A 56509-nucleotide genomic window follows, 5' to 3' on the forward strand; every position below is an offset into this window, starting at 1 on the left:
TGCAGGCCTTCGATCACCTGGCGGATTTCCTCCACCGAGTCCTGGGTGCGCTTGGCCAGGTTGCGCACCTCGTCGGCCACCACCGCGAAGCCGCGCCCGGCCTCACCGGCCCGCGCCGCCTCGATGGCGGCGTTGAGCGCCAGCAGGTTGGTCTGCTCGGCGATGGCGCGGATCACTTCCAGCACCGAGCCGATCTGCTCGCTGCTGTTGGCCAGCGCCTGCACCTCTTCCATGGCCGCGCTCATTTCGCTGGCCAGTTGCTCGATGGCGCTGGTGGTGCGACCAATCACGCCGAGGCCTTCCTGGGTGGCATGGTCGGCACCGCGGGCGGCTTCGGCGGCCTGGGCGGCGCTGCGGGCGACGTCCTGGGCAGTGGCGCTCATCTCGTGGGAGGCGGTGGCCACCTGGTCGACTTCGCGGTACTGCTGCTGCATGCCGGCACTGGTCTGGCTGGCCACGGCGGCGGATTGGTCGGCGGTGCCGCGGGCGTCCTGCACCGAGCGTTTCACGTCGGCGATGATCGGCTGCAGCTTGTCGAGGAAGCGGTTGAACCAGCCGGCCAGCTCACCCAGTTCGTCCTGGCGGGCGTAGTCCAGGCGGCGGGTCAGGTCGCCTTCGCCGCTGGCGATGTCCTTGAGCATGCTGGCCACGCCCTGGATCGGCCGGGTCACGCCCCGGGCGGTGAGCCACACCAGCAGCAGGCCGGCGACGCCGGCGACGAGGCCGATCAGCAGGCCGACGAGGTTGGCGGTGTGGTTCTGCGAATCGAGTTTGGCGTCCAGCTCCAGTGCCGGCGCGAGCAGGACCTTTTCCGGTACTTCCAGCAGCACGCTCCAGGGCGCGGCGGTGGGGATCGGTTTGAACGGTTGCATCACCCGCAGCATGCCGTTGTGCTGGAGCTCCACGGTTTTACCGGCCTGGAGGTTGCCGGCCAGTTCACTGGCGTTTTCGCCAAAAGCTTTTTCCAGCTTTGCACTGAGCAAGCTGGCGTCGCGGCTGTGGCCGGCGAGCAGGCCGGCCGGGCTGAGGATGCTGACGTGGCCGTTGCCGTCATACAGCTCGTGGTTACCGGACATGCTCAGCTGCTGGAGGCTTTCCAGGTTGATGTCCAGGCCCATGACGCCGACGGTCTTGCCGTTGAGCTGCAGCGGGAAGGCGATGCTGGTCATCAGCACCTGGCGGTCACCGACGTTATCGAAGTAGGGGTCCAGCACGCAGGCCTGGCCGGTTTTCATCGGGCAGGTGTACCAGGCGTTGTAGGGCGCGCCGCTAGGGCCGGTGCTGCTGTCGGCGAGCAGCTCCTCGGTCATGGATTCCGACTCCAGTTTGCCGGGGGTGGGTTGGGCCCAATAAAGAGAGAAGCGGCCTTTGTCGTTGCTGCCCAGTTCCGCCTGGTCGACGAAGAGTTCGTCCTTGCCGTCCAGGGCGTTGGGTTCGAAGACCAGGTAGAGGCCGAGGATTTCCGGATTGGCTTCCAGGCTGGTGCGGACCTGGCGGGTCAGGTCCTCACGCAGGTCGAAGGCGTCGAGGAAGCGCTTTTCCGCCTGTTCCTTGAGGAACAGCACCTGGCGCGAGAAGCCCTTGCCGTACTGGTAGTTGTCCATGAAGTAGCGCTGGATGCGGATGGCCTGCAACTCCGCGCGGGCCTGCAGGCGCTGACGGGCGCTCTGGTCGAGCATCCGGCTACTGTCGGCCTTCACCAGGCTGGCGCTGCGCTTGGACTGGTAGAGGGACGAACCGACCAGCAGGGTCACGATGGCCAGCAGGCAGAGGCCGGTTAGCAGGGTGATTTTCCACTGGATGGACAGGCGATTGAACGGCATTGGGACTTCCTTCTGTCTCGTCGGAACTTCATTCGTTGTCGGCACGGACGGCAATTTCTTGACGCGAAGACGACGAATAGCCGTGCGGAATGCACGAGGGCGCAATTTGCAGGCAAGAATTATGCACAGTACGCCCAATATTCCGAACGCTTTTGACAGTCGCTCCCGGTTTGGGCAGAGTGCGCGCTTTTTTCGCGGCCGGCATGGCCTGGAAAGCTGAGGAGAGGCGATGAATGCGGTAGTGGCGGCGGTGGGGATCATGCTGGTCCTCAGCCTGTGCCGGGTGCATGTTGTGGTGGCCCTGATCATTGGCGCACTGGTGGGTGGCCTGGTCGGCGGCCTTGGGATCGACGGATCTCTCGCGGCCTTCAACAAGGGGCTGGGTGGCGGCGCCACCGTGGCACTGTCCTACGCGCTGCTGGGCGCATTCGCCGTGGCCATTGCGCGTTCCGGCCTGGCTCATGCGTTGGCGGACAAGGCCCTGGCCCTGGTGGGCCGCCAGGAGGCCAACGGCGGCAATGCACTGAAATGGCTGCTGGTCGCCCTGCTGCTGTGCGTGGCGATCTCCTCGCAGAACATCCTGCCGATCCACATCGCCTTCATCCCGTTGCTGGTTCCTCCTCTTCTCTACGTACTGACGCGGCTTTCCATCGACCGCCGGCTGATCGCCTGCGTGATCACCTTTGGCCTGATCACGCCCTACATGTTCTTGCCGGTGGGCTTCGGCAACATTTTCCTGAACGAGATCCTGCTGGCGAATGTGGTGAAAAGTGGCGTCGACGTTACCGGTGTGAATGTCACCGAGGCGATGTTGATACCGGCGCTGGGTATGGTCGCGGGCCTGTTCATCGCGGTGTTCGTCAGTTATCGCGGCAGGCGCACCTATGACCTGGAGCGCATCGCCCAGGCAGAGCAGGTGAGCGTCGCCTACAACCCGATGAGCCTCGGCGTGGCCGGCGTGGCCATCCTGGTTGCGTTCGTGGTGCAGCTCTGGCTGGACTCGATGATCATCGGTGCGCTGCTGGGCTTCGTGATCTTCTCGTTGTCGGGCGTGGTGCGCTGGAAGGAAGCGGACGACCTGTTCACCGAGGGCATGAAGATGATGGCCATGATCGGCTTCATCATGATCGCCGCGTCGGGCTTTGCCGAGGTGATGCGCGAAACCGGCCAGGTGGCGACCCTGGTGGATGCTTCGGCCGGCTGGATCGGCCACAGCAAGCCGCTGGGGGCGCTGCTGATGCTGCTGGTGGGCCTGTTGGTGACCATGGGCATCGGTTCGTCCTTTTCCACCGTGCCGATCATCGCGGCGATCTTCGTGCCGCTGTGCGTGCAGCTCGGCTTCAGCCCGCTGGCGATCGTCAGCATCGTCGGCACCGCCGGTGCGCTGGGCGACGCCGGGTCTCCCGCGTCCGACTCCACCCTGGGCCCGACCGCAGGCCTGAACGTGGATGGCCAGCACAACCATATCTGGGACACCGTGGTGCCCACTTTCCTGCATTACAACCTGCCGCTGCTGGCCTTCGGCTGGGTTGCGGCGATGGTGCTCTAGCGCACGTCAGCACGGGCGTTCGCTTAATCATTTCGACCCAGTAGATGCGGGGTTGCCGAGAAATCGGCAACCCCGCTGTGCTTTCTGGCGCCGCTGTCGACAATGTCGCTTGTGGAGACGGGCGCAGTGGCGGACCGCAAGGTGGCCGCCGGCCGTGGGCCACAAGCTCGGCGGTGGTTTGCATGAGCGTTTCGATGCGCAGCAAGGCACCTATATCCAGACGGTCAGCCTGGCCTTCATTGACCTGCAATTGCACCGGTCGGTAGACGCAAGCGCATGGTTCGATAACAAGACGGGGGCATGGCGCCCAACCGGAAAAGAAGCCCTGAGCTGATTTCAGCGAACAAGAAAAAACCCGGCGCTTGGCCGGGTTTTTTGTTTTGCGGGCTTGCCTTAGTTGGCCAGGGCCACCAGGCCGGAGTGATGGACCAGGTCCAGCAGCGGCTGCGGGTAGACACCGAGGAAGAAGGCCAGCAGGGCTACGAACAGCAGCATGATGCCGCCGGCGCGTTGGGCCCAGTGCAGGTCCGCATCGTGACGACGCAGGTTCGGCTCCACCAGGAACAGGGTGACCATGACGCGCAGGTAGTAGAACACGCCGATGGCGCTGCCCAGGACCATGGCACCCAGCAGCCACCACAGGCCGGATTCGACACCGGCAGCGATCACGAAGAACTTGCCGATGAAGCCTGCGGTGAGCGGGATGCCGGCGAGCGACAGCATCATCACGGTGAGCACGGCGGTCAGGTACGGACGGCGCCAGAACAGGCCGCGGTACTCGTACAGGGCGTCGCAGTCACGGCCGCTGTAGGGGGTGGACATCAGGGTCACGACACCGAAGGCGCCCAGGCTGGTCAGCACGTAGGTGGCCAGGTAGACACCAATGGCTTCCACGGCCAGGCCCTTGCTCGCGATCAGCGCCACCAGCAGGTAGCCGAAGTGGGCGATGGAGGAGTAGCCCAGCAGACGCTTGATGTTGTTCTGTACCAGCGCCAGCAGGTTGCCGAACAGGATGGAGGCGATGGCGATCACGGTCAGCAGGTCGTTCAGCCAGCCGCCGGCGGTGGCCGGGGAGAGCAGGTAGAGACGCAGCAGCACGGCGAACACAGCAACCTTGCTGGCAGTGGCCAGGAAGGCGGCCACCGGCGCCGGGGCGCCTTCGTACACGTCCGGGGTCCAGAGGTGGAAGGGCACCAGGGACAGCTTGAACGCCAGGCCGATCAGCATCATGCCGATGCCGAGCTGGGAGACCACGTTGGAAGTGCCGGCGGCGGCCAGCTGGCTGAAGCTCAGGCTGCCGGCGTCGGCGTAGAGTAGGGCCATGCCGAACAGCAGGAAGGCGGAACCGGCGGCGGACAGCACCATGTACTTGATGCCGGCTTCCAGGGAGCGCTTGTTGAAGAAGGCGTACGCCACCAGGCCGTAGACCGGCACGGACAGCAGCTCCAGGCCGATGAACAGGCCGGCCAGGTGCTGCGCGGTGACCAGCACCAGACCGCCAGCGGCGGACAGGAGGATCAGCAGGTACATCTCTTCGCGGTTGCCCGGGTAGCCCTTGCCCGATTCACCGCCCAAGTAGGCGTGGATCAGGGTGACGCAGGCGAGGGTGCCGGCCAGTACCAGCGCCATGTAATAGGCGCCGAAGTTGTCGATCATCATCAGCGGGGTCACTTCCAGGGGAGCGACCTTGAGTGCCGGGATGATGGACAGCAGGGCAAGGTTCAGACCGATGACCGAGAGGCCGAAGGTCCAGGAGTGGTGCCGCTTCCAGGCGATGGCCAGCATCACCACGACAATGGTGGCGCAGGTGACCAGCAGCGGTAGCAGGGCAATCAGGTGTTGAGTCGTGAATTCCATAACCTACTTACCGGGCAACGAGTTGATTGACGGCGGAGTCCAGCCACTGGTGCACGCCATGCATGGTCGCAGCGGAGGTATCCAGTACCGGTTGCGGGTAGATGCCGAGCAGGATCAGGAGGCCGGCAAGGCCCAGGACCATGGTCAGTTCGCGATAGCGCAGGCCTTCGTAGGCTTTGTCGTTCTTCGACGGACCGAAGTAGGCGCGGTGGATCATGATCAGCGAGTAGACCGAGCCGAACACCAGGCCAGTGGAGGCCAGTACGGCAATCCACGGTACCTGCTGGAAGGAGCCGACCAGGATCAGGAACTCGCCGACGAAGTTGCCGGTGCCCGGCAGGCCGAGGGCGGCGGCGGCGAAGAACAGGCTGATGCCGGGCAGGTACGGCATGCGATTCCAGATACCGCCCATCTCGCGCATGTCACGGGTGTGCAGGCGCTCGTACAGCTGGCCACACAGGATAAAGAGTGCGGCGGCGGAGAGGCCGTGGGCGATCATCTGCACGATGGCGCCCTGCAGGGCGATCTGGCTGCTGGAGTAGATGGCGATCAGCACGAAGCCCATGTGGGACACGCTGGAGTAGGCCACCAGGCGCTTGATGTCAGTCTGGGCGAAGGACAGGAAGGCACCGTAGACAATGGCGAACACACCGAGCCACTGGGCGATCGGCGCGAACTCGGCCGAGGCATTGGGGAACAGCGGCAGGGCGAAGCGGATCATGCCGTAGGCGGCGGTCTTCAGCAGGATGCCGGCGAGGTCCACGGAGCCCGCGGTCGGGGCCTGGGCGTGGGCATCGGGCAGCCAGGAGTGGAACGGAACCACCGGGAACTTCACCGCGAAGGCGACAAAGAAGCCGAGCATCAGCAGGTACTCGGTGCCCGGAGCGAGCTGGGCCTTCAGCAGGTCGGCGTAGTTGAAGGTCAGCACGCCGGTGTTGCTGTAGTTCACCAGCACCAGGCCGAGGATCGCCACCAGCATGATCAGGCCGCTGGCCTGGGTGTAGATGAAGAACTTGGTGGCGGCGTTGATGCGGGTCTTGCCCTTGCTGCCGCTATGACCCCAGAGCGCGATGAGGAAGTACATCGGCACCAGCATCATTTCCCAGAAGAAGAAGAACAGGAACAGGTCGATGGCGAGGAACACGCCGACCACGCCGCCGAGGATCCACATCAGATTGAGGTGGAAGAAGCCGACGCGGTTCTGGATTTCACGCCAGGAGCAGAGCACGGACAGCACACCGAGCAGGCCGGTGAGGACGATCATCAGGATGGAGATGCCGTCCAGGGCCAGGTGGATGGTGACGCCGAAGCGCTCGATCCACTGCACCTTGAACTCTTGCGCCCATACCGGCTCGGTGCCGGGCGCGGGAGCCAGGGTGAAGTCGCCGGTCGCCCACAGCCAGAGGCCGAGGACGAACAGCAGGGTCATGGTGAGCAGGGCGATCCAGCGGGGCAGGGTGGCGCCGAAGCGCTCACCTTGCCAGCAGAGCAGGCCGCCGATGAAGGGAATCAGGATTAGCCAGGGCAGAATCATGACGGGCTCAATTCCTTAAGAAGATTCAGGTCAGCAGCACGGCGCCGAGCACGAGCACGGCTCCGCCGACGATGGATACGGCGTACCAGCGCAGCTGGCCGGTCTGGCTACGGCTGAGGGCGAAGTTGCCACCCTTCACTACACGCGGGACCAGGCCGATGGTGCCGTCGATGGGATCGCGACGGAGCAGGCGGCAGACCAGCAGGTAGGGTTTGACGAACAGCAGGTCGTAGAGCCAGTCGAAGCCCCAGGCGGCGTACCACCAGGCACCAAGGAAGCGGCCCGGGGCGCTCTGGGCCACGGCGCTGACGAAGCGGCGCTTGCCGAGGAACAGCAGGGCGGCCAGCAGGATACCTGCCAGGGCGATGGCGCCCGAAGCGATTTCCAGGCTGTGCTTGGCCTCGCCACCGGCATGGCCGACGCTTTCCGGCAGCACGCCGGCCAGCGGCGGGGTGATCAGCGCGCCGACGAAGGTGGAGAGCACGATCAACACGCTCAGCGGCAGCCAGTGGGCAACGCCGTGGCCAGCGTGGGCTTCGGTCTGCGCTTCACCGTGGAAGGCGATGAAGATCAGGCGGAAGGTGTAGATCGAGGTCAGGAAGGCACCCGCCAGACCCGCGTAGAGCAGACCGGCGTGACCGCTGGCGAAGGCTTCCCAGAGGATCTCGTCCTTGGAGTAGAAGCCCGCGGTGACCAGCGGCAGGGCCGCCAGGGCCGCACCACCGACGATGAAGCTCGCGTAGGCCAGCGGCAGCTTCTTCCACAGGCCGCCCATCTTGAAGATGTTCTGCTCGTGGTGGCAGGCGTTGATCACTGCACCGGAGGCAAGGAACAGCAGGGCCTTGAAGAAGGCGTGGGTCATCAGGTGGAAGATCGCCGCGTCCCATGCACCAACGCCGAGGGCGAGGAACATATAGCCGATCTGGCTCATGGTGGAGTAGGCGAGGATGCGCTTGATGTCGGTCTGCACCAGGGCGGCGAAGCCGGCCAGGACCAGGGTCACGCCACCGACGATGCCGACCAGTTCGAGGATTTCCGGGGTCAGCAGGAACAGACCGTGGGTACGGGCGATCAGGTAGACGCCCGCGGTCACCATGGTCGCCGCGTGGATCAGCGCGGAAACCGGAGTCGGGCCCGCCATCGCGTCCGCCAGCCAGGTCTGCAGCGGCAGCTGGGCGGATTTGCCCACGGCGCCGCCGAGCAGCATCAGGGTCGCGACCCAGAGCCAGGCGTCACCGGCCACGTACTTCTCGGGGGCCAGCTTCATCAGCTCCTGGATGTTCAGGGTGCCCAGGTGGAAGAACAGGATGAACAGGCCGATGGCCATGAACACGTCACCCACGCGGGTAACGATGAAGGCCTTGAGCGCTGCGTTGCCGTTGGGCGTGTGCTTGAAGTAGAAGCCGATCAGCAGGTACGAGCACAGACCCACGCCTTCCCAACCGAAGTAGAGGAACAGCAGGTTATCGCCCAGCACCAGGAACAGCATGCTGGCAATGAACAGGTTGGTGTAGGCGAAGAAGCGGGAGTAGCCCTCTTCACCGCGCATGTACCAGGAGGCGAACAGGTGGATCAGGAAGCCGACGCCGGTGACCACGCCGAGCATGGTCAGGGACAGGCCGTCCAGGTAGAGGGTGAAGCTGGGTGCGAAGCCCGCCACGCTCATCCACTGCCAGAGCACCTGGGTGTAGACACCGCCTTCCGGCGGGGCCACGTTGAACTGCCAGATGATCGAGGCGGCGACCAGGGCCGACAGGCCCACGGAGCCGACGCCGATGACAGCGGAGGTGTTTTCGGAGAGACGCCCGCGGGAGAAGGCCAGGATGAACCAGCCAAGCAGCGGGAACAGGCAAGTGAGGAATAGAAGGTTCATCCGCGCATCTCGCTGGCAGCGTCGATATCGAGGGTATGGAAGCGGCGGTACAGCTGCAGCAGGATCGCCAGGCCAATGGAGGCTTCGGCGGCTGCAAGGCTGATCACCAGAATGAACATGATCTGACCGTCAGGCTGGGCCCAACGGGCGCCGGCGACCACGAAGGCCAGCGCGGCAGCGTTCATCATGACTTCCAGGCTCATGAGCACGAAGAGGATGTTGCGGCGCACCATCAGGCCGACCAAGCCGAGGCAGAAGAGCACGCCGGCGACCGCGAGGCCATGTTCCAGTGGGATTGCGTTCATGGCTTATTCCTTAGCTTCGTGGCGGCCGAGGTGGAAGGCGGCGACCAGGGCTGCGAGCAGCAGCATGGAAGCCAGTTCCACGGCGAGCAGGTACGGGCCGAAGAGGGCGATGCCGACTGCCTTGGAGTCCACGGTGGTGTGACCGATGGTGGCGCCGCTGGCATTGCCGAACAGCACGTACAGCAGTTCGGCCAAGAGGACCAGGGAAAGCAGGGCAGGGCCGGTCCAGATGCCGGGTTTGAGCCACTTCTTTTCCTGTTCGGCGATTGCCGGTCCGAGGTTCAGCATCATCACCACGAAGACGAACAGCACCATGATGGCGCCGGCGTAGACGATGATTTCCAGGGCGCCGGCAAACGGTGCACCGAGGGCGAAGAAGCACATCGACACCGCCAGCAGCGAGACGATGAGGTACAGCAGGGCATGCACCGGATTGGTGTTGGTGATCACACGCAGGGTGGAGAGAACGGCCACACCGGCGGCGAAATAGAAGGCGAATTCCACGCGCGTCTCCTTAGGGCAGCAGGCTCTTCACGTTGATCGGCTCGGCTTCGTTTTGCGCGGCGCCTTTCGGCTTGCCGGCGATGGCCATGCCTGCCACGCGATAGAAGTTGTAGTCCGGGTTCTTGCCCGGGCCGGAGATCAGCAGGTCTTCCTTCTCGTACACCAGGTCCTGGCGCTTGAACTCGCCCATCTCGAAATCCGGGGTTAGCTGGATCGCGGTGGTGGGGCAGGCTTCTTCGCACAGGCCGCAGAAGATGCAGCGGGAGAAGTTGATCCGGAAGAACTCGGGGTACCAGCGGCCATCGTCGGTTTCGGCCTTCTGCAGGGAGATGCAGCCAACCGGGCAGGCAACGGCGCAGAGGTTGCAGGCTACGCAACGCTCTTCGCCATCGGGGTCGCGGGTCAGGACGATGCGGCCACGGTAGCGCGGCGGCAGGTATACCGGCTCTTCCGGGTATTGCAGGGTGTCACGCTTGCGGAAGGCATGGCCGAAGATCATCACCAGGCTGCGAAGCTGGGTGAAGGTGCCATGCACGACGTGGATGATTTCTTTGATCATGGCATTACTCCTTACTGGGCCGAGGCCAGCACCAGGGCGCCGGTCACCAGCAGGTTGATCAGGGTCAGCGGCAGGCACACCTTCCAGCTGAAGGCCATCACCTGGTCATAGCGCGGGCGCGGGATGGATGCGCGCAGCAGGATGAACAGCATGATGAAGAAGCCGGTCTTCAGTGCGAACCAGATGAAGGGGATCTGCGGCAGGATGCCGAACGGGCCGTGCCAGCCACCGAAGAACAGGGTTACGAGCAGCGCGGAGATCAGCACGATGCCGATGTACTCGCCCACGAAGAACATGCCCCATTTCATGCCGGCGTATTCGATGTGGTAGCCGTCAGCCAGTTCCTGTTCCGCTTCCGGCTGGTCGAACGGGTGACGGTGGGTCACGGCGACGCCGGCGATGAAGAAGGTACAGAAGCCGAAGAACTGCGGAATGATGAACCACAGGTGCTGGGCCTGGTATTCAACGATGTCGCGCATGTTGAAGGAACCGACCTGGGCCACGATGCCCATCAGCGACAGAGCCAGGAACACCTCGTAGGAGATGGTCTGGGCCGAGGCGCGCAGGCTGCCGAGCAGGGCGAACTTGTTGTTGCTCGACCAGCCGGCGAAGAGCACGGCGTATACCGCGATACCGGCCATGGCGAAGAAGAACAGGATGCCGATGTTCAGGTCGGCCACGCCCCAGGTGGGAGTGACCGGAATGACCGCGAAGGAGATCAGCAGGGCGCTCATCGCGATGATGGGCGCCAGGGTGAAGATCAGCTTGTCGGCGAACGGCGGGGTCCAGTCTTCCTTGAAGAACATCTTGATCATGTCCGCGCCCAGCTGGAAGGCACCGAAGGGGCCGACGCGGTTTGGACCGTAACGGTCCTGCCACAGGCCCAGCAGGCGACGTTCCACCCAGGAGAGCAGCGCACCGCTCACGACCACCGCCAGTAGGATGACGATGGCCTTGAGGACGGCGACGATGATGTCGATCAGTTCGGGCGTCAGCCAGCTCATTGCGCGGACTCCTGTACGGCAGTGACGACGGCACCGGCGAAGATGGCCGGGATACCCGGCAGGCCGGCAGGCAGGCCGATCAGACCGATACCCATCTCTTCCTTGATGGCCAGCGGCAGACGCAGGGTCTGGCCGTTGACGGTCAGGGCGAGCAGGGCGCCGTCATTGACGCCGAGGCGATCAGCTTCGTCCTTGGCCATGGCCACGTACGCCTGCGGGATGCGCTCTTGCACCGGCGCGGCGCGGGAGCTGTTCTCCTCGCTGCCGAACAGGTGGTGCAGCGGAACTGCCTGCCAGGTGCCCTGGGACGGGTTGAAGGCGGCATTGATGCCGAACCAGGGCAGTGCCTGGCCCTTGGCTTCGATCAGGCGCACGCCCGGGTCGCCGGCGCGCAGGTGACCACCGACTTCGTCCTGGAACTTGTTCCAGGCTTGCGGCGAGTTCCAGCCCGGGGACCAGGCGAACGGAATCTGCTGACGATCTTCCTTGGTGCCGGCATAACCTTCCATGGAGAAGGCGAATGCGGAGTCCTTGTCCTGGGGCTGACGCGGCTCGTGCACGCTGATGTTGGCGCGCATGGCGGTACGACCGCTGTAACGGTGGGGTTCGCGGGCGAGCTTCATGCCCTTGATGCGGAAGGAGGCAGTCGGCGCGGCTTCGCGGATGCCGGCCAGCAACGGGCTGCTGTCGGCACAGGCCGCGGTGACCTGGTCCAGTTGGGTCCAGTCAACGGCCTTGCCCTGCAGGGTGCTGTGCAGCGCGTGCAGCCAGCGCCAGCCTTCGCGAACGAGGATGTTGGCGTCGTAGTAGGTTGGGTCGAAGACCTGGAAGAAGCGCTGGGCGCGGCCTTCCAGGCTGACCAGGGTGCCATCGCCTTCGGCGAAGCTGGCAGCCGGCAGCACCAGGTGGGCGCGCTCGACAGTAGCGGTCTGCTGATGGTCGGCGACGATCACGACCTTGGCTGCTGCCAGGGCGGCATCGACCTTGGCAGCGTCGGCGCGGCGGTACAGGTCGTTCTCGAGAACGATGACAGCATCGGCCTTGCCGGCGGTCAGGGCTTCGAGGGCGGCGTCGACGGATTCGCCACCGAACAGGGCAAGGCCCATGCTGTTGGCTTCCGGCACCACGAGGCTGAGGGAACCGTTCTTTTCACGGTTCTTCAGTGCGCTGGCGATGTTCGCCGCGGCTTCGATCAGGGCCTTTTCGCCCAGGGAAGCGCCGGAGATAACCAGCGGACGCTTGGCATTGATCAGGGCATCGGCGATGCGCTTGACCAGCTCGGAGGCTTCGCCTTCCAGGCCTTCCACGGCCGGGGCACTCGGGTCGATGGCGTGGGCCACGGCGAAACCGATGCGGGCGAGGTCGGCCGGTGCGGCATGAACGCTTTCCGCGGCGATGTCATCCAGGCGAGTGGCGGCGACGCTGGCGATGAACAGCGGGTTCAGCGCGTCCTGGGCGACGTTCTGCACGGCGGCCATGTGCCAATCCTGGATTTTCATCGAGGCGGCGATATCGGTGGCCTTACCCTTGACGGCTTGGCGCAGGGCGAGGGCCATGCGGGCTGCGGTCTGGGTCAGGTCTTCACCGAGGACAAAGATCGCGTCGTGCTTCTCGACGTCGCGCAGGGTGGGCACGGGCAGCGGGCCGTTCTGCAGGATGTCGCGGATCAGGCGCAGGTTGGCGAGTTCCTGGGCGGCGATGCCGGAGTAGTAGTTCTCGGCGCCGACCAGCTCACGCAGGGCGAAGTTGCCTTCGAGGCTGGCACGGGGCGAGCCGATGCCGATCACGCGCTTGCCTTTGAGCAGCTCGGCGGCTTTGTCCAGGGCCGCATCCAGACCAAGGTGCTGGTTGCCCAGCAGCGGCTGGCGCGGACGGTCTTCGCGGTTGACGTAGCCGTAGCCGAAACGGCCGCGGTCGCACAGGAAGTACTGGTTCACCGAGCCGTTGAAACGGTTCTCGATGCGGCGGATCTCGCCGTAGCGCTCACCGGGGCTGATGTTGCAGCCGCTGGAGCAGCCCTGGCAGATGCTCGGGGCGAACTGCATGTCCCACTTGCGGTTGTAGCGCTCGGAGTGGGTCTTGTCGGTGAACACGCCGGTCGGGCAGACCTCGACCAGGTTGCCGGAGAACTCGCTCTCCAGCACACCGTCTTCGACACGGCCGAAGTAGACGTTGTCGTGGGCACCGTAGACGCCGAGGTCGGTGCCGCCGGCGTAGTCCTTGTAGTAGCGCACGCAGCGATAGCAGGCGATGCAGCGGTTCATCTCGTGGGAAATGAACGGGCCGAGCTGCTGGTTCTGGTGGGTACGCTTGGTGAAGCGGTAGCGACGGGCGTTGTGGCCGGTCATTACCGTCATGTCCTGCAGGTGGCAGTGACCGCCTTCCTCGCACACGGGGCAGTCGTGCGGGTGGTTGGTCATCAGCCATTCGACGACGCTGGCGCGGAACTGCTTGGCCTCTTCGTCGTCGATGGAAATCCAGCTGTTGTCGGTGGCGGGTGTCATGCAGGACATGACGAGGCGACCGCGTTTGTCGTTCTCGTCGGTGTACTGCTTGACCGCGCACTGGCGGCAGGCGCCGACGCTACCGAGCGCCGGGTGCCAGCAGAAGTAGGGGATGTCGAGTCCGAGGGACAGACAGGCCTGCAGGAGGTTGTCTGCACCATCGACTTCGAGCGTCTTGCCGTCTACGTGGATAGTGGCCATGGTTCAGTCTTCATCTGCCCGTGTGACCGGGCTTTGGCTAATGGAATCAGCGTGCGCGCGGGGCCGGGTGAGCGGCCGCCGCTGCGCGAATTCTTCTGTTCAGGCGCCGACGGGAATCGGACGCGCTGCCGGAATCTGGCTGGCGATGCCTGCCTCGAACTCCGGACGGAAATACTTCATCGCACTGCCCAGTGGCTCGACGGCGCCCGGTGCGTGGGCGCAGAAGGTCTTGCCTGGGCCGAGGAAGCTGACGAGCTGCTCGAGAGTCTCCAGGTCGCCGGCCTGGCCTTCGCCACGCTCCAGCGCACGGAGAACTTTCACGCTCCACGGCAGGCCGTCACGGCACGGGGTGCACCAGCCGCAGGACTCACGGGCGAAGAACTCTTCCATGTTGCGGAGCAGGGAGACCATGTTGATGCTGTCGTCCACGGCCAGTGCCAGGCCGGTACCCATACGGGTGCCCACCTTGGCGATGCCGGCTGCGTACATGGGCGCATCCAGGTGTTCCGGGAGCAGGAAGCCGGTACCGGCACCGCCGGGCTGCCAGGCTTTCAGTTTGAAACCGTCGCGCATCCCACCAGCGTAGTCTTCGAACAGCTCGCGAGCCGGAACGCCGAAGGGCAGCTCCCACAGACCGGGGTTCTTCACCTTGCCGGAGAAGCCCATGAGCTTGGTGCCCATGTCTTCGCTGCCCGGGCGGGCGAGAGTCTTGTACCAGTCAACACCGTTGGCGACGATCGCCGGCACGTTGCACAGGGTCTCAACGTTGTTGACGCAGGTGGGCTTGCCCCAGACGCCGACGGCGGCAGGGAAGGGCGGCTTGGAGCGCGGGTTGGCGCGGCGGCCTTCCAGCGAGTTGATCAGGGCAGTCTCTTCACCACAGATATAACGGCCTGCGCCGGTGTGGACGAAGAGCTCGAAGTCGAAACCGCTGCCGAGGATGTTCTTGCCCAGCAGGCCAGCGGCCTTGGCTTCGTCGATGGCGCGATTGAGGTTGCGCGCCGCGTCGACGTATTCGCCGCGCAGGAAGATGTAGCCGCGATAGGCCTTGAGGGCGCGCGCGGAGATCAGCATGCCTTCCACCAGCAGGTGGGGCAGCTGCTCCATGAGCATGCGGTCCTTCCAGGTATTGGGTTCCATTTCGTCCGCGTTGCACAGCAGGTAGCGGATGTTCATGGATTCGTCGGCTGGCATCAGGCCCCACTTCACGCCGGTGGGGAAGCCCGCACCGCCGCGGCCCTTGAGGCCGGAGTCCTTGACTTGCTGAACGATGTCGGCCTGGGCCATTTCGGACAGGGCCTTGCGGGCAGCGGCGTAGCCGTTCTTCTGCTGGTATTCGTCGAGCCATACCGGCTGTGCGTCTTCACGCAGGCGCCAGGTCAGCGGATGGGTTTCTTCGCTGCGGGCGATGCGGTTGGCCGGGCCAATGGAGGTGAGGGTCTTCATTGGTAGGCCTCCAGCAGCTTGGCAACGCCATCAGGTTGTACGTCGCCGAAGGTGTCATCGTCGATCATCACGGCCGGGGCCTTGTCGCAGTTGCCGAGGCAGCAGACCGGCAGCAGGGTGAAGCGGCTGTCAGTGGTGGTCTGGCCAAGGGCGATGCCGAGCTGCTTCTGCATTTCGGCAACGACGGACTCATGGCCGCCGACGTAGCAGGTCATGCTGTCGCACACGCGGATGACGTGGCGGCCGACCGGCTGACGGAAGATCTGGCTATAGAAGGTAGCCACGCCTTCGACATCGCTGGCGGGGATGCCGAGGATCGCGCCGATGGCGTCAGCGGCGCCGTCCGGCACCCAGCCACGCTCTTTCTGGACGATCTTCAGGGCTTCGATGGACGCCGCGCGCGGGTCCTCGTAGTGATGCATTTCGTGCTCGATGGCCGAGCGCTCGGTTTCGCTGAGTACGAAACGGTCGGTCTGGATAAGGGTGCTCATGATCAGCGGTCCACGTCAGCCATTACGAAGTCGATACTGCCCAGGTAGGCGATCAGGTCTGCCACCATGCTGCCGCGGATCACCGAGGGGATCTGCTGCAGGTGGGGGAAGCTGGGCGTCCGGATCCGGGTGCGGTAGCTCATGGTGCTGCCGTCGCTGGTCAGGTAGTAGCTGTTGATGCCCTTGGTCGCCTCGATCATCTGGAAGGCTTCGTTGGCCGGCATGACCGGGCCCCAGGAAACCTGCAGGAAGTGGGTGATCAGGGTCTCGATGTGCTGCAGCGTGCGCTCTTTCGGCGGCGGCGTAGTCAGCGGGTGGTCCGCCTTGTACGGGCCTTCCGGCATGTTCTTGAGGCACTGGTCGATGATGCGGATGCTCTGGCGCATCTCTTCCACGCGAACCATGCAGCGGTCGTAGGCGTCGCCGTTGTGAGCCAGGGGCACTTCGAACTCGAAGTTCTCGTAGCCGGAGTAAGGGCGGGCCTTGCGCAGGTCGAAGTCGCAGCCAGTGGAACGCAGGCCAGCACCGGTAACGCCCCATTCCAGGGCTTCCTTGGTGTTGTACTGGGCGACGCCGATGGTACGGCCACGCAGGATGCTGTTCTGCAGGGCAGCCTTTTCGTACTCGTCGAGGCGCTTGGGCAGCCATTCGACGAACTCTTTCACCAGGCCATCCCAGCCACGCGGCAGGTCGTGGGCGACGCCACCGATGCGGTACCAGGCCGGGTGCAGGCGGAAGCCGGTGACGGCTTCGATCACCTTGTAGGCACGCTGGCGGTCGGTGAAGGTGAAGAACACCGGCGTCATGGCGCCCACGTCCTGGATGTAGGTGCCCAGGAACAGCAGGTGGCTGGTGATCCGGAAGAACTCGGCCATCATCACGCGGATGAAGTCGACACGCTGCGGCACCTTGATGCCGGCGAGCTTCTCGACCGCGAGAACGTACGGCAGGTTGTTCATCACGCCGCCGAGGTAGTCGATACGGTCGGTGTACGGAATGAAGCTGTGCCAGGACTGGCGCTCGGCCATTTTCTCGGCGCCGCGATGGTGGTAACCGACTTCCGGCACGCAGTCGACGATTTCTTCGCCGTCCAGCTGCAGGATGATACGGAAGGCACCGTGGGCGGAGGGGTGGTTCGGGCCGAGGTTGAGGAACATGTAGTCCTCGTTCTCGCCGTGGCGTTTCATGCCCCAGTCTTCCGGGCGGAAGCGTGCAGCTTCTTCTTCAAGCTGGTGCTTGGCCAGGGTCAGGCTGAAGGGGTCGAATTCGGTGGCGCGCGCCGGGTAATCCTTGCGCAGCGGGTGACCTTCCCAGGTGTTGGGCATCATGATCCGCGACAGGTGCGGATGGCCGGCGAAAGTGATGCCGTACATGTCCCAGACTTCCCGCTCGTACCAGTTGGCGTTCGGCCAGATACCGGTGACGGTAGGCAGGTTGAGGTCGCCCTCGGACAAGGCCACCTTGATCATCACGTCACTATTTCGCTCCAGCGACATGAGGTGGTAGAACACCGTGAAATCGGCGTTCGGCAGGCCGCGGCGCTGGGTGCGCAGGCGCTCGTCCACGCCATGCAGGTCGTACAGCATGACGTAGGGGCGCGGGAGGTTGCGCAGGAACTTCAGGACGTCGATCAGCTTGTCACGGGCGACCCAGATCACCGGCATTCCGGTACGGGTCGACTGGATGGTCAGGCTTTCGGCGCCAAAGCGGGAATTGAGCTCTACGACGACGTCTTGGTCGTCAGCCTTATAAGGCGGAATAGACAGAACGGTGTCTGCAGTCATGGTCTCGGTCGCTATCGGTCAACGTAAAGAATGAGCCTGGGGTCTACCGGAGAAGAACAGGCTCAGACTTCGTCGGGGCTGCGCAGGTTGGTGACCTGAATACGCTGTTCGCGGCGCTTTTCTCGCTCGGAGGGCATATCGGCACGATAGACGCCTTGGTCCCCCACGACCCAGGATAGCGGGCGGCGCTCCTGGCCGATGGATTCCTGCAGCAGCATCAGGCCTTGCAGGAACGCCTCCGGACGGGGCGGGCAGCCGGGAATGTAGACGTCCACGGGCAGGAACTTGTCCACGCCCTGAACGACCGAGTAAATATCGTACATACCACCGGAGTTCGCGCACGAACCCATGGAAATTACCCACTTCGGCTCCAGCATCTGCTCATAGAGGCGCTGGATGACCGGTGCCATCTTGATGAAGCAGGTGCCGGCGATGACCATGAAGTCGGCCTGGCGTGGTGATGCACGAATGACCTCCGCACCGAATCGCGCGATATCGTGCGGCGCGGTGAAGGCAGTGGTCATTTCCACGTAGCAGCAGGAGAGGCCGAAGTTGTACGGCCACAGGGAGTTCTTGCGACCCCAGTTGACTGCTCCGTTGAGAACATCCTCGAGCTTGCCCAGGAAGATGTTCTTGTGCACCTGATCTTCTAGCAGCGGGTCGGAAACGGTCTCCCGTTCGCCGATCGGATACTGCTCGTAAGTGGCATCCGGATCGATCCGAGTAAGTTTGTATTGCATTGCCAAAGCCTCATTGTTTTAGCTTCGCCTGCCGCTTGCGACGACCTTCGGGAGCCCAATCGAGCGCCCCGATGCGCCAAAGGTAGACAAGACCTGCCAACAGAATTGCTATGAAAATGGTTGCTTCGATAAAACCGGCCCAACCGCTTTCACGGACAGAGACGGACCAAGCGAAGAGAAAGAGGGCTTCGACGTCGAAGATCACGAAGAGCATCGCGACCAGATAGAACTTTGCGGAGAGGCGGAGGCGGGCCGTGCCGGTGGGGAGCATGCCGGATTCGAAGGGGTCGTTCTTGCTACGACCGATGGCCTTGCTGCCGAGCAGGCTGGAGACACCGATCATGAAGGCACAGAGGCCGACGACACCCAACAGGAAAACAGCGAAACCCCAGTTGTGGGAGATGATGGCAGTAGCTTCCGACATGCCGGAACTCCTTAGTCAAGGAACGGCGTTCACTTGCGTTTAATAGGTTTAGTGCCGGGTTTCATTGAGACCCTGGCAATCGATTCGGACAATTTTATGCCCGACCGGGTGTGCAAGTAAATTTTTCACGTCAAAAAATTGCCCGCGCAGCCGGATTTCTGACCCTCTGCTCCTCTGCAGGCCACTACTCATCAGTGTTTCAGCGTTTTCTTAGGCCTTGGTCGGATTGCGGCCTTATGTCGCAGCGAGCGGTGCTCTAGGTTGGCAAATGATAGTCATTAGCGTTTGATTGGTGGTTAATTAATCACTACACGTGAGTTGCTCAGGAGAACTTGTAAATTGCCTCGGAAAATATGCTGTGAACGTTCCTAAGTTGCTCTTCCAGCTGTTTTCATAATTGCGACAATTCCATTTGTTTTTGTTCATATTGAATTGCGAAAGAGGAAAAAGAGGCCGGCCCAGATGAGCCGGCCGAAATCCTTGAGGGGATTTAGAGCAGTCGACGGCCGTCCTCGCGCTGGATGACCACGGTGGACGAGCGGGGGCGCTTGCCCGGGCCGTCCGGCCAGGCGCTGAGCAGGTTGGTCGCGGTGGAGCCTTCGCCCGGGTGCTGGATGTTGACGAACAGGGTGCGGAAGTCCGGTGTTGCACTGATGCCGGTGACTTCGGCACCCAGCGGGCCTACCAGGAAGCGCTTGAGTTCGCCGCTGCGCGGGTCGGCTACGAGCATCTGGTTGTTACCGAAGGGGCCGGCGCTGAGCTGGCTACCACTCATGTCTGTCTGGATCCACAGACGGCCTTCGTCGTCGAACCAGAGCCCATCCGGGCTGGCGAGGATGTTCTGCGCGCCCAGGGGCTTGCCATCCGGGCCGCGGCTGTCGCCCTCGGGGCCGGCGAGCAGGAAGATGTTCCAATCGAAACGGCTGCCTGCGTGGTCGCGGCTGTTTTCGCGCCAGCGGATGATGTGGCCGTAGGCGTTGGCCGTGCGCGGGTTGGCGGCGTCTGCGGTGGTGCGGGAGGTGTTGTTGGTGAGGGTGAAGTACACCTCGCCATTGTCCGGATTAACTGCGCCCCATTCCGGGCGGTCCATGCGGGTGGCGCCGACGACATCGGCGGCCAGGCGGGTGTTGATCAGCACGTCGCCCTGGTCGGCAAAGGTGACGCCGGCGGCGAGGCAGGCCTTGAGGAAGTTGCGATCGTTGATGTCCAGGGGCAGCCAGTCGCCGCTGCCGTCGGCATTGAAACGGCCGACATAGAGGGTGCCTTCGTCCAACAGGCGACCGTTGGCCTGGCCGGGGCGGTACTTGTCGCGGCTGACGTACTTGTAGATGTATTCGTTCTGCGAGTCGTCGCCGGAATAGCAGACTACCGGGCGACCGGGTTTCACCGGGGCGAAGATCAGGCCTTCGTGGGCGAATCGGCCCAGAGCAGTGTGCTTCACCGGCGTGGAATCCGGGTCGAAGGGATCGATTTCGACGATCCAGCCGAAGTGGTTCGGCTCATTGCGGTAGTCGCCCGTGGCGTCGGCGGTCTTGCGGGTCGCGTCGAAGCGTTCGAATTCGTCGCCCGGCAAGGTTTCCCAGCCGAAGCGGCTGCTGCTGCGCAGACCGTAGCGCTGCAGTTCGCGCGGCAGGCCGGTATCGCGGGTGGCGAAGTAGCCGGCCCAGTTCTCCTCGCAGGTGAGGTAGGTGCCCCAGGGCGTGAAGCCGTTGGAGCAGTTGTTCTGGGTGCCACGAGTGGCGGTGCCCTGCGGGCTGTAGCGGGTTTGCAGCAGCTTGTGGCCGCGGGCCGGCCCGGTGATCTGCATCGGCGTGGCGGCGGTGATGCGGCGGTTGCGGCGGCTCGGCACTACTTCCCATTCGCCGTTTACATTGCGGCGGATTTCGACCACTGAAACGCCGTGAGCGTTGATTTCTTTGCGGACTTCTTCAGCGATGGTGCGCTTGCCGCTGACCACGGTCGGGCCGTTGGGGTGCAGCAGCGGGGCATCGATGTACTCGTGGTTGAGAACCAGCAGGCCGTGGTCGGAACGTTTGCCTGGGCCGCGACGGGCGTCGATGGGGAAGAAGTGCATGCCGTCATGGTGCATGCCGATCTGCTCGGCCTGATCCTGGGCGCTGTTGCTGGCATCCTCTGCGAAGGCCGGATAGCGGCCCGTGATTGGCGTGCCCCACGGAATGAACGGTGTGGCCTTGTAGCCTGGCGGCACGGTGATGGTGTCGGCGCGGCCAGTGGGGATGGCATCGAAGGGCAGGCGCGAGCGCGGCTTGAAGGGGAAGCCCTTGGCCTGCGAGTCGGCGGCCATCGCGTCGCCTGGAAGGGCTGCACCAAGGAATGCCAGGGCACTCGCGGCAGCGCCACCGATCAATACCTGGCGGCGGTTGAGGCTACCGATCAAGTTGTTGATGTGCGGGTTGTTGGAGGTGTTGCTGGGCAGTTCGTCGCCGTTACCAAAGAGCACGGCGTTGTCGTTGTGTTCGTTCAAGGCGGGTCTCCACGCAGGCGAATCGACGGAGACCTGACGCTAATTCCCAAAAGCGACGGAACAATGACAGAGATGTGGAGATGCTGTTGCGTGGGACTCGGCGCACGTCTTGCGTCATTCGCTCGCGACTGAGGGGAACTTCTGGCTGATGGCGAAAATCAGCGCCCCTCCCGAGAGCTGCTCTATCACGCGGTCGCGATCCACTCTTGCCAGTACCAGGCAGCCATAGCTGCGCCCAGGTACGCCGTGCTCGCGGATGAAGTCGTCTTCCATGTACGCGTTGGCGTGAATGACGATGGCGCGCTCCTCGGCATTGCTATTGCTCGCGCTGAGCCCGATGAGACGCATGGAACGGCCGTGGCCCGGCTCGTCGCTGTCGAACACCTGTGACGTGCGGAACAGGCCCAGGGAACTGGAGCGGCTTCCGAAATCGTTGGAGAAACTGTCTGCGTAACCATCGTGATCCGGGTCCGAGCCCTTGCCATGGGCGACGCGGAAACTGCCGAGCAGGGCGTGGCTGCGGCTGTCGAACAGATAGAAGCGCGGCAGGGTGGACGCGCGGCCATAGTCCACTACAGCGAAGTGCGGGTGCCTGTTGGCTTTCAGCTTGTCCAGTATCTCGCCTAGCCGGGGCTGACTAACCAGTAGTTCCAGGTCGCCGGCGCGCAGAGTAGAGGAGGCAAATAGTAGAATCAGCAGCAGGAAGCGCGGCACGACAGGAGCTCCAGGGTTTTCTGCAGATTCTAGGAATGCGCCACGGCCTGGCAAGACGTTGCAGACCATTGGCCATGGTGCAGAAAAGAAAAACCCCGGTGCATGCACCGGGGTCTTCTTGACTCGCCATGTCCGGCCGATGCGTGGTCGGCCGGTGGCAGTTCCTCTTAGTGGAACTGGTTCATGGTGTTGTCTTTACCGCTCGCTTTCAGAGCAGCTTCGCCAGCGAAGTACTCTTTGTGGTTGTCGCCGATGTCGGAGCCAGCCATGTTCTGGTGCTTGACGCAGGCGATGCCCTGACGCAGTTCCTGACGCTGAACGCCCTTCACGTAGGCCAGCATGCCCTGGTCGGCGAAGTAACCTTTGGCCAGGTTGTCGGTGGACAGGGCCGCGGTGTGGTAGGTCGGCAGGGTGATCAGGTGGTGGAAGATGCCGGCGTGGGCCGAACCGTCGCGCTGGAAGGTACGGATCTTCTCGTCTGCAACCTGGGCCAGCTCGGTCTCGTCGTACTCGACGCTCATCAGCTTGGCACGGTCGTAGGCGGAAACATCTTTGCCTTCAGCAACGAACGCATCGAACACTTGCTGACGGAAGTTCAGGGTCCAGTTGAAGGACGGGCTGTTGTTGTAAACCAGCTTGGCGTTCGGGATGACCTGACGGATGCGGTCAACCATGCCTTTGATCTGGCCAACGTGGGGCTTCTCGGTTTCGATCCACAGCAGGTCGGCGCCGTTCTGCAGCGAGGTGATGCAGTCCAGGACGCAGCGGTCTTCGCCGGTGCCCTTGCGGAACTGGAACAGGTTGCTCGGCAGACGCTTCGGACGCAGCAGTTTGCCGCCGCGGTTGATCACCACGTCGCCGTTCTGCAGGTCGGATGCGTTGATTTCGTCGCAGTCCAGGAAGGAGTTGTACTGGTCGCCCAGGTCGCCCGGTTGCTTGGTCACGGCGATCTGCTTGGTCAGGCCGGCACCCAGGGAGTCGGTACGGGCAACGATCACGCCATCGTCAACGCCCAGCTCGAGGAAGGCGTAGCGAACAGCGTTGATCTTGGCGAGGAAGTCTTCGTGCGGAACGGTCACTTTGCCGTCCTGGTGGCCGCACTGCTTCTCGTCGGAAACCTGGTTCTCGATCTGGATGCAGCAGGCACCGGCTTCGATCATTTTCTTGGCCAGCAGGTAGGTGGCTTCCGGGTTACCGAAACCAGCGTCGATGTCGGCAATGATCGGTACTACGTGGGTTTCGTAGCCGTCGATCTGAGCCTGGATTTCGTCCTGCTTGACCTTGTCGCCAGCGGCGCGGGCGGCATCCAGCGCGGTGAACAGCAGGTCCAGTTCGCGGGCGTCAGCCTGGCGCAGGAAGGTGTAGAGCTCTTCGATCAGGCCGGAAACGGCAGTCTTCTCGTGCATGGACTGGTCGGGCAGCGGGCCGAAGTCGGAACGCAGCGCGGCAACCATCCAGCCGGACAGGTAGAGGTAACGCTTGTTGGTGGTCTTCAGGTGCTTCTTGATGGAGATCAGCTTCTGCTGACCGATGAAGCCGTGCCAGCAGCCCAGGGATTGGGTGTAGACGGAGGAGTCGGCGTCGTACTCGGCCATGTCCTTGCGCATGATGGCCGCAGTGTACTTGGCGATATCCAGACCGGTCTTGAAGCGGTTCTGGGCGCGCATACGGGCAACCGACTCGGGGTTGATAGCGCTCCAGCTGTTGCCGTTCGCTTCTTTCAGAGCGGCAATGGCCTTGATGTCGTTTTGATAAGCGGACATGGTCAATCCTTCAAAGTGTGTATGGGGTTGAGCACCGACTTTCCCACTCAAAAACCTGCGTTCTGAAGGTTATTGCGGGTTGCTCACCGCAGCGCGTCGAAGGACCGACTGGAGAGATGTAGCTGGAGGAGGGGTGACTGACTGCAGACGCTCGCGAAATCGATGGGTGGTTTTGCGCTCTTTGATCACTTGCCGGTTCGTGGAAACCGTTGGGCGATCTGCCGGGCACTGCCTTCGATCCTGCGATTGTTGCGGGTGCTTCCCCGTCCCTCAGGACAACCTCGTTCCAGTCGCAACCTCGTCGCACTGCCTTATGGGCTGTTACAACACGGGTCGGCTCGGCTGGTTGGCTGGAGCGCGACCCGGAGGCCCTTTTCAGAGCCCCTGGCTAGCGGGAGCGAGGCCATCTTGCTCTTTCAAACAAGTGTTCGTCAATCGTTTTGTAGTGTTTTTTTTGGACTACTACATAAGACCTTCGGATGAGACCGGGTGGTCTGAAAAGAGGCTGTCAGTCGACTGCGTCGACCTTGAGGCGCAGGGTCATGTCTTCACGTCCCTGGGTGGTGCGGTGGCGCAGGAAGCCACTCTGGTCGGACTGGCTGTCTTCGTTCACTGCGCCGATGGTGATCCACTCGCCAAGGCGGCCGCTGACCTTGGTGTCGGTGCTCTGCACGTCGATCACGCCGGGCTGGCTGCTGTTCAGGCGATCCCGGTTGCTGCTGATGCTGACGTGCACCAGCTCGCCGGAAAGGGTGGCGGTGACGTAGAAGCCGCGGGTTACGTTGCGGTATTCGGTGTTGCTGTAGACCTCGCCGTAGGGACCGCTGCTGGTCGTGGTGAGGGGGACGCTCTGGCCCACCTGGATCAGCGCCGGGTAGCCCTCGGTGGTCTGCACTTGCTGCACGCCCGCGCCACGGCTGTCGGTAGTGCGGCGAATCATGCGGACCTGGTCGCGGCCATTCACTTCGCCACGGCCGGCCTGGACTTCGACGCCACCGGCGCTGGCCGAACCATTGACCGCATAGCCGCGGTCGCTCTGGAAGTTGCTGTCGCTGGTATCGACGCTGATCAGCAGGCGTCGCGGCTTCGTGTCGAGCTGGTCGAGGAGGTTGCGCAGTTCGCTGATCTTTGCCGGTTCGGCGTTGACGATCAGTTGGTTGCCGTAGGCGCTGACGCGACCCTCGTTGCCCAGCACCGACTGCGCCATCGGCAGCAGCTCATCCGCTGTGCGGTAGCGCAGCTGGATGAGCTCCGTCGCCGCCTGCAGGGGCAGGCAGACTAGCAGAAGGAGGGCTGCGAGCAGGGCGCGTGGGGTCATATCAGGAAGCTCCGCAAATCGGGGTCGGTAATGCTCAGGTCCCAGGCCTGGTCGAAGCGGGTCTGCTGCAGCCGGGTCCTTCCGGGGTCGTTGTACAGGGCGTAACCGGCCAGCTGCTCGGGCTCGGGGCGCACGAGCAGGCCGCGGTCATCGGCAATCAGATAGGCGAGGTCCTCCGAGGGGTGGTCGGGGTTGATCCGGCGAATCTGGAAGTTGCTGGAGAGGCGCCGACTCAGGCTGAGCAGGCGATGGCCTTCCTTCACGGCGCGGCTCAGGTCGCGCACGAGGATGCGCAGTTGGCACTTGGGGTCGCTGACCAGCAGGCGGGTGCAGGCCTGTTGGATGGCGCTGTTGTGGTAGAGCCAGGGTTCGAGGTCCGGGCTGTACAGGCACAGTCGGCGGCGGGCCTGCTGCATCAGCGCAAGGGCATGGGCGCGGGCATCTTCCAGGGTGCTGAAGCGTTCGAGTCGGTCGTGGATGCCGAGGCTGAATGGGGCGGGTTCCCAGTCGGAGGCTTCGGGCTGAGGGGGCGTTGGATTGTGAATGCTGAAACGCCCCGGCGACTGGAACTCGATTGCCGGTAATTCGACTTCGTTCTCAGCAGCTTCCGGGGCGTTTTCGTTCATTCGGACCTCTACTGGCTTTCGCGCACCATGTCCACGTGGGGAATGCCAGCCTCGAGGAACTCGCTGCTGACGATCTTGAAGCCGTGGCGTTCGTAGAACGCGGTGGCGTGGACCTGTGCCGAGAGCATCTGGCGCTTCAGGCCACGGCGTTCGGCTTCAGCGATAGCTGCCTGCAGCAGCCGGTCACCGACTTTGAGTCCGCGCCAGTCCCTGAGGACCGAAACGCGGCCGATGTGGCCATCCGGCAACAAGCGGGCGGTGCCGATAGCATAGTCCCGCTCGAAGGCGAGAAAGTGCACGGCGTCCGCATCTTCGGTGTCCCACTCCAGTTCCGGTGCGACGGATTGCTCGGCGATGAATACGGCCTCACGAATACGGCGCAGGTCGGCATTGTCCTTCTGCCAGTCGGCAACGCGGACGTGTATCTCACTCATCGGCAAACTCCAGACTTCCTTGCTTGATCAGTTCCAGAAGAAGCTTACGCCCGTCCTCATCGCCCAGCCATTGGCCGAGATTGTCGAAATGCAATGCTTCGGCAGCGCAGATCAGTTTAAGGAGTTCGCGCAGGCTGCTCGGCAGCAGGCGGCTCTGGCCGCTGGCGAAGAGCACCAGGCCGATATCGACTTCGGACCAGGCCAGGCGTGCGCTGGGGTTGCGGATCAGTACCGCGCCGTCTTCGATTGCGCCGAGGAAGTCCTCTTCCTCTACGTCTGCGCCGGCGACCAGTTCCGGGTAGCGCGGCTCGGTCATGAACTGGCCGAACCAGGTGAGGAGCAGGCGTTCGTCGCTCATGTGCTCGTTGAGCAGGACCTTGAGGCGGTCCAGGGCGTCGCGCTGGATTTCATGCGGGTCGCTGGCGGGGGCGGTGCCGGCGTCGCTGTAGCGTTCTTCGTCCGGCAGGAACTGCGCGAGGAAGTCGGTGAAGTGGGTCAGTACTTCGGCGGCACTGGGAGCGCGGAAGCCAACGGAGTAGGTCATGCAGTCGTCTTCGGCGATGCCGAAATGGGCCAGGCGCGGCGGCAGGTAGAGCATGTCGCCGGGCTCCAGAACCCATTCGTCGGTCTGCTGGAAGTCGGCGAGGATGCGCAGGTCGGCGTGGGGCAGCAGGGCGCTCTCGGCGTCGCACATCTGGCCGATCTTCCAGCGACGGCAGCCGTGGCCCTGCAGGAGGAACACGTCGTAGTTGTCGAAATGCGGTCCTACACCGCCACCCGGCGCGGCGTAGCTGATCATCACGTCATCGATCCGCCAGCTCGGCAGGAAGCGGAAGTGTTCCAGCAGTTCGGCGACTTCCGGGACGAACTGGTCGACCGCCTGGACCAGCAGGGTCCAGTCGCGCTCGGGAAGGTTCTGATAGGTGTCTTCGGCGAAGGGGCCACGACGCATTTCCCAGGGACGCTCGCCGTGCTCGAGAACCACGCGGGATTCAACTTCCTCTTCCAGGGAAAGGCCCGCGAGCTCGTCGGGAGAGATGGGGCTTTCGAATCCGGGGATGGCCTGGCGGATCAGAAGCGGCTTCTGTTGCCAGTAGTCGCGCAGGAATTCGCGCGCAGTAAGGCCACCCAGAAGTTGAAGAGGAGTATCAGGATTCATGTCTAAGCCTTTGAAATAAAAACGCCCGGCACAGCCGGGCGTGCACTGGTTCAAAACCGATCAGATGCGCTTGGCCTGGGCTACAGCGTTACCGATGTAGCTGGCGGGGGTCATTTGGCGCAGTTCGGCCTTGGCCTCGGCCGGAATATCCAGGCCATCGATGAAAGTCTGCAGCGCTTCGGGGCTGATGCCCTTGCCGCGAGTCAGTTCCTTGAGCTTCTCGTACGGATTCTCGATCGCGTAGCGGCGCATCACGGTCTGGATCGGCTCGGCGAGGACTTCCCAGCAGGCGTCCAGGTCTTCAGCAATACGTTGAGCATTCAGCTCCAACTTACTGATTCCCTTGAGGGTTGCCTCGTAGGCGATGACGCTGTGAGCGAAGCCGACACCGAGGTTGCGCAGCACGGTGGAGTCAGTCAGGTCGCGCTGCCAGCGGGAGATCGGCAGTTTGCTGGCCAGGTGCTGGAGCAGGGCGTTGGCGATGCCCAGGTTGCCTTCGGAGTTCTCGAAGTCGATCGGGTTGACCTTGTGCGGCATGGTCGAAGAGCCGATCTCGCCGGCGATGGTCTTCTGCTTGAAGTAGCCGAGCGAAATGTAGCCCCAGACGTCGCGGTCGAAGTCGATGAGGATGGTGTTGAAGCGGGCGACTGCATCGAACAGCTCGGCGATGTAGTCGTGCGGCTCGATCTGGGTGGTGTAGGGGTTGAAGGTCAGCCCCAGGTCACCTTCGATGAACTCGCGGGCGTTGGCTTCCCAGTCGACGTCCGGATAGGCGGACAGGTGGGCGTTGTAGTTGCCCACGGCGCCGTTGATCTTGCCCAGCAGCGGTACGGCGGCTACCTGGGCAATCTGACGCTCCAGGCGGTACACGACGTTCGCCATTTCCTTGCCGAGGGTGGTCGGCGAGGCCGGCTGGCCGTGGGTGCGGGAGAGCATCGGCACGTCGGCGAAGCGCACGGCCAGATCGCGGATAGCGTTGGCCAGTTGGCGCATCAGCGGCAGCACGACCTGGTCGCGGCCTTCGCGCAGCATCAGGGCGTGGGACAGGTTGTTGATGTCCTCGCTGGTGCAGGCGAAGTGGATGAATTCGCTGACCTTGGCCAGTTCGGGAAGCTTGGCGGCCTGCTCCTTGAGCAGGTATTCCACGGCTTTCACGTCGTGGTTGGTGGTGCGCTCAATTTCCTTGATGCGCTCGGCATGCTCCAGCTGGAAGTCTTCGGCCAGCTTGTCGAGCAGGGCGTTGGCTTCGGCGGAGAAGGGCGCGACTTCCGGGATACCGGCATGGGCGGCAAGGCGCTGCAACCAGCGGACCTCTACCTGGACGCGAAAACGGATCAGGCCGTATTCGCTGAAGATCGGGCGCAGTGCGCTGGTTTTGCCGGCGTAGCGGCCATCTACGGGGGAAACCGCGGTGAGCGAGGAAAGCTGCATGAGTGCGTTCTCGGACAATCGGTCAACGAAAAGGGGCGCACATCATACATGGTTTTCGTCCCGCTCGCTGCTTGTGCGCCATGGTCGACGACACATGGCGCAGGCGAGTCAGCCGCGCAGGAGCGGGTAAAGCTCGTTGAGCAGCTTGCGACGGCTGAACAGGAGCTGCCAGCGATTGCCGCCCAGCTGGCGCCAGAGGCGCGCGGCGCGGATGCCGGTGAGCAGCAGGGCGCGGATTTTCGCGGCGTTGCTGGATTGCTGCAGGTGGCGCATGTCGCCGTGTACCTGGATGCGCTGGCGGAAGGTGCTCAGCGTGTCCTGGTACAAGCTGGCGCAGGCAGCAATGACGTTGTCGTGCACCAGACCGAAGTGCTGCACCTGCTGCTGGATCTGGTCCAGGCGAGTGCCGATCACGTCGAGCATATCGCCGCGCTTGGCCAGCTGGCGCTCCAGGGTCAGAAGCGCCAGGGCGTAACGCAGGGGCTCGCGCTGCAGGCTGGAGGGCTCGCGCTCCAGGGCGCTGACCAGGGCCTTGTAGCCGTCGCGCAGGTTGAGGTCGTCACCGCCGTAGACGTCCAGGGTGTCTTTCGGATCTCGGACCAGCAGGCTGCCGAGCATGCAGCCGAGCGGCGGTTCGCTGATCTGGCCGGTCTTGGCGATGCGGTCCACCAGCGCGGCCGCTTCGAAGACGGCGCCAAGTGCGACCAGTTGCTCACGGGTCTGGTTCATGGGCGTTTCACTCCGGCATCCGAAGGCTCGGCGCTTTCGATCACGCCGCCGCCGAGGCAGATTTCACCGTCGTAGAAGACCACGGATTGTCCTGGGGTGACGGCCCGCTGGGCTTCGTCGAACACCGCAACATAACCGTCTGCAGTCGCTTCCAGGGTGCAGGGCTGGTCGCTCTGGCGATAGCGCACCTTGGCCTTGAGTTGACGCGGTTGGCTGAGGTCGATGGGGTTTACCCAGTAGATTTCCGACACCTTCAGCGAGCGGGAGTAAAGCCAGGGGTTCTCGTTGCCCTGGCCGACGATCAGTACGTTGCGTGACAGGTCCTTCGCGAGGACGTACCAGGGCTCATCGCTCGCGTCTTTCATGCCGCCGATGCCCAAGCCCTGGCGCTGGCCGATGGTGTGGTACATCAGGCCGTGATGGCGGCCTATGACGTCGCCTTCGGTGGTTTCGATGTCGCCGGGTTGTGCGGGCAGGTACTGCTTGAGGAAGTCGGTGAAGCGGCGCTCGCCGATGAAGCAGATACCGGTGGAATCCTTCTTGCGCGCGGTGGCCAGGCCGTATTTTTCGGCGATGGCGCGCACTTCGGGTTTCTCCAGCTCACCCACGGGGAACAGGGTGCGGGCGATCTGCTCGCCGCCAACCGCGTGGAGGAAGTAGCTCTGGTCCTTGTTCGGGTCCAGGCCCTTGAGCAGCTCGGTGCGTCCGTCGATGTCGCGGCGGCGTACGTAGTGGCCGGTGGCGATCAGGTCGGCGCCCAGGGAGAGGGCGTAGTCGAGGAAGGCTTTGAACTTGATCTCGCGGTTGCAGAGGATGTCCGGGTTGGGTGTGCGGCCGGCCTTGTATTCCTCAAGGAAGTGCTCGAACACATGGTCCCAATACTCGGCGGCGAAGTTCGCGGTATGCAGCTTGATACCGATGCGGTCGCACACGGCCTGGGCATCGGCCAGGTCTACCTTGGCGGTGCAGTACTCGGTGCCGTCGTCTTCGTCCCAGTTCTTCATGAACAGGCCTTCAACCTGATAGCCCTGTTCGAGCAGGAGGAGGGCGGAAACCGAGGAGTCGACGCCGCCGGACATGCCGACTATGACGCGGGTATTGGCTGGATCACGCATGGGAATCTGCACTGGCTATTACGCAAAAGCGGAATTCTATCAGGCTGGGCGGCGTTCAGGCGACGCGGATCAGGCTGAGAGGGAAGCGCTCGCCTGCCAGGTAGTCATCGATGCAGAGCATGACCAGATGGCTGCGCCAGCGATCCTTCTCGGTCAGGAGTTCTTCGCGGGTCAGCCAGCGCGGGCCGATGATGCCGTCGTCCAGCTGCTGCTCCGGGTGGTGACGCAGCGGCTTGGCGGCGAAGCAGACGCGCTGGTAGGTCACGCCGTTGCTGGGGGCGGTGTAGAGATAGATGCCGGTGACTGCGGTCAGCTCGATCTCCCAGCCGGTTTCCTCGAAGGTTTCGCGCAGTGCGGCTTCAAGGAGAGTCTCGTTGGCTTCCAAGTGGCCGGCGGGCTGGTTGAACACGGCGCGGCCATCGGCTTCTTCCTCCACCAGAAGGAAACGGCCCTGGTCCTCGACAATGGTCGCGACGGTGATGTGGGGTTGCCAGGTCATCGGCAAGGCTCCGGAAAAAGGGGGCGACATCATAAAGCGCCGGTGGCGGAAAAAAGAAACCCCGGGCAATGCCCGGGGTTTCCTGTGTCGCTCTGTGGCTTAAGCCAGCAGGCCGTCGATCGCAGCGTTGAAGGTGGCGCTGGGGCGCATCACCTGGCTGGTCAGCTCCGGGTTCGAACGGTAGTAACCGCCGATGTCCACGGCCTTGCCCTGGGCGCCGTTCAGTTCAGCGACGATGGCCGCTTCCTTCTCGGTCAGGGTCTTGGCCAGCGGAGCGAAGTGCGCCTTCAGTTCGGCGTCGTCGTTCTGCGCGGCCAGGGCCTGGGCCCAGTACAGTGCCAGGTAGAAGTGGCTGCCACGGTTGTCCAGGTCGCCCACTTTGCGCGCCGGGGACTTGTTGTTGTCCAGCAGCTTGCCGGTGGCTTCGTCGAGGGTCTTGCCCAGGACCTTGGCCTTGGCGTTGCCGGTCTTGATACCGGTTTCTTCCAGGGAAACGGCCAGGGCCAGGAACTCGCCGAGGGAATCCCAGCGCAGGTAGTTCTCTTCAACCAGCTGCTGTACGTGCTTGGGAGCCGAACCGCCGGCGCCGGTCTCGTACATGCCGCCGCCTGCCATCAGCGGAACGATGGACAGCATCTTGGCCGAGGTGCCCAGCTCCATGATCGGGAACAGGTCGGTCAGGTAGTCGCGCAGTACGTTGCCGGTCACCGAAATGGTGTCCTGGCCGCGCAGCTGGCGCTCCATGCTGGTACGGATGGCTTCGTTGTAGCCCTTGATGCTGATGTCCAGGCCGGTCAGGTCGTGGTCCTGCAGGTACAGTTCGACCTTCTTGCCCAGTTCGCGATCGTGGGCGCGCTCCGGGTCCAGCCAGAAGATGGCCGGGGTGTTGGACAGGCGGGCGCGGGTAACGGCCAGCTTGACCCAGTCACGAATCGGGGCGTCCTTGGTCTGGCAGGCGCGCCAGATGTCGCCGGCTTCCACTTCATGCTGCATCAGCACGGTGCCATCGGCGGCCACGACGCGCATGGTGCCGTCGGCGGTCATTTCGAAGGTCTTGTCGTGGGAGCCGTATTCCTCGGCCTTCTGAGCCATCAGGCCGACGTTCGGCACGGTGCCCATGGTGGTCGGGTCGAAGGCGCCGTTGGTTTTGCAGAAGTTGATCATCTCTTGGTAGATGCGAGCGTAGGTGCTCTCCGGCATCACCGCTTTGGTGTCTTTCTGCTTGCCGTCCTTGCCCCACATCTGGCCGGAGTTGCGGATCATTGCCGGCATGGAGGCGTCGACGATCACGTCGCTCGGGATGTGCAGGTTGGTGATGCCCTTCACGGAGTCGACCATCGCCATTTCCGGGCGGTGGCTGTACACCTCGTGGATGTCGTGATGGATCTCTTCCTGCTGGGAAGCCGGCAGTACCTTGATCTTGTCGTAGACGCTGCTGATGCCGTTGTTCGGGTTTACGCCCAGTTCCTTGAACAGGTCGCCGTACTTGTCGAACACGTCCTTGTAGTAAACGCTGACCGCGTGGCCGAAGACGATCGGGTGGGAGACCTTCATCATGGTCGCCTTGACGTGCAGGGACCACATGACGCCGGTTTCCTTGCAGTCCTGCAGGGTCTGCTCGAAGAAGGTGCGCAGCTTCTTGCAGCTCATGAACATGCTGTCGAGGACTTCGCCGTCCTGCAGGGAAAGCTGCTTCTTGACCTCGACCTTGCCGTCCTTGCCAACGAATTCGATGCGTACGTCACCGGCCTTGGCCATGGTGATGGACTGCTCGCTGGAGAAGAAGTCGCCGCCACGCATGTAGTCGGCGTGGGAGCGGGAGGCCATGCTCCACTTGCCCATGGAGTGCGGGTGCTTGCGGGCGTAGGCCTTGACGGCGGCGGGAGCGCGGCGGTCGGAGTTGCCTTCGCGCAGTACCGGGTTCACGGCGCTGCCCAGGACCTTCGCATAGCGGGCGCGGACGTCTTTCTCTTCGTCGGTCTGCGGGTCTTCCGGGAAGTTCGGCACGGCGTAACCCAGGGCCTGCAGCTCGGCGATGGCGCCCTTGAGCTGGGGCACGGAGGCACTGATGTTCGGGAGTTTTACGATGTTGGCGTCAGGCGAGGTGGCCAGTACAGCCAGGTAGGCCAGATCGTCTTCGATGCGCTTGTCAGCTGCAAGCTTGTCAGCGAAGGAGGCCAGGATGCGTCCTGCAAGAGAGATGTCGCGGGTTTCGACGTCGATGCCGGCTGAAGCGGAGAAGGCTTTGACGATGGGGAGGAGGGAGTAGGTGGCGAGCGCGGGGGCTTCGTCGGTGAAGGTGTAAGTAATCTTCGGACGGTTGGACATTAACGTTTAACTCTCTTCTTTTCTGGGCGCGCACAGAGTCTCGAAGCGCATTGGTAGACGCATTCGCTCAATGTCGAATTGAGCTATGTCGAGAATTGCCGCGGGGGTAATGGAGCGCCAGTAGAGCGTTGTGCAGTCGATCCATGGTGGTGGCACGGCTGCGACGAGGACAGTGAGTCTGGTCCCAGACTGCTCGCCCCCGATGACTATCAAGTCACGGCGCGCAGTATACCACTCCTTTGGGTGGGCTGACTCAGACGTGCGATTTCGACTAAGGAAGATATGGTCGATGACCGGACAACTGGAGTAGGCTCACGAGCTGCAAGAGCGTTCTCAACCACAACACGGAGCTCAGCATGGGATACCAAAAGATCCAGGTGCCGGCAGTCGGTGACAAAATCACCGTCAATGCAGATATGTCCCTGAACGTACCGAACAACCCGATCATCCCGTTCATCGAGGGTGACGGCATCGGCGTCGACATCAGCCCTGTCATGATCAAGGTAGTGGATGCCGCCGTCGCCAAGGCGTACGGCAATGCCCGCAAGATTTCCTGGATGGAAGTCTATGCCGGTGAGAAGGCCACTCAGGTCTACGATCAGGACACCTGGCTGCCGAAAGAAACCCTCGAAGCCGTTCGCGACTACGTCGTTTCCATCAAGGGCCCGCTGACCACGCCGGTCGGTGGTGGCATTCGTTCGCTCAACGTGGCCCTGCGCCAGGAGCTCGATCTCTATGTCTGCCAGCGTCCGGTGCGCTGGTTCGAAGGCGTGCCCAGTCCGGTGAAAAAACCTGGCGACGTCGACATGGTGATATTCCGCGAGAACTCTGAAGACATTTACGCCGGCGTCGAGTGGAAGGCCGGCAGCCCCGAGGCCGAGAAGGTCATCAAGTTCCTCACCGAGGAAATGGGCGTCAAGAAGATCCGCTTCACCGAAAACTGCGGCATCGGCATCAAGCCGGTTTCCCAGGATGGCACCAAGCGCCTGGTGCGCAAGGCCCTGCAGTACGCCGTGGATAACGATCGCAGCTCCGTGACCATCGTCCACAAGGGCAACATCATGAAGTTCACCGAAGGTGCCTTCAAAGAGTGGGGCTACGAGGTCGCTCGCGACGAATTTGGCGCCGAGCTGCTGGATGGCGGGCCGTGGATGCAGTTCAAGAACCCGCACACCGGCAAGAATGTCGTGGTCAAGGACGTGATCGCCGACGCCATGCTGCAGCAGATCCTGCTGCGTCCGGCCGAGTACGACGTGATCGCCACCCTCAACCTGAACGGTGACTACCTGTCCGACGCCCTGGCGGCTGAGGTGGGTGGTATCGGCATCGCGCCCGGCGCCAACCTGTCCGACACCGTCGCCATGTTCGAAGCTACTCACGGTACCGCGCCGAAGTATGCTGGCCAGGACAAGGTGAACCCGGGTTCGGTCATCCTCTCCGCCGAGATGATGCTGCGCCACATGGGCTGGACCGAAGCTGCTGACCTGATCATCAAGGGCACCAACGGTGCTATCGCCGCGAAGACCGTGACCTACGACTTCGAGCGTCTGATGGATGGCGCCAAGCTGCTGTCGTGCTCCGGGTTCGGCGACGCCCTCATTGCTCATATGTGAGTCAGAAGGCGGACACGAAAAGGCCGGTCATCTGACCGGCCTTTTTTATGCCCATATATTGCGGGGCTCAAACTTCTACCGTGCTGCCCTGGGGTTGGCTGATTGAGGCAGGTGCTTCGGTGGTGGCCGTGACCGGGCGAATATTCACGGCGTGTAGCCCTTTCGGGCCCTGGATGATATCGAAGCTTACCGGCTGTCCAGCCTTTAGCGTCTTGTAGCCGTCCATCTGGATGGCCGAATAGTGGGCGAACAGGTCCTCATCTCGGCCTTCGGCGAGGATGAATCCATAGCCTTTGGCGTTGTTGAACCACTTGACCTTACCGCTAAGCATGCTGATATCCCTCTGCAAAGGACTCCATCACTGGAGTATCATCCACTTCGACTCCATGCCCTGAAGGCCGCCATGGCCGCGCGCATGGAACCCCTGATACCCGAAGACGGGTATCCACTGGTTGTAACACCGTTTTGCCGTTAGTCAAGGCGTTCCCCGTAACGCCTGAGAAACGGATCAAAGTCTTTCCAGTAGCCGTTTTCATTCATCCATGACCTTTATTTCCAGCATGCATGCAAGCAGCCAGATTCGACTAACATTCAATCAGGACAGTCCGCAGCATCATGAGGACGACTCCACGGGCCTGGCGGTGCAGGAAGCGAAACCGGCCCTGCAGGCGCCACCTATGTATAAGGTGGTGATGTTTAACGATGACTACACCCCTATGGATTTTGTGGTCGAGGTGCTCGAGACGTTCTTCGGTATGAACCGGGAACTCGCCACCAAGATCATGCTGACCGTGCATACGGAGGGTCGGGCGGTTTGTGGCGTGTTCACTCGCGACATCGCCGAAACCAAGGCCATGCAGGTCAATCAATATGCGAGAGAGAGCCAGCATCCGCTGCTCTGTGAGATCGAGAAGGACGGTTAACGCCGCCGCTTGGGTATGAGGTGAAGCCATGTTGAACCGCGAGCTCGAAGTCACCCTCAATCTTGCCTTCAAGGAGGCCCGCGCCAAGCGCCACGAATTCATGACGGTCGAGCACTTGTTGCTCGCACTGCTGGATAACGAAGCCGCTGCCACCGTATTGCGTGCATGCGGCGCGAACATGGACAAACTGCGGCACGACCTGCAGGAGTTCATCGATTCCACCACCCCGCTGATTCCGCAGCACGACGAAGACCGTGAAACCCAGCCCACGCTCGGATTCCAGCGCGTTCTGCAGCGCGCGGTATTCCACGTGCAGAGTTCCGGGAAGCGTGAAGTCACTGGCGCCAACGTATTGGTCGCCATCTTCAGCGAGCAGGAGAGCCAGGCCGTATTCCTGCTGAAGCAGCAGAGCGTGGCTCGTATCGACGTCGTCAACTACATCGCCCATGGCATCTCCAAGGTGCCGGGCCATGGCGAGCAGCACGAACACGACCAGGAGATGCAGGACGAGGAGGGCGGCGAAGCCTCCGCGTCCGGCCATCCGCTGGATGCCTATGCCAGCAACCTCAACGAGCTGGCACGCATGGGGCGGATTGATCCGCTGGTTGGTCGTGAGCTCGAAGTAGAGCGCGTTGCCCAGATTCTGGCGCGTCGCCGCAAGAACAATCCGCTGCTGGTCGGTGAGGCCGGTGTCGGCAAGACTGCGATCGCCGAAGGCCTGGCCAAGCGCATCGTCGACAATCAGGTGCCTGACCTGCTGGCCGACAGCGTGGTCTATTCCCTGGATCTCGGTGCACTGTTGGCGGGAACCAAGTATCGCGGTGACTTCGAGAAGCGCTTCAAGGCGCTGCTCAATGAGCTGCGCAAACGCCCGCACGCCATCCTCTTCATCGATGAAATCCACACCATCATTGGTGCGGGAGCAGCGTCGGGCGGGGTGATGGATGCGTCGAACCTCCTCAAACCGCTGCTTTCTTCCGGCGAGATCCGTTGCATCGGCTCCACTACCTTCCAGGAGTTCCGCGGCATTTTCGAGAAGGATCGGGCGCTGGCGCGGCGCTTCCAGAAAGTCGACGTGACAGAGCCGTCGGTCGAGGACACCGTGGGTATCCTCAAGGGGCTCAAGGCGCGCTTCGAGCAGCATCACCACATCGAGTACAGCGATGAGGCGCTGCGTGCCGCGGCTGAACTGGCGGCGCGCTACATCAACGACCGGCACATGCCCGACAAGGCAATCGATGTGATTGACGAAGCCGGCGCCTACCAGCGTCTGCAGCCGGAAGAGAAGCGCGCCAAGCGTATCGAAGTGGCGCAGGTCGAAGACATTGTGGCCAAGATCGCGCGGATTCCTCCAAAACACGTCACCAGCTCCGACAAGGAACTGCTGCGTAACCTGGAGCGCGACCTGAAGCTGACGGTGTTCGGCCAGGACGCCGCCATCGATTCCCTGTCGACCGCCATCAAGCTTTCCCGTGCGGGCCTCAAGTCTCCGGACAAGCCGGTAGGTTCCTTCCTGTTCGCCGGCCCCACCGGTGTGGGCAAGACCGAAGTGGCGCGCCAGTTGGCGAAGGCGATGGGTATCGAGTTGCTTCGCTTCGATATGTCCGAGTACATGGAGCGCCACACCGTTTCGCGTCTGATCGGTGCACCTCCGGGGTATGTCGGTTTCGACCAGGGCGGCCTGCTGACCGAGGCCATCACCAAGATGCCGCACTGCGTGTTGCTGCTGGATGAGATCGAAAAGGCTCACCCGGAAGTCTTCAACCTGCTGCTGCAGGTGATGGACCACGGCACTCTGACCGACAACAACGGTCGCAAGGCGGACTTCCGTAACGTGATCCTGATCATGACCACCAACGCCGGCGCCGAAACTGCTGCGCGGGCTTCCATTGGTTTCACCCTGCAGGATCACTCCTCGGATGCCATGGAAGTCATTCGCAAGAGCTTCACGCCGGAATTCCGCAACCGCCTGGATACCATCATCCAGTTCGGCCGCCTGAGCCACGAAGTCATCAAAAACGTCGTGGACAAGTTCCTCACGGAGCTGCAGGCCCAGTTGGAAGACAAGCGCGTGCAGTTGGTTGTCAGTGATGAGGCGCGCGGTTGGCTGGCTGAGCGTGGCTACGATGCGCAAATGGGGGCTCGGCCCATGGCGCGCCTGATCCAGGACAAGATCAAGCGCCCGCTGGCGGAGGAAATCCTGTTTGGCGAACTGGCCGAGCACGGCGGAGTGGTGCACGTCGACGTCAAGGACGAGGAGCTCAGCTTCGAGTTCGAAACCACTGCAGAGATGGCCTGACGGCCATCCACAAAAAAGCCCGGCAGATGCCGGGCTTTTTTATGACCATTCGATCAACGGGCGCGGTAGGTGATGCGGCCCTTGCTCAGATCGTACGGCGTCAGCTCGACGCGAACTTTATCGCCGGTGAGGATGCGGATGTAATTCTTGCGCATCTTGCCGGAAATGTGCGCGGTGACGACGTGCCCATTTTCCAACTCCACACGGAACATGGTGTTGGGCAGGGTGTCGATGACAGTGCCTTCCATTTCGAAGCTGTCTTCTTTCGACATGCAGTAAAGCCCTCGGTATTCAATGATGGGCCCTGCCGCAGAGGCGGCGGGCAAAAACGGCGTGCATTGTGCCCGAAAACAGCACCGCTCGCCAAGGGCTTCAGCTAAGCGTCACCCAGCGCTGATTGACGAACAGCTCGATAGGCCGGTACTGGGTCTTGTAGTTCATCTTCCTGCAGTTCTTGATCCAGTAGCCGAGATAGACGGCCTGCAGGCCGAGGCGAGCGGTTTCGCCGATCTGCCAGAGGATGGCATAGCGGCCAAGGCTGCGACGCTCCTCGTCGGGGTCGTAGAAGGTGTAGACCGCTGAAAGCCCATTGGGCAGGACGTCCGTGACGGCCACCGCCTTCAATGTGCCGTTGAGGCGGAATTCGTAGAAGCGGGAAAAGGGCAGGTCGCGCACCAGGAAGGTGGAGAACTGGTCGCGGCTGGGCGGATACATGTCGCCGTCGGCGTGGCGCTGCTCGATGTATCGGACGTAGAGCGCGTAGTACTCCTCGGTAAATGCCGGGCGTACGGCGATCACGGTGAGGTCCGCGTTGCGCTTGAGGATGCGCTTCTGCTGGCGATTGGGGATGAACTGATCGGCCGGAATGCGCGCCGGTACGCAGGCATTGCAACGCTGGCAGTGGGGGCGGTAGAGGTGGTCGCCGCTGCGGCGGAAACCCATTTCCGAGAGTTCGGCATAGACGTCCACGTCCATGGGCTGGCTGGGGTCGAGGAACAGAGTGGTGGCCTGCTCCTCGGGCAAGTAGCTGCATGGATGCGGTTGAGTGGCGTAAAACTTGAGACGAGCCAGCTCGGTCATGATCAACCCCCGGGGGAACCCTTCAGCAAGTGTATGTCAGGCTGCGGGGCTCGCCTAGGCGATCCAGTCAGCGACGTTCGGCTGGTCGAGGTAGAGCTGCAGGTGGCGGGCGAACTTCTCGCGGCTGATGGTGCGGGCGCCAAAACTCTGCAGGTGCTGGGTGGGCATCTGGCAATCGATGAGTACGAATCCCCACTTGTGCAGGTGCTGCACGAGGGTGGCAAAGCCGACCTTAGAGGCGTTGTCGACCCTGCTGAACATGGATTCACCGAAGAACAGCTTGCCCATGGCGAGGCCATACAGGCCGCCGACGAGCTTGTCGTCTTGCCAGACTTCCACGGAATGCGCCACGCCCCGGTGGTGTAGTTCGACATAGGCGGACTGCATGGACGAGGTGATCCAGGTGCCGTCGGCGTAGCTGCGCGGCTCGGCGCAGCCTTCGATGACCGCGGGGAATGCCTGATCGAAGGTCACCCGGAAGCGATTCTGGCGCATCAGCTTGGAAAGGCTGCGGGAGATATGGATCTCCTGCGGTGGCAACACGGTCCGTGGATCGGGAGACCACCATAGGATGGGTTGGCCTTCCTGGTACCAGGGGAAGCAGCCGTGGCGATAAGCCTGGATCAGTCGCTCAGGCGACAGGTCGCCGCCGGCCGCGAGCAGGCCGTTGGGTTCGCGCATGGCGCGCCCGAGTGGCGGGAAGTCGAGAGCGTCGCGTTGCAGCCAGGTGAGCATGGAGGAGGGGAGGGCGGACCCGAAGGTCCGCCGTGCCTGTCAGTTGTCGTCGAGGAACTTTTCGGCGTCCAGCGCGGCCATGCAGCCCGAGCCGGCGGAGGTGATCGCCTGGCGGTACACGTGGTCCGCGACGTCGCCGGCAGCGAATACACCGGGGATGCTGGTGGCGGTGGCGTTGCCTTCCAGGCCGCCCTGGACGATCAGATAGCCATCACGCATTTCCAACTGGCCCTTGAACAGGTCGGTATTCGGCTTGTGGCCGATGGCGATGAAGACGCCGGCCAGAGGCAGCTCCTTGGTGCTGCCGTCGGCGGTGCTCTTCAGGCGCACGCCGGTTACGCCGGTGTTGTCGCCCAGAACTTCATCCAGGGTGTGGTTCCAGTGCAGGCGGACGTTGCCATTGGCGGCTTTCTCGAACAGCTTGTCCTGGAGGATCTTCTCGGAACGCAGCTTGTCGCGGCGGTGGATGAGGTGCACTTCCTTGGCGATGTTGGCCAGGTAGAGTGCTTCCTCAACCGCAGTGTTGCCGCCGCCGACCACGCAGACCACCTGGTTGCGATAGAAGAAACCGTCGCAAGTGGCGCAGGCGGAGACGCCCTTGCCGGCGAAGGCTTCCTCGGACGGCAGACCGAGATACTGGGCGGAGGCGCCAGTGGCGAGGATCAGTGCGTCGCAGCTGTAGGTGCCGCTGTCACCCTTGAGGATGAACGGGCGCTTCTGCAACTCGGCGGTGTGAATGTGGTCGTAAACAATCTCGGTGTCGAAGCGCTCGGCGTGCTTCTGCATGCGCTCCATCAGGGCCGGACCGGTCAGGCCTTCGACATCACCGGGCCAGTTGTCCACTTCGGTGGTGGTGGTCAGTTGGCCGCCAGGCTGGATGCCGGTGATGACCACCGGCTTGAGGTTGGCGCGAGCGGCATATACGGCCGCGGTGTAACCCGCTGGGCCGGAGCCCAGGACGATCAATCGGGAATGCTTGACTTCGCTCATAAAAAGGCTCCATAAGTCTTTGTCACGAAAGAGAATGCATGCTCCAATTGAGCATTGCGCAAATCGTTGGCGGCTATGCTACACCGAAGCGCGAGACGTCGCCAAAACGCCGGAGCGACAATCCGTTCCCACATGGCGTCGCGCGGGCAAATCCGTACAATGGGCCACGTTCCGAATGGGTTGGAGCCCGTGATGGCACACTGCCTGGCGGACTTTCACCCTCGACCGACTCTTGAACGCGCCACGGGCGCAGGAAAAGACGCGTTTTGAAGAATTCCACGACCAGAGCCCAGATCCCTGTCTGGCGCCAGCAATTGCATTATCGCCTCAAGGAAGGTGCGTTGATCGCGCTGGGCGCAGTCTGCCTCTACCTGTGGATGGCGCTGCTCACCTACGATTCCTCGGATCCGGGCTGGACGCACACCAGCAACGTCGAGCAGGTGCAGAATGCGGCTGGCCGGCTCGGTGCCTGGTTCGCCGATATCCTGTTCATGGCACTGGGCTACTTCGCCTATGTCTTCCCGCTGCTGCTGGCCATCAAGACGCTGCAAGTCTTCCGGCACCGCCATGAGCCTATCGACTGGAGCGGCTGGCTCTTCTCCTGGCGCCTGATCGGCCTGGTCTTCCTGGTGCTGTCCGGCGCCGCGCTGGCTGATATCCACTTCCAGGACCACGCGGGCCTGCCGGCTTCCGCTGGCGGCGCCCTCGGCGAAAGCCTCAGTCATCTGTCGGTCAATGCCCTCAATGTGCAAGGCAGCACGCTGCTGTTCTTCGCCCTGTTCCTGTTCGGTCTGACCGTGTTCACCGACCTGTCCTGGTTCAAGGTCATGGACCTGACCGGGAAGATCACCCTCGATCTCTTCGAACTCATCCAGAGCGCCGTCAACCGCTGGTGGAGCGCCCGCCTGGAGCGCAAGCAGCTAGTGGCCAAGTTGCGTGAAGTGGATGTGCGTGTGAATGAAGTGGCCGCGCCTGTGGTGCCTGATCGTCGCGAGCAGGCCAAGGTCAAGGAACGCCTCATCGAGCGCGAAGAAGCCCTGACCAAGCACATGAGCGAACGTGAGAAGCGCCCTGCGCCGGTCATAGCACCTCCGCCGCCGCCCAAGCCGGCTGAGCCGAGCAAGCGTGTACAAAAGGAAAAGCAGGCGCCGCTGTTCGTCGATACGGCGATCGAGGGCACTCTGCCGCCCATCTCCATCCTCGACGCGGCCGAAAAGAAGCAGAAGAGCTTCTCGCCGGAATCCCTGGAAGCAATGTCGCGTCTTCTGGAAATCAAGCTGAAGGAATTCGGCGTCGAAGTGATTGTGGAGTCGGTTCACCCCGGTCCGGTGATCACCCGTTTCGAGATTCAGCCGGCCGCCGGCGTGAAGGTGAGCCGCATCTCCAACCTGGCGAAGGACCTGGCGCGCTCCCTGGCGGTGATCAGCGTTCGCGTCGTAGAAGTAATTCCCGGCAAGACCACCGTCGGCATCGAGATTCCCAACGAAGACCGTCAGATCGTGCGCTTCTCCGAAGTACTGGAGTCGTCCGAATACGACGAAGCCAAGTCGCCGGTCACCCTGGCCCTTGGCCATGACATCGGCGGTAAACCGATCATCACTGACCTCGCCAAGATGCCTCACCTGCTGGTGGCCGGTACCACGGGTTCCGGTAAGTCGGTGGGTGTGAACGCCATGATCCTGTCGATCCTGTTCAAGTCCACGCCGGAGCAGGCGCGGATGATCATGATCGACCCGAAGATGCTGGAACTGTCCATCTACGAAGGCATCCCGCACCTGCTGTGTCCGGTGGTCACCGACATGAAGGAAGCGGCCAACGCCCTGCGCTGGAGCGTCGCCGAGATGGAGCGGCGCTACAAGCTGATGGCCGCCATGGGCGTGCGTAACCTCGCGGGCTTCAACCGCAAGGTGAAGGATGCCGAGGAAGCTGGCACGCCGCTGACCGACCCGCTCTATCGCCGCGAGAGCATGGAGGACGAGGCGCCGCTGCTGAAGACACTGCCAACCATCGTGGTCGTGGTCGACGAGTTCGCCGACATGATGATGATCGTCGGCAAGAAGGTCGAAGAGCTGATCGCTCGTATCGCCCAGAAGGCACGTGCCGCCGGTATCCACCTGATCCTCGCGACCCAGCGCCCCTCGGTGGACGTAATCACCGGCCTGATCAAGGCCAACATCCCGACTCGCATGGCGTTCCAGGTATCCAGCAAGATCGACTCGCGCACCATCCTCGACCAGGGCGGTGCGGAACAGTTGCTCGGTCACGGTGACATGCTCTACCTGCCGCCGGGCACGGGCTTGCCGATCCGCGTGCATGGCGCCTTCGTATCCGACGACGAAGTGCACCGCGTGGTGGAGGCCTGGAAGCTGCGTGGCGCACCGGACTATATCGAAGACATCCTCGCTGGTGCGGAAGAGGGCGGCGGTTCTTCCGGTGGCTTCGACGGCGGTGAAGGTGGTAGCGAGGGCAGCGAAGACGATCCGCTTTACGACGAGGCCGTGCGCTTCGTTACCGAAAGCCGCCGGGCTTCGATTTCCGCGGTACAGCGCAAGCTGAAGATTGGTTACAACCGCGCCGCGCGCATGATCGAGGCGATGGAAATGGCCGGGGTGGTGAGCCCCATGAACGGCAACGGGTCGCGCGAGGTCATCGCGCCGTCACCGGTGCGAGACTGATCCGAAACGGATTTTTGACGAGGATTTCCATGCGACTGATCCGCATGCTCATGGTGGCCGTACTTGGTCTGGCCGCCCTGAACGCCCAGGCTGATGACAACGTGGCCATCAACCGCCTGACTGAAATGCTGAACAAGGCCCAGACCATCACGGGTCGCTTCTCCCAACTGACGCTGGACGGCTCCGGTACCCAGCTGCAGGAAACTTCCGGCGAGTTGTCGCTCAAGCGTCCAGGGCTCTTCCGTTGGCACACCGATGCGCCAATGGAGCAATTGCTGGTGTCCAATGGTGAAAAGGTTTGGCTCTATGACCCGGACCTGCAACAGGTGACCATCCAGACCCTGGACCAGCGCCTGACTCACACTCCGGCGCTGCTGCTGTCCGGTGACGTCTCGAAGATCAGCGAGAATTTCGAGATCACCCACAAGGAAGGCGGCGACGTGGTGGACTTCATCCTCAAGCCCAAGGCCAAGGACACCCTGTTTGACACTCTGCGACTGTCGTTCCGCAATGGCGTGATCAATGACATGCAGCTGATCGACAGCGTTGGCCAGCGCACCAACATCCTCTTCCTTGGGATCAAGATGAACCAGGCAATCGACGCCGCGCAGTTCAACTTCCAGATTCCGGAAGGCGCCGACGTCATCCAGGAATAAGCTGTAACGCCCATGGACCTCTTCCGCTCCGAACCCATCGCCCAGCCGCTGGCGGCGCGCTTGCGAGCCGCTAGCCTGGACGAGTACGTCGGTCAGGAGCACCTGCTGGCGCCAGGCAAGCCGCTTCGCGAGGCCCTGGAGCAGGGCGCGCTGCACTCGATGATCTTCTGGGGGCCGCCGGGGGTGGGCAAGACCACCCTGGCCAAGCTGCTGGCACAGGTCACCGACGCTCATTTCGAAACCATCTCGGCTGTGCTGTCCGGGGTGAAGGAAATCCGCCAGTCGGTGGAAATGGCAAAGCAGCAGGCTGCCCAGTACGGTCGCCGCACCATCCTCTTCGTGGACGAGGTGCACCGCTTCAACAAGTCCCAGCAGGACGCCTTTCTGCCCTACGTGGAAGACGGCACCCTGATCTTCATCGGCGCCACCACCGAGAACCCCTCCTTCGAGCTCAACAACGCGCTGTTGTCCCGCGCTCGCGTCTACGTGCTGAAGAGCCTGGATGAGGTTGCGCTACGCAAGCTGGTGGCCCGCGCCCTGAACGAGGACAAGGGGCTAGGCAAGCGCCAGCTGAGCCTGCCGGACGAGAGCTTTTCCATTCTCATGGCAGCTGCCGACGGCGATGGCCGGCGTCTGCTCAATCTGCTGGAAAACGCGGCGGACCTCGCCGAAGACGGCGGTGAGATTGGCGCCGAATTGCTGCAAAACCTGCTGGGAGATAGCCGTCGCCGCTTCGACAAGGGTGGCGAGGCGTTCTACGACCAGATTTCCGCCCTGCACAAATCGGTGCGTGGCTCCGACCCGGATGCCGCGCTCTACTGGTACGCACGCATGCTCGACGGCGGTTGTGATCCGCTGTACATCGCGCGTCGGGTCGTGCGCATGGCCAGCGAAGACATCGGCAATGCCGACCCGCGCGCCCTGAGCCTTTGCCTGTCCGCCTGGGATGTCCAGGAGCGCCTCGGGAGCCCCGAAGGCGAACTGGCCGTCGCCCAGGCCATCACCTATTTGGCTTGCGCGCCGAAGAGCAACGCTGTCTACATGGCCTTCAAGGCTGCCATGCGCGACGCTGCCGAGAACGGTTCGCTGGAAGTGCCGCTGCACCTGCGTAATGCTCCGACCAAGCTGATGAAGCAACTGGGCTATGGCGAGGAGTATCGTTATGCCCATGACGAGCCGGATGCCTATGCGGCGGGGGAAGACTACTTCCCCGACCAGCTCGAGCCACGGCAGTACTACCAACCGGTACCGCGCGGCCTGGAGTTGAAGATCCGCGACAAGCTGCAGCACCTGAAGAACCTGGACCGCAGCAGTCCCTGGCAACGGAGAAAGTCGTGATCGGACTTGTTCTGGCGGTCTCTGCCGGCGGCGTGGCGGGTACGCTGCTTCGATTCGCTACTGGCAATCTGGTCGCTGCCTACTGGCCACGCTACTTCTACGCCGGTACCCTTGCGGTCAACATCGTCGGCTGCCTGCTGATCGGCTATTTATATGGCTTGTTCCTGCTGCGTCCCGAGGTGCCGGTGGAAATCCGCTCGGGCCTCATGGTGGGATTCCTGGGTGGCCTGACGACTTTTTCATCCTTTTCCCTCGACACGCTGCGCCTGCTGGAAAGCGGCCAGCTGCCACTGGCCATGGGCTATGCGGCGCTGAGCGTGTTGGGCGGCCTGTTCGCCACCTGGGCAGGCCTGATACTGACGAAAATCTGAGAGACGAGAACCTGACATGCTCGATGCCAAACTGGTCCGCACCCAGCCCCGGGAAATCGCGGAACGCCTTGCCACCCGTGGCTTTGAACTGGACGTAGCGCGCCTGGAAGCGCTGGAAAACCAGCGCAAGTCCGTGCAGACCCGCACCGAACAGCTGCAGGCCGAGCGCAATACCCGTTCCAAATCCATCGGCCAGGCCAAGCAGCGTGGTGAAGACATCGCGCCGCTGCTGGCTGATGTCGATCGCATGGGCAGCGAGCTGGAAGAGGGCAAGCGCGAACTGGAAAGCATCCAGGCCGAGCTGGACAACCTGCTGCTGAACATTCCGAACCTGCCCCACGAATCCGTGCCGGTTGGTGCGGACGAAGAGGCCAACGTCGAAGTGCGTCGCTGGGGCGCTCCGCGTAGCTTCGACTTCGAGGTCAAGGACCACGTCGCCCTCGGCGAGCAGCACGGCTGGCTGGACTTCGAAACCGCCGCCAAGCTCTCCGGTGCCCGTTTCGCGTTGCTGCGCGGCCCCATTGCTCGCCTGCACCGCGCCCTGGCGCAGTTCATGATCAACCTGCACGTCACCGACCACGGCTATGAAGAGGCCTACACGCCTTACCTGGTCCAGGCTCCGGCCCTGCAGGGCACCGGTCAGCTGCCGAAGTTCGAGGAAGACCTGTTCAAGATCTCCCGCGAGAACGAGGCTGACTTCTACCTGATCCCGACTGCCGAGGTCTCTCTGACCAACATCGTCGCGGGCGAGATCGTCGACGCCAAGCAGCTGCCGATCAAGTTCGTCGCCCATACGCCGTGCTTCCGTAGCGAGGCTGGTGCTTCTGGCCGTGATACCCGCGGCATGATTCGCCAGCACCAGTTCGACAAGGTCGAGATGGTCCAGATCGTCGAGCCGTCCAAGTCTTTCGAAGCCCTGGAAGGCATGACCGCCAATGCCGAGCGCGTACTGCAGCTGCTCGAACTGCCGTACCGCGTACTCGCGCTCTGCACCGGCGACATGGGCTTCAGCGCCACCAAGACCTACGACCTGGAAGTCTGGGTGCCGAGCCAGGACAAGTACCGCGAGATTTCCTCCTGCTCCAACTGCGGTGATTTCCAGGCCCGTCGCATGCAAGCGCGCTACCGCAACCCGGAAACCGGCAAGCCGGAGCTGGTGCACACCCTGAACGGCTCCGGTCTGGCTGTCGGCCGCACTCTGGTTGCGGTGCTGGAAAACTACCAGCAGGCCGACGGCAGCATCCGCGTGCCTGAAGTGCTCAAGCCCTACATGGGCGGCATTGAAGTCATCGGCTGATTGCTTTTCCCCTGTTATGGCAGGGGTTGCGCAACGTCCTACCGCCCGCGTCGTAGCCAGGCTGCACGCGGGCGGTGACCATTCAAGCTCCACCACCCGTTATTGCTAGAAGGCGCTGCTATGGATTTCCTCCCGCTGTTCCACAATCTTCAAGGGCGCCAGGTGCTCGTGGTAGGTGGGGGCGAAGTAGCCCTGCGCAAGGCGCGTTTGTTGGCGGATGCCGGCGCGCGGCTGCGAGTGGTTGCGCCACAGATCGATGCTCAACTGCTGGAAATGGTGGAGCAGGGCGGTGGCGAGTCCCTGCTGCGTGGCTACCAGGAGGCGGATCTGGATGCCTGCGTACTGGTCATTGCCGCCAGTGACGATCAGCCGCTGAACGCCAAGATTTCAGCCCAGGCCCAGGCGCGCGGTATTCCGGTCAATGTCGTGGACGCGCCGAAGCTGTGCAGCGTGATCTTCCCTGCCATCGTCGATCGTTCGCCCTTGATCGTGGCCGTCTCCAGTGCCGGCGATGCGCCGGTGCTGGCTCGGCTGATTCGCGCGAAGATCGAAACCTGGATTCCCGCTGCGTATGGCCAGTTGGCTGGCCTGGCGAAGAAATTCCGTGACCAGGTAAAGACCCTCTTCCCGGATGTACAGCAGCGTCGGGTGTTCTGGGAGGAGGTGTTCCAGGGGCCGGTGGCCGAGCGCATGCTGGCTGGGCAGGGCGTTGAGGCCGAGCGCCTCCTGGCCGAGCGGGTCGCCGGTGGCGCCCCCAAAGCTCTGGGCGAGGTCTATCTGGTGGGTGCCGGGCCGGGTGATCCTGACCTGCTGACCTTCCGCGCCCTGCGCCTGATGCAGCAGGCCGATGTAGTGCTCTACGACCGTTTGGTGGCAGAGCCAATCATCGAACTCTGCCGTCGTGACGCCGAGCGCATCTACGTGGGCAAGCGCCGGGCCGATCATGCCGTGCCGCAGGATGAGATCAACCGCCTGTTGATCGAACAGGCCAAGCTGGGCAAGCGCGTGCTGCGCCTGAAAGGCGGGGACCCCTTCATCTTCGGCCGCGGTGGCGAGGAGATCGAAGAGTTGGCGGCCAACGACATTCCCTTCCAGGTCGTGCCCGGTATCACTGCCGCTTCGGGTTGCTCCACCTATGCCGGTATTCCGTTGACCCATCGCGACTATGCGCAATCGGTGCGCTTCGTCACTGGCCACCTGAAGGACGGAAGCTGTGATCTGCCCTGGCGTGATCTCGTTGCGCCGGGGCAGACCTTGGTGTTCTACATGGGCCTGGTCGGCTTACCGGTAATCTGCGAGCAGTTGATCAAACATGGCCGCGCTGCTGAAACGCCGGCGGCACTGATACAACAGGGCACCACCAGTCACCAGCGAGTGTTCACCGGCACCCTGGCCAACTTGCCGCAACTGGTGGCGGAGCACGAAGTCCACGCGCCCACCCTGGTAATCGTGGGTGAAGTCGTGACCCTGCGTGACAAGTTGGCCTGGTTCGAAGGCGATCAGGCCGGAGCCTGATCCTTCTCCGCGACTGGCAGGGCCTTCAGATGCTCGCGGCCATGGGGGCGAGTGAAGTTCTGCACTGGCCCCAGCGGCACCACGCCTGTGGGATTGATAGTGCGATGGCTGGCGTAGTAGTGGTGCTTGATGTGGGTGAAGTTCACCGTCTCCGCCACGCCCGGCCACTGGTACAGCTCACGAAGCCAGCCTGAAAGATTGGGGTAGTCCTCCAGGCGCCGCAGGTTGCACTTGAAGTGCCCGTGGTACACCGCATCGAAGCGGATCAGAGTGGTGAAGAGGCGCCAGTCCGCCTCGGTGATCTGTTCGCCGGTCAGGTAGCGACGCGTTTCCAGCAGGGCATCCAACTGATCCAGTTCGTCGAAGAGGGCGTGGAAGGCTTCCTCGTAAGCGTCCTGGGAGGTGGCAAAGCCGGCGCGATACACGCCATTGTTGATCGCCGGGTAGATGCGCTCGTTGAGTGCATCGATCTCGGCTCGCAGCAATTCCGGGTAGAAGTCGAGACGATTGCCAGTGAGGTGATCGAAGGCGCTGTTGAACATCCGGATGATCTCGGACGACTCGTTGCTGACGATGCTTCCGGTCTGCTTGTCCCACAGCAAGGGCACGGTAACCCGACCGCTGTAGTCGGCGGTGTCCTGCGTATAGCGCTGGTGCAGGTAGGCCAGTCCTCCCAACTGATCGCCGGTGGATCCGAATTGCGGGTCGAAGGTCCAGCCCTGTTCCCGCATCAGCCAGCTCACCACTGACACGTCGATTAGCGATTCCAGGCCTTTAAGCTTGCGGAAGATCAGCGTGCGGTGTGCCCAGGGGCACGCCAGGGATACATAAAGGTGATAGCGGCCGGCTTCGGCGGGGAAGCCGCCTATGCCCGAAGGACCTGGTGAGCCATCAGCAGTGATCCAGTTGCGTCGCCGCGCGCTTTCACGCTGGAAGCGGCCATCCTTGGCGGTGTCGTACCACTTGTCTTGCCATTTTCCATCGATCAACAGGCCCATGGTCGGTCTCCGAAATTGAGTTCGGATTAGAGTCTATCGATAGCCGTTCGATGGAAAAGCGTAAATTAGTGGTCCTGACTATCGATCAGTTCGATGGCTTGCGTGCTTCCCAGATGCGATCCGCTTCCGCAAAGGCCTGCTCACGTTCCGTGCCGAGCCCGCGCAAGGCCAGGGCCAGGGTGGCTCGAATCGCCAGTCGGCCATATTCGTCTTCGCATTCACCGCGCCAGACGCGGACGAGCTGGGTGGCATCCAGGCTTTCCGGCTTCACATGTCGCAATGGGGAAAGCGCGGGCCACTCTTCATCCCAGGCTGCGCCATCGGTCGTACCGTAGAGATGGCAGATGGCGTCCGGGTTGGCTTCGATCTCGCCACCTTCGCCTTTGATGACGATGGCGTGATCACCGAGGAGCCTGCTGGCTTCGCGGTGTTCCGCCTGGTATCCGGGATGGAAGATGCTCTGCAGGCCACAGCGGGCGCCGAGCGGGTTGAGGATGCGCGCCAGGGAGTGGATGGGAGAGCGCAGGCCGAGGGTGTTGCGCAGGTCGATCATCCGCTGCAATTGCGGCGCCCAGGCTCCCAAGGGGATGAAGGCCAGTTGGCGCTCGTCGAGGGCAGTGGCGACCTGTTCCCAGTTCTGGCACAGGGGGATATCCAGCAGCTCCAGCAACTGCTCGCTGTAGAGACGCCCGGCGGTATGGGCGCCGCCGCCGTGCAGCAGGATGCGTATGCCGCTGTCGGCCAGAGCTTTGGCGGCCAACAGGTACCAGGGCAGGTGGCGCTTCTTGCCGGCGTAGCTTGGCCAGTCCAGATCGACGGTGATCGCCGGCGCCTGGTTGCGTTGCCGGAATGCTTCGGTGAACCCGGCCAGCTCCTCGGCGTTCTCCTCCTTGTGGCGCAGCAGCATGAGGAAGGCACCAAGCTGGGTGTCTTCCACTTCGCCGTCAAGAAGCATGCCCATGGCTTCGCGCGCTTCCTCACGGGTCATGTTTCGGGCGCCGCGCTTGCCCTTGCCGAGTATCCGTACGAACTGGGCGAAGGGATGTTCAGGTGGGGTGACGAGATTCATAGGCAATTGGTCGGCTTCGGCAGTCCGGCGAGCTTGGCAGCAAGCTTGGCCGGTGCGCCCTTGAACAGGCGGTTCAGGTGCAGGCTGTTGCCCTTGTCAGGGCCGAGCTTCTGCGCCACGTATTTGACCAGCGGGCGGTTGGCCGGGGAGAGCTGGAATTCGGCATAGAAGCCCCGCAACAGCTCAAGGATCTCCCAGTGCTCCGGCTGCAACTCCAGTTCTTCGCGTACGGCCAGGGCATTGGCCACCGACGGGCTCCAGTCGGCCAGCTCCTGGAGGTAGCCATCCTTGTCCAGCGGGATGCTGCGGCCGTCGATCAGAAGTTCGCTCATATCCAGCTGTTCACCTTGTCGTAGCGACAGCACAGCTCGACGAACGCGGGATAGTCCGCTGCGTTCAGGCGTGAGGGCAGGTCAGTCAGGGCTCGGGCCTCGAGGTCTTCAGCAAGCGCGTGCAATGCAATCGATTCGGGCATCAGCTCCAGGGCCTGACGGGCCACGCTGCCTGGTTGCAGGGCGTAGACCGCTTCACCGCTGAGTAGCAGGCCATCATTGGGTCCCAGCAATCGGATGCAGCTGCCGAGGCGGCTGTCAGAGAACGGGGAGTGGGAAAGGATATGCAGCGTGGCCATCAGAGAGTGAGCACCTGGTCGTAACGGTCGATAAGGGCAGTCAGGGCGCTGTCGTCGAGAACTTCCACCGCGAGTTTCAGGGTGGCGCCTTCCAGTCCACGCTCCTGCAGGCTGCGTTTAGAGACGTAGAGCGACTCCACGCCAAACAGCGGCAGGGCCTGGAGGTTGGCGGTCAGGTCCTTTTGCTCAAGCGTAGTGGGCTGTTGATTGGCGACGAGCTGGAACACGCCGTCATCCAGAAACAGCAAACCAAGGGGCAGATCGAAGGCGCCGCCGGCGAGGGCAATATCCAGCGCCTCGCGGGCCCCAGGACCGCTCCACGGACCTTGGCGGCTGATGATCAGCATGGACTTCATCTTAATTGCCTCCAAAGCTGACCAATCTGTCGGCCATCTGTGCCGCCTCGTGCAGCTGGCCCAGGCCGGAAAGCTCCCAGCCCTCGGCCAGGTTGGCAGCCGGGCGCCCGTAGCGTCGTGCCTCTTCCTGGTTCAGCACGCCCCGGCGCAACGCCGCGGCAATGCAGACGACGCCGTCCAGCTTGTGCTTGCGTACGAAATCACTCCATGCGGCGGAGAGGTTCGGCTCGTCCTGGGGGGCGACGACATTGACGGAGGCGCTGTGTACGCCGTCCTGATAGAAGAACAGGCGGACGATTTCATGGCCGCCGGCCAGGCACGCTTCCGCAAAGCGCAGGGCGCGACGGGAGGAAGGCGCGTGGGGCGGGGCGAACAAGGCAATGGCGAATTTCATGGTCGCTCGGGCGAATGGGAAACTGCTGGAATGATACGGCTAGGCGCATTCTTTTGCCCGTCCGGACAGAAAAAAGCCCGCCGAAGCGGGCTAGTCCGAGGAGCGGTTGGCGATCAATCGTCGCTGCTGAATACGCCAACCAGTTGCAGCAAGCTGATGAACAGGTTGTAGATGGATACGTACAGGCTGATGGTGGCCATGATGTAGTTGCGCTCGCCACCATGGATGATGGCGCTGGTCTGGAACAGGATGCAGACCGACGAGAACACCACGAAGCCGGCGCTGATCGCCAACTGCAGACCGCTGATGTTGAAGAAGAGGCTGACCAGCGTGGCACCGATCAGCACGAAGAAGCCTGCAGTGATGAAACCGCCGAGAAAGCTCATGTCCTTGCGGGTGGTCAGCACGTAAGCGGACAGGCCGAAGAACACCAGGGCGGTCATGGCGAAGGCCGAGCTCACCACCTCGCCGCCGTTTGGCATGCCGAGGTACATGTTGAGGATCGGGCCCAGGGTGTAGCCCATGAAACCGGTCAGGGCGAAGGTGGATACCAGGCCCCAGGCGGAGTCGCGCAGCTTCACGGTCAGGAAGAACAGGCCGTAGAAACCGATCAGTACGACGAAGATGCTGGGGTAGGGCACGCGCATCTGTTGCGCGACGTAGGCGACCAGACCGCTGAACGCCAGCGTCAGGGCCAGCAGCCCGTAGGTATTGCGAAGGACGCGGCTGACTTCCAGCTGCTCCGCCTGCGCGGGGTTGAGGGCATAGTTCTGTTCGTTCATCGCGACACTCCCGAAAATGGTTTCCGTGACCTTGGTCAGTTCTGGATATTAACAGAGGCTCTGAAGCCGCCAATTGCAAGAGTTTGACAGCGTGTTGCGTTCCGGTAGTATGGCGCCCCGCGCAAGCGGAGGTGTGGCCGAGTGGTTTAAGGCAGCGGTCTTGAAAACCGCCGAAGGGGAGACTCTTCCGTGAGTTCGAATCTCACCGCCTCCGCCATCTAACTCATTGATTTCAAAGGAAAAATATTCCTGAAAACGCCAAATGGGAGCGTTTTGGGAACACTTTGGGAACAATAGACCACTGGGGGCCTTCTCGACAGAGAGGCCCCCAGTGTCGTTTCAGAGGTCCAGCGCGCGGTTCAGCATGCCCACGATGTCGGGGCCGTCCTTGCTGATGAATTTGGCGTAGTGCTTGAAGACCATGGCTGTGGAACTGTGCCCCAGCTGGTCGGCGATCCACTCTGGTGAGGCCACGCTGCTGCTGAGGATCTGGCTGGCGAAGGTGTGTCGGCACTGATTCGGGCCGCGATAGCGCACACCGGCCTTCTTCAGGTGACTCTTCCACCAGCCGTTACGCAGGTTGTCCGAGGTCGAATAGGGCTGGCCGGTACCGCCGTTGTGGAAGACAAACCGCACCTTCGGTCGCCGGATTGTCCGGTTATCTCGCTCCGTCACCTCGATCTCTACCGGTTTCAGGTTACCTGTCAGTTTTACCTGCGCCTGAAGTGCTCTGAGCGCTGGGGCGAGGAGGCGCACCTCTCGCGTTGAGCGGCGCGTCTTGGTGACCTTGTACTTGCTCCGCACCCTGGCCCGCCGGAAAAGGACGGTGCCGGCGACCAGGTCCACGTCCTCCCAGGCCAGCGAGATCGCCTCCGAAACCCTCGGCCCCGTCCAGATCATGAACTGTGCAAGGTTCAGCTCCTGGGCGCGATCTGACTCCGTGCTAAGGATCAGATCGATCTCCTCCCTGGTGAAAGGATCGGGGTCGTCCGAGTCCGGCAGCGATACCACGATGCCGTCTGTTGGGTCGTGCGCTGATCTGTTCCTGGTGCGATAGAGACGGAAGACCTGCCGCACGATGCTCAGAATCTCGCGCACGGTCTTGTTATGCAGCTTTGGCATCAGCGTGCCCTGGATCCATACCTGCAGGTCCAGGTGGTCGATCTGGTCGGCGTGGACGTGGCCCCAGCGTGGCCGAACGTGGTGCTCGATCCGGCTCTCGTGACTGCGGATGCCCGAGGCAGCCATCTGGTTGCGCTTGATGCCCAGCCAGAGGTCGATGTAGTGGCCAAAGGTGTTGGTCTGGATCCTGGTCGAATCCGGGAAGTGCCGGGCATAGCTGAACGTTCCGGCCTCGATCTCGTACTGAATGACGCCGACTATGCGCTCGGCGTTGGCAATGTTTGCTGGTGTGGCGGCGCCGGGAATTGGCTCCCGGCAAAGCTCGCCCTCGTATCGGAAGTAGATGCGGATACTGTTGCCGCGAACCTCGACGCCCGCTGACATAACACTCTCAATCCTCTGCTGCGTGTAAATCGGGAAGCCATTGGTAGCCCAACTGGCTGGTGGATGCTGTCAGCTCCTGCTGAATACAGCGCTAGAGCGAGCTGAACGTCCAACACTTCACCGTCCCCGGTCGCGCCGACATCGGGTTGCGCAGGGCATGGTGGCTGCGCACCGCGCTGTCCACTGCCTTGCTGGCGCCGAGGAACTTACGCGACTGGCTGTTGCGCAGCACCTCGCGAAGGGTGCCGACGTTGGCCAGTTGCTGGCGGTGCTCGCTGGCGCGCTGGACGAACTCGTTGAGGTTGATGGCGATCAGTTTCGGGTTCTTGCTGTGGTTCACCACCGGGCCGTCGTCCAGGGACTCCAGGTACTCGAACACCTCCCAGAACTCCGCCACAGCCGGGTGATCGGCGCTGACGGCGGACTGGCGCTCCAGGGCCATGGCCGCAAGGCAAAGGCGGGTCTGGTTGACCTGGTGCTCGCTCAGCTTCACCACCTGACGCAGGCAATCCAGGCTGGCCAGGAGCTGGGCGTGGTTCTTGATGATCCGCTCGATGCGGATTTGCCCTCGTAGCCTGTTGCCGCAGTGACTACAGGCGGCGTTCTCATCCGCGCTGGGGAAGTGCTGACCGCAGGCGAAGCAGCGCGTGTGCATGTGCCGCAGGCGGGTGTCGTGCGCCTGCAGGCACTCGGCGAAGCATTCCAGCACCTGGGCCTCGTGCTTCACCGCGCGCAGCAGGAAGTGGCACAGCCGATCGCCGTCCAGGGCGTTGAGGTTGTCTGCCGCCGCAATGCTCTCGTCGGTGGTCGTGGGGCGAACGAAGTGCAGCTTGCAGATACGGGTGAGGATCGCCTCAGAGGCACTGACAGGGGCGTTCTGGCTGATGACGATGGTGCCGCGAAAAGGCGGCTCGTAGGTTTCGTTGCCGGCAGTCTTCATGCCCCGGGTACGCAGCGTTCCACCGCCATAGAAGTCCTTCAGCTCGTCCCAGTCGAAGGACTTCAGGTGCAGCCGGTCTGGCTCGTTGCGGTCGGCCTCGATCAGAACCACCGGCATTCCGGCGACCTGGCCCATCAAGCGGGAGCGCCCCGCGACAGATGATTTCGACGGGTCGAAACCCTCATAGCCAGCACGGCCCAGCAGCTTCCAGAGGAACATGAGCAAGGTGGATTTGCCGGCGCCGGCCTCGCCTGTCATTTCCAGGAAGGGGAAGGTCTGCCAGCGGGCGCGGATCTGCTCGGCGAACAGCGAGGCGAAGAAGAAGGTCAGCGCCACCACGCCCTGGGCGCCGAAGCAGGTCCAGAGCAGCCGTAGCCACTCCTCGTCGTAGCGTTTCGAATCCCGCTCTGGGCGAATGACGATGGATTTCTGCAGGCTCTTCAGGCGCAGCTTGCCGAACTCGAAGAAGTCCTCCGCGTTGACCTGGTTCACCACGCCATTGCGCACGGCCACATCGCCGAACACATAGCAGCCGTGCTCCTTGCTGTAGCCCACGTAGTCGATGGTCTCGACGGTTTTCAGGCCGTAGAGCTGGTCCTTCATGATCTTGTCCAACTGCTGGCCGCTGCCGGTGAACACGGCGCCGGCGGCCATGCTCAGCAGGCGCTTTTTGAACTCGCTGGCCGCCGCCACCTGGGCGCCGGTGAAGGTGTTCTTTACGCTGGGGCCGTCGTGGGGGAAGTCCACGCGGAAGTAGTACCAGGACTCGTCGGTGATCTCGTTGCGCTGGAAGTACAGCGCTTCGGCATAGCAGTTGGCGATTTCCGTCACGCAGCCCGATTCGCGCAGGGCCTTGGCTTCCCTCTGCTTGTCGTTGAGTAGCTTGTCTTCGTGGTGCTCGCTTTTCAGGAGGGAGTCCTTCGCTTTCTTGTACTTGTCGTCATCCAGCTTGAACCAGTACAGGCGCCGCTCGAAACCGAAGTGGAACTCGTGCCGTTTGTCCCGCTCGTGCATCAGTAGGCCCTTCTCAGCGGCGCTCTGGGCCAGCAGCAGGGCGCCGTGGTGGCGGGCCTCCTCGAGGGCGCGCTGGCGCAGGTCGGCTCGTTTCTCCTCGTCGCTCTCGAAGCTCCAGCGCTGGTGCA

51 protein-coding genes and 1 tRNA gene (1 of these 52 cut by a window edge) are annotated in these 56509 nt (G+C 62.8%); 12 read left to right on the forward strand and 40 right to left on the reverse strand.

Annotated features, from left to right (window positions below):
* The coding region (locus E8F06_RS06315; protein ID WP_280365320.1) for a methyl-accepting chemotaxis protein at positions 1–1823 on the reverse strand (1823 nt) is incomplete at its 3' end.
* 229 nt (positions 1824–2052) lie between these two features.
* Here E8F06_RS06315 and E8F06_RS06320 point away from each other — a divergent pair.
* Both E8F06_RS06320 and E8F06_RS06325 read left to right on the forward strand, forming a co-directional pair.
* Complete coding sequence (locus tag E8F06_RS06320; protein ID WP_280365322.1) at positions 2053–3372, forward strand: Na+/H+ antiporter NhaC family protein; 1320 nt, start codon at positions 2053–2055, stop codon at positions 3370–3372.
* Between the two features lie 154 nt (positions 3373–3526).
* On the forward strand, positions 3527–3706 hold the full coding sequence (locus tag E8F06_RS06325; protein ID WP_280365324.1) for a hypothetical protein: 180 nt from the start codon (positions 3527–3529) through the stop codon (positions 3704–3706).
* 59 nt (positions 3707–3765) lie between these two features.
* On the opposite strand, the gene nuoN is transcribed toward E8F06_RS06325, so the two are convergent.
* The 25 genes from nuoN to E8F06_RS06450 form a co-directional block, all read right to left on the reverse strand.
* Positions 3766–5229, reverse strand: coding sequence for an NADH-quinone oxidoreductase subunit NuoN (nuoN, locus tag E8F06_RS06330; RefSeq protein WP_280365326.1), 1464 nt, complete (start codon positions 5227–5229; stop codon positions 3766–3768).
* A gap of 7 nt (positions 5230–5236) precedes the next feature.
* Entirely contained in the window at positions 5237–6763 is a 1527-nt protein-coding gene (nuoM, locus tag E8F06_RS06335) for an NADH-quinone oxidoreductase subunit M (protein WP_280365327.1), read from the reverse strand.
* Between the two features lie 25 nt (positions 6764–6788).
* Positions 6789–8636, reverse strand: coding sequence for an NADH-quinone oxidoreductase subunit L (gene nuoL / locus E8F06_RS06340; protein ID WP_280365329.1), 1848 nt, complete (start codon positions 8634–8636; stop codon positions 6789–6791).
* Positions 8633–8941, reverse strand: a complete 309-nt coding sequence (gene nuoK / locus E8F06_RS06345; RefSeq protein ID WP_004421908.1) for an NADH-quinone oxidoreductase subunit NuoK — start codon at positions 8939–8941, stop codon at positions 8633–8635. Before nuoK ends, nuoL begins: the two co-directional genes overlap by 4 nt.
* A gap of 3 nt (positions 8942–8944) precedes the next feature.
* Positions 8945–9445 (reverse strand): NADH-quinone oxidoreductase subunit J, encoded by a 501-nt coding sequence (gene nuoJ / locus E8F06_RS06350; protein ID WP_280365331.1) that lies wholly within the window; start codon positions 9443–9445, stop codon positions 8945–8947.
* A gap of 10 nt (positions 9446–9455) precedes the next feature.
* Positions 9456–10004, reverse strand: coding sequence for an NADH-quinone oxidoreductase subunit NuoI (nuoI, locus tag E8F06_RS06355; protein ID WP_077524440.1), 549 nt, complete (start codon positions 10002–10004; stop codon positions 9456–9458).
* A gap of 11 nt (positions 10005–10015) precedes the next feature.
* Entirely contained in the window at positions 10016–11008 is a 993-nt protein-coding gene (gene nuoH / locus E8F06_RS06360; RefSeq protein WP_280365333.1) for an NADH-quinone oxidoreductase subunit NuoH, read from the reverse strand.
* Positions 11005–13713 (reverse strand): NADH-quinone oxidoreductase subunit NuoG, encoded by a 2709-nt coding sequence (gene nuoG / locus E8F06_RS06365; protein ID WP_280365335.1) that lies wholly within the window; start codon positions 13711–13713, stop codon positions 11005–11007. The genes nuoH and nuoG overlap by 4 nt, the downstream gene beginning before the upstream one ends.
* Before the next feature lie 99 nt (positions 13714–13812).
* Positions 13813–15159: an NADH-quinone oxidoreductase subunit NuoF gene (nuoF, locus tag E8F06_RS06370; protein WP_280365337.1), complete on the reverse strand. Its 1347-nt coding sequence runs from the start codon at positions 15157–15159 to the stop codon at positions 13813–13815.
* Positions 15156–15656 carry an NADH-quinone oxidoreductase subunit NuoE gene (gene nuoE / locus E8F06_RS06375; protein ID WP_280365473.1) on the reverse strand — a complete coding sequence of 167 codons (501 nt, stop codon included), beginning with the start codon at positions 15654–15656 and terminating at the stop codon, positions 15156–15158. Before nuoE ends, nuoF begins: the two co-directional genes overlap by 4 nt.
* Positions 15653–17434 carry an NADH-quinone oxidoreductase subunit C/D gene (gene nuoC / locus E8F06_RS06380; protein ID WP_153922522.1) on the reverse strand — a complete coding sequence of 594 codons (1782 nt, stop codon included), beginning with the start codon at positions 17432–17434 and terminating at the stop codon, positions 15653–15655. Before nuoC ends, nuoE begins: the two co-directional genes overlap by 4 nt.
* Positions 17435–17496: 62 nt before the next feature.
* Complete coding sequence (locus tag E8F06_RS06385) at positions 17497–18174, reverse strand: NADH-quinone oxidoreductase subunit B (RefSeq protein ID WP_077524434.1); 678 nt, start codon at positions 18172–18174, stop codon at positions 17497–17499.
* Positions 18175–18184: 10 nt separating this feature from the next.
* Entirely contained in the window at positions 18185–18598 is a 414-nt protein-coding gene (locus E8F06_RS06390) for an NADH-quinone oxidoreductase subunit A (protein ID WP_077524433.1), read from the reverse strand.
* A 490-nt stretch (positions 18599–19088) separates the two neighbouring features.
* Positions 19089–21083 (reverse strand): PhoX family phosphatase, encoded by a 1995-nt coding sequence (locus tag E8F06_RS06395; RefSeq protein ID WP_280365340.1) that lies wholly within the window; start codon positions 21081–21083, stop codon positions 19089–19091.
* 114 nt (positions 21084–21197) lie between these two features.
* Positions 21198–21797, reverse strand: a complete 600-nt coding sequence (locus E8F06_RS06400; RefSeq protein WP_280365342.1) for a murein L,D-transpeptidase catalytic domain-containing protein — start codon at positions 21795–21797, stop codon at positions 21198–21200.
* Positions 21798–21964: 167 nt separating this feature from the next.
* Positions 21965–23560, reverse strand: a complete 1596-nt coding sequence (locus E8F06_RS06405; protein WP_280365344.1) for an isocitrate lyase — start codon at positions 23558–23560, stop codon at positions 21965–21967.
* A gap of 508 nt (positions 23561–24068) precedes the next feature.
* Positions 24069–24878, reverse strand: a complete 810-nt coding sequence (locus tag E8F06_RS06410) for a secretin N-terminal domain-containing protein (protein WP_280365346.1) — start codon at positions 24876–24878, stop codon at positions 24069–24071.
* Positions 24875–25504 (reverse strand): histone acetyltransferase HPA2, encoded by a 630-nt coding sequence (locus tag E8F06_RS06415; protein ID WP_280365348.1) that lies wholly within the window; start codon positions 25502–25504, stop codon positions 24875–24877. The genes E8F06_RS06410 and E8F06_RS06415 overlap by 4 nt, the downstream gene beginning before the upstream one ends.
* A gap of 8 nt (positions 25505–25512) precedes the next feature.
* Positions 25513–25938 (reverse strand): GNAT family N-acetyltransferase, encoded by a 426-nt coding sequence (locus E8F06_RS06420; RefSeq protein WP_280365349.1) that lies wholly within the window; start codon positions 25936–25938, stop codon positions 25513–25515.
* Positions 25931–27097, reverse strand: coding sequence for a cupin domain-containing protein (locus E8F06_RS06425; RefSeq protein ID WP_280365352.1), 1167 nt, complete (start codon positions 27095–27097; stop codon positions 25931–25933). The genes E8F06_RS06420 and E8F06_RS06425 overlap by 8 nt, the downstream gene beginning before the upstream one ends.
* Before the next feature lie 60 nt (positions 27098–27157).
* Complete coding sequence (gene purB / locus E8F06_RS06430) at positions 27158–28528, reverse strand: adenylosuccinate lyase (RefSeq protein WP_280365354.1); 1371 nt, start codon at positions 28526–28528, stop codon at positions 27158–27160.
* A 108-nt stretch (positions 28529–28636) separates the two neighbouring features.
* Positions 28637–29257 (reverse strand): high frequency lysogenization protein HflD, encoded by a 621-nt coding sequence (gene hflD, locus E8F06_RS06435; protein ID WP_077524424.1) that lies wholly within the window; start codon positions 29255–29257, stop codon positions 28637–28639.
* Complete coding sequence (gene mnmA / locus E8F06_RS06440) at positions 29254–30372, reverse strand: tRNA 2-thiouridine(34) synthase MnmA (protein ID WP_280365357.1); 1119 nt, start codon at positions 30370–30372, stop codon at positions 29254–29256. The genes hflD and mnmA overlap by 4 nt, the downstream gene beginning before the upstream one ends.
* A 55-nt stretch (positions 30373–30427) precedes the next feature.
* Positions 30428–30871: an NUDIX hydrolase gene (locus E8F06_RS06445; RefSeq protein WP_280365360.1), complete on the reverse strand. Its 444-nt coding sequence runs from the start codon at positions 30869–30871 to the stop codon at positions 30428–30430.
* Between the two features lie 99 nt (positions 30872–30970).
* Positions 30971–33199 carry an NADP-dependent isocitrate dehydrogenase gene (locus E8F06_RS06450; protein WP_280365363.1) on the reverse strand — a complete coding sequence of 743 codons (2229 nt, stop codon included), beginning with the start codon at positions 33197–33199 and terminating at the stop codon, positions 30971–30973.
* A gap of 356 nt (positions 33200–33555) precedes the next feature.
* On the opposite strand from E8F06_RS06450, the gene icd reads away from it, so the two are divergent.
* On the forward strand, positions 33556–34812 hold the full coding sequence (gene icd / locus E8F06_RS06455; protein ID WP_280365365.1) for an NADP-dependent isocitrate dehydrogenase: 1257 nt from the start codon (positions 33556–33558) through the stop codon (positions 34810–34812).
* A 67-nt stretch (positions 34813–34879) separates the two neighbouring features.
* Here icd and cspD read toward each other — a convergent pair whose 3' ends face one another.
* On the reverse strand, positions 34880–35143 hold the full coding sequence (gene cspD / locus E8F06_RS06460) for a cold shock domain-containing protein CspD (RefSeq protein WP_280328677.1): 264 nt from the start codon (positions 35141–35143) through the stop codon (positions 34880–34882).
* A gap of 229 nt (positions 35144–35372) precedes the next feature.
* Here cspD and clpS point away from each other — a divergent pair, with 229 nt between their 5' ends.
* Positions 35373–35735, forward strand: coding sequence for an ATP-dependent Clp protease adapter ClpS (gene clpS, locus E8F06_RS06465; RefSeq protein ID WP_120655211.1), 363 nt, complete (start codon positions 35373–35375; stop codon positions 35733–35735).
* Positions 35736–35763: 28 nt separating this feature from the next.
* Positions 35764–38034 (forward strand): ATP-dependent Clp protease ATP-binding subunit ClpA, encoded by a 2271-nt coding sequence (clpA, locus tag E8F06_RS06470; RefSeq protein ID WP_280365368.1) that lies wholly within the window; start codon positions 35764–35766, stop codon positions 38032–38034.
* A 53-nt stretch (positions 38035–38087) separates the two neighbouring features.
* Here clpA and infA read toward each other — a convergent pair whose 3' ends face one another.
* The 4 genes from infA to trxB all read right to left on the reverse strand — a co-directional run bounded on the left by infA (position 38088) and on the right by trxB (position 40839).
* Positions 38088–38306 carry a translation initiation factor IF-1 gene (gene infA, locus E8F06_RS06475; RefSeq protein ID WP_016492441.1) on the reverse strand — a complete coding sequence of 73 codons (219 nt, stop codon included), beginning with the start codon at positions 38304–38306 and terminating at the stop codon, positions 38088–38090.
* Positions 38307–38406: 100 nt separating this feature from the next.
* Positions 38407–39114, reverse strand: coding sequence for an arginyltransferase (locus E8F06_RS06480; RefSeq protein WP_280365370.1), 708 nt, complete (start codon positions 39112–39114; stop codon positions 38407–38409).
* A 54-nt stretch (positions 39115–39168) separates the two neighbouring features.
* Positions 39169–39849, reverse strand: coding sequence for a leucyl/phenylalanyl-tRNA--protein transferase (gene aat, locus E8F06_RS06485; protein ID WP_280365372.1), 681 nt, complete (start codon positions 39847–39849; stop codon positions 39169–39171).
* 39 nt (positions 39850–39888) lie between these two features.
* Positions 39889–40839 carry a thioredoxin-disulfide reductase gene (gene trxB / locus E8F06_RS06490; RefSeq protein ID WP_280365374.1) on the reverse strand — a complete coding sequence of 317 codons (951 nt, stop codon included), beginning with the start codon at positions 40837–40839 and terminating at the stop codon, positions 39889–39891.
* 266 nt (positions 40840–41105) lie between these two features.
* On the opposite strand from trxB, the gene ftsK reads away from it, so the two are divergent.
* The 6 genes from ftsK (at position 41106) to cysG (ending at position 48691) form a co-directional block, all read left to right on the forward strand.
* Positions 41106–43514, forward strand: coding sequence for a DNA translocase FtsK (gene ftsK, locus E8F06_RS06495; RefSeq protein ID WP_280365375.1), 2409 nt, complete (start codon positions 41106–41108; stop codon positions 43512–43514).
* A 29-nt stretch (positions 43515–43543) separates the two neighbouring features.
* On the forward strand, positions 43544–44170 hold the full coding sequence (lolA, locus tag E8F06_RS06500; RefSeq protein ID WP_280365377.1) for an outer membrane lipoprotein chaperone LolA: 627 nt from the start codon (positions 43544–43546) through the stop codon (positions 44168–44170).
* A 12-nt stretch (positions 44171–44182) separates the two neighbouring features.
* On the forward strand, positions 44183–45508 hold the full coding sequence (locus E8F06_RS06505; RefSeq protein ID WP_280365379.1) for a replication-associated recombination protein A: 1326 nt from the start codon (positions 44183–44185) through the stop codon (positions 45506–45508).
* A complete protein-coding gene (crcB, locus tag E8F06_RS06510; protein ID WP_280365381.1) occupies positions 45505–45879 on the forward strand; it encodes a fluoride efflux transporter CrcB in 375 nt (124 codons plus the stop codon). Before E8F06_RS06505 ends, crcB begins: the two co-directional genes overlap by 4 nt.
* Before the next feature lie 16 nt (positions 45880–45895).
* Entirely contained in the window at positions 45896–47176 is a 1281-nt protein-coding gene (gene serS / locus E8F06_RS06515; protein ID WP_280365383.1) for a serine--tRNA ligase, read from the forward strand.
* 120 nt (positions 47177–47296) lie between these two features.
* Positions 47297–48691, forward strand: a complete 1395-nt coding sequence (gene cysG / locus E8F06_RS06520; protein WP_280365385.1) for a siroheme synthase CysG — start codon at positions 47297–47299, stop codon at positions 48689–48691.
* On the opposite strand, the gene E8F06_RS06525 is transcribed toward cysG, so the two are convergent.
* The 7 genes from E8F06_RS06525 to E8F06_RS06555 form a co-directional block, all read right to left on the reverse strand.
* Positions 48676–49689: a glutathione S-transferase family protein gene (locus E8F06_RS06525; protein ID WP_280365386.1), complete on the reverse strand. Its 1014-nt coding sequence runs from the start codon at positions 49687–49689 to the stop codon at positions 48676–48678. The two genes, cysG and E8F06_RS06525, sit on opposite strands and share 16 nt — an antisense overlap.
* Positions 49690–49774: 85 nt before the next feature.
* A complete protein-coding gene (locus E8F06_RS06530; RefSeq protein ID WP_280365389.1) occupies positions 49775–50758 on the reverse strand; it encodes a glycosyl transferase family protein in 984 nt (327 codons plus the stop codon).
* Complete coding sequence (locus E8F06_RS06535) at positions 50755–51090, reverse strand: TusE/DsrC/DsvC family sulfur relay protein (RefSeq protein ID WP_280365392.1); 336 nt, start codon at positions 51088–51090, stop codon at positions 50755–50757. Before E8F06_RS06535 ends, E8F06_RS06530 begins: the two co-directional genes overlap by 4 nt.
* Positions 51087–51389: a sulfurtransferase complex subunit TusB gene (gene tusB, locus E8F06_RS06540; RefSeq protein ID WP_280365395.1), complete on the reverse strand. Its 303-nt coding sequence runs from the start codon at positions 51387–51389 to the stop codon at positions 51087–51089. Before tusB ends, E8F06_RS06535 begins: the two co-directional genes overlap by 4 nt.
* On the reverse strand, positions 51389–51745 hold the full coding sequence (gene tusC / locus E8F06_RS06545) for a sulfurtransferase complex subunit TusC (protein ID WP_280365397.1): 357 nt from the start codon (positions 51743–51745) through the stop codon (positions 51389–51391). Before tusC ends, tusB begins: the two co-directional genes overlap by 1 nt.
* 1 nt (position 51746) lies before the next feature.
* On the reverse strand, positions 51747–52139 hold the full coding sequence (gene tusD, locus E8F06_RS06550; protein WP_280365400.1) for a sulfurtransferase complex subunit TusD: 393 nt from the start codon (positions 52137–52139) through the stop codon (positions 51747–51749).
* 113 nt (positions 52140–52252) lie between these two features.
* Positions 52253–52921: a Bax inhibitor-1/YccA family protein gene (locus E8F06_RS06555; RefSeq protein WP_280365403.1), complete on the reverse strand. Its 669-nt coding sequence runs from the start codon at positions 52919–52921 to the stop codon at positions 52253–52255.
* A 127-nt stretch (positions 52922–53048) separates the two neighbouring features.
* Here E8F06_RS06555 and E8F06_RS06560 point away from each other — a divergent pair.
* Positions 53049–53138: transfer RNA gene (locus E8F06_RS06560), tRNA-Ser, on the forward strand.
* A 122-nt stretch (positions 53139–53260) separates the two neighbouring features.
* Here E8F06_RS06560 and E8F06_RS06565 read toward each other — a convergent pair.
* Entirely contained in the window at positions 53261–54427 is a 1167-nt protein-coding gene (locus tag E8F06_RS06565) for a DUF3596 domain-containing protein (RefSeq protein WP_280365406.1), read from the reverse strand.
* 91 nt (positions 54428–54518) lie between these two features.
* A protein-coding gene (locus E8F06_RS06570; RefSeq protein WP_280365409.1) for a toprim domain-containing protein crosses the window boundary here: on the reverse strand, positions 54519–56509 show its 3' portion. 811 nt of this gene lie beyond the right edge of the window; 1991 of the gene's 2802 nt are visible here — the last part of the coding sequence; its start codon lies off the right edge, out of view — the gene reads right to left on this strand; it ends in the stop codon at positions 54519–54521.

This window comes from Pseudomonas sp. BN411 (assembly GCF_029871235.1).
Classification (GTDB): domain Bacteria; phylum Pseudomonadota; class Gammaproteobacteria; order Pseudomonadales; family Pseudomonadaceae; genus Metapseudomonas.

Coding starts and splice junctions, on each gene's coding strand:
- E8F06_RS06320 (WP_280365322.1), top strand. CDS start 2,053: ATGAATGCGGTAGTGGCGGCGGTGGGGATCATGCTGGTCCTCAGCCTG.
- nuoN (WP_280365326.1), bottom strand. CDS start 5,229: ATGGAATTCACGACTCAACACCTGATTGCCCTGCTACCGCTGCTGGTC.
- nuoM (WP_280365327.1), bottom strand. CDS start 6,763: ATGATTCTGCCCTGGCTAATCCTGATTCCCTTCATCGGCGGCCTGCTC.
- nuoL (WP_280365329.1), bottom strand. CDS start 8,636: ATGAACCTTCTATTCCTCACTTGCCTGTTCCCGCTGCTTGGCTGGTTC.
- nuoK (WP_004421908.1), bottom strand. CDS start 8,941: ATGAACGCAATCCCACTGGAACATGGCCTCGCGGTCGCCGGCGTGCTC.
- nuoI (WP_077524440.1), bottom strand. CDS start 10,004: ATGATCAAAGAAATCATCCACGTCGTGCATGGCACCTTCACCCAGCTT.
- nuoH (WP_280365333.1), bottom strand. CDS start 11,008: ATGAGCTGGCTGACGCCCGAACTGATCGACATCATCGTCGCCGTCCTC.
- nuoG (WP_280365335.1), bottom strand. CDS start 13,713: ATGGCCACTATCCACGTAGACGGCAAGACGCTCGAAGTCGATGGTGCA.
- nuoF (WP_280365337.1), bottom strand. CDS start 15,159: ATGAAGACCCTCACCTCCATTGGCCCGGCCAACCGCATCGCCCGCAGC.
- nuoC (WP_153922522.1), bottom strand. CDS start 17,434: ATGACTGCAGACACCGTTCTGTCTATTCCGCCTTATAAGGCTGACGAC.
- E8F06_RS06385 (WP_077524434.1), bottom strand. CDS start 18,174: ATGCAATACAAACTTACTCGGATCGATCCGGATGCCACTTACGAGCAG.
- E8F06_RS06390 (WP_077524433.1), bottom strand. CDS start 18,598: ATGTCGGAAGCTACTGCCATCATCTCCCACAACTGGGGTTTCGCTGTT.
- E8F06_RS06405 (WP_280365344.1), bottom strand. CDS start 23,560: ATGTCCGCTTATCAAAACGACATCAAGGCCATTGCCGCTCTGAAAGAA.
- E8F06_RS06410 (WP_280365346.1), bottom strand. CDS start 24,878: ATGACCCCACGCGCCCTGCTCGCAGCCCTCCTTCTGCTAGTCTGCCTG.
- E8F06_RS06415 (WP_280365348.1), bottom strand. CDS start 25,504: ATGAACGAAAACGCCCCGGAAGCTGCTGAGAACGAAGTCGAATTACCG.
- E8F06_RS06420 (WP_280365349.1), bottom strand. CDS start 25,938: ATGAGTGAGATACACGTCCGCGTTGCCGACTGGCAGAAGGACAATGCC.
- E8F06_RS06425 (WP_280365352.1), bottom strand. CDS start 27,097: ATGAATCCTGATACTCCTCTTCAACTTCTGGGTGGCCTTACTGCGCGC.
- purB (WP_280365354.1), bottom strand. CDS start 28,528: ATGCAGCTTTCCTCGCTCACCGCGGTTTCCCCCGTAGATGGCCGCTAC.
- hflD (WP_077524424.1), bottom strand. CDS start 29,257: ATGAACCAGACCCGTGAGCAACTGGTCGCACTTGGCGCCGTCTTCGAA.
- mnmA (WP_280365357.1), bottom strand. CDS start 30,372: ATGCGTGATCCAGCCAATACCCGCGTCATAGTCGGCATGTCCGGCGGC.
- E8F06_RS06445 (WP_280365360.1), bottom strand. CDS start 30,871: ATGACCTGGCAACCCCACATCACCGTCGCGACCATTGTCGAGGACCAG.
- E8F06_RS06450 (WP_280365363.1), bottom strand. CDS start 33,199: ATGTCCAACCGTCCGAAGATTACTTACACCTTCACCGACGAAGCCCCC.
- icd (WP_280365365.1), top strand. CDS start 33,556: ATGGGATACCAAAAGATCCAGGTGCCGGCAGTCGGTGACAAAATCACC.
- cspD (WP_280328677.1), bottom strand. CDS start 35,143: ATGCTTAGCGGTAAGGTCAAGTGGTTCAACAACGCCAAAGGCTATGGA.
- clpS (WP_120655211.1), top strand. CDS start 35,373: ATGCATGCAAGCAGCCAGATTCGACTAACATTCAATCAGGACAGTCCG.
- clpA (WP_280365368.1), top strand. CDS start 35,764: ATGTTGAACCGCGAGCTCGAAGTCACCCTCAATCTTGCCTTCAAGGAG.
- infA (WP_016492441.1), bottom strand. CDS start 38,306: ATGTCGAAAGAAGACAGCTTCGAAATGGAAGGCACTGTCATCGACACC.
- E8F06_RS06480 (WP_280365370.1), bottom strand. CDS start 39,114: ATGACCGAGCTGGCTCGTCTCAAGTTTTACGCCACTCAACCGCATCCA.
- aat (WP_280365372.1), bottom strand. CDS start 39,849: ATGCTCACCTGGCTGCAACGCGACGCTCTCGACTTCCCGCCACTCGGG.
- trxB (WP_280365374.1), bottom strand. CDS start 40,839: ATGAGCGAAGTCAAGCATTCCCGATTGATCGTCCTGGGCTCCGGCCCA.
- lolA (WP_280365377.1), top strand. CDS start 43,544: ATGCGACTGATCCGCATGCTCATGGTGGCCGTACTTGGTCTGGCCGCC.
- E8F06_RS06505 (WP_280365379.1), top strand. CDS start 44,183: ATGGACCTCTTCCGCTCCGAACCCATCGCCCAGCCGCTGGCGGCGCGC.
- serS (WP_280365383.1), top strand. CDS start 45,896: ATGCTCGATGCCAAACTGGTCCGCACCCAGCCCCGGGAAATCGCGGAA.
- cysG (WP_280365385.1), top strand. CDS start 47,297: ATGGATTTCCTCCCGCTGTTCCACAATCTTCAAGGGCGCCAGGTGCTC.
- E8F06_RS06525 (WP_280365386.1), bottom strand. CDS start 49,689: ATGGGCCTGTTGATCGATGGAAAATGGCAAGACAAGTGGTACGACACC.
- E8F06_RS06530 (WP_280365389.1), bottom strand. CDS start 50,758: ATGAATCTCGTCACCCCACCTGAACATCCCTTCGCCCAGTTCGTACGG.
- E8F06_RS06535 (WP_280365392.1), bottom strand. CDS start 51,090: ATGAGCGAACTTCTGATCGACGGCCGCAGCATCCCGCTGGACAAGGAT.
- tusB (WP_280365395.1), bottom strand. CDS start 51,389: ATGGCCACGCTGCATATCCTTTCCCACTCCCCGTTCTCTGACAGCCGC.
- tusC (WP_280365397.1), bottom strand. CDS start 51,745: ATGAAGTCCATGCTGATCATCAGCCGCCAAGGTCCGTGGAGCGGTCCT.
- tusD (WP_280365400.1), bottom strand. CDS start 52,139: ATGAAATTCGCCATTGCCTTGTTCGCCCCGCCCCACGCGCCTTCCTCC.
- E8F06_RS06555 (WP_280365403.1), bottom strand. CDS start 52,921: ATGAACGAACAGAACTATGCCCTCAACCCCGCGCAGGCGGAGCAGCTG.
- E8F06_RS06565 (WP_280365406.1), bottom strand. CDS start 54,427: ATGTCAGCGGGCGTCGAGGTTCGCGGCAACAGTATCCGCATCTACTTC.